Origin of the sequence: Cohnella sp. LGH (genome assembly GCF_017671885.1) — a bacterium.
Lineage (GTDB): Bacteria > Bacillota > Bacilli > Paenibacillales > Paenibacillaceae > Cohnella > Cohnella phaseoli.
In genome coordinates, this window is the sequence record NZ_CP072117.1 from 2191520 (window position 1) to 2249190 (window position 57671).

The window sequence follows — 57671 nt, forward strand, 5'->3', positions numbered from 1 at the left end:
GCCGAACTCGGCGGGATCTTCATTGGACGTCGGAGCGATATCCTTCGTAATGACCGGAAATTCGAACGTATCCCAGTTAAAAGACGGCTTCATGTCGCTGGCAAACGGCTTGGCGTCAATATTGATCGTGAACGTGTGCGCGGCTTTGCCTTGCAGCCACATATCCCGCGCTTCCGCCATCGTCATCGCCATTGCGCCGGGCGCCCAGTAACTCGTGAACTGCTTGAACAGCTCGTACAGACCGCGTACCTCCGGCTTGTTGACATCGATAATGCCCTCGTCCACGGCTTTAACGTATTCGTTCTGCTCGTACTTGTTGTTTTTGTACAGCGAATCGATCTGACTCACGTATTGTTCCTGAGTCTGCTGCGCCGTAAATCTTGCGAACCAGTCCCACGCCGATGTCACCTTGAGGAAGCCGGAGAACGGCTCCGCCCCGATGTTGGCCTGACGAATCGCCTCGAAGTTGGCGATCATCTCCGGGAACGTTTTAGGCGCTTTAAGCCCAAGCTGATCGTAAATGTCTTTGTTATAAGCGATTTTCAACGTGACCATCGAAGTGGCGATATTGTTGAGCTTGCCGTTGCGCGTGGAGCGCATCAAGTTAAGATCGACTTCACGGAAGCTATCGCCCCATTTTTGGTTCGTATAAGGGCTTGTCTTCTCCAGGTACGGGTCCATCTCTAATACGTTGTAGCCTTTATCGTTGTATTTTGTGTAGGGAAGGTCGTAGCTGAAGTCCATAATGACTTCCGGCTCCTGATTTCCAGCGAGCTGGGCAGCCATCCAGACATCGAAATCCGCGTTGTTCTGAGCGACTTCCTCAAAGCTGATCGTGACATTCGGTTTGATTTTTTTGTACTCGGCAATGGCCAGATCCAAACCGGCTTTTTTGCCGGGACCGGCCCATGAAGCGATTTTGAAGGAGATTGGGGCGTCCCCGCCGCCGTTTGCCGCGGCCGGAGACGAGCTTTCTTTGGAGCCGGAGTCGCCGCTGCCTCCGCATCCGGCGAGCAGCGTTGCGAATAGACTGAGAAGAACCAGCAGGGTAACGATTGTTTTAGATGACGCTTTCATATCTGTTTTTCCCCTTCCGATGGATGAACTGACGACCGTATCCGGGTTCCGCCGAAGCGGTTGACCGCGAACTGGAATCGCTTACTTCAAAGTTAACCTCTCGGCGGGAAAATGATAATGCGGTAAACTTGTCTCGAATGTTTAATTTTTTGTCTTGCTTTTCTGATAGTCGCTTGGCGTCATTCCGGTATGCTTGCGGAATACTTGGCTGAAATACCGTTGATCTTCGTAGCCGACAAGACTTGCGATTTCATACACTTTGCTGGACGGATTGCTTAGCAGCTGGCAGGCTTTATCGATGCGGATTTGGGTCAGATAGTGCAGATACGTTTCCCCCGTCTTTTTTTTGAACACTTTACAGAAGTAGCTGGGGTCGATGAAAAACTTCTTGGAGATCACGTCCAGATCGATATTGTCCGCATAGTGCGTTCTCATGTACAAAATAATGTTGTCGAGCTGTTCTCCCCCGGTATGCTCGAAGCTTCTGTCGAAGTGCGCCCGAACGCGCTGTAAAATAGTTGCGAGCCAGTCGCATAGTCCTTCGAGCGTATCGTGCCGCCTCATTTTGTCCGAAGAAGAAACGTCCTCTCCAACGAGCTTGTCCACCGCAAGCCCCATTTCGCTCAGCGCCTTGCGGACTTCGTACAGCAGCTCCGAGCAGGTGCGATACACATCGTGAGAGGGCAGACTGCCGCTGCGGCGAATTTCCCGAAAAAAGTCGTCCAGCTCCGACAGAACGCCCGCTTCGTCGTTCTCGCTCACAGCCGCCAACAGCCTGCGAGCATGCTCCTGAGGTACCGGCGAGAATTCTCCGCTCTCTTCAGGAATCGTCCCATAGGCAATGATCGAGCCTCCGCCACGGAACATTTTGTGCTGCAGCGCGAGCTCCGCTTGCCTGTAGAGCTCCTTCAGTTCCGTCAAAGCTCCGGACTCCGACACGCCGAACGTCAGCGTCAGCCCTAGCCACTCCTTTACCTTGCCCGATATGTCCGCCAGCCCCTCCGTAACGTCCCGCTCCATGTCCCGCTCTCCGCCAAGCAGCATCGTCCCGATTGCGTCCCCGCGCGCCAGATGCAGCCGGATTCCCCTCTTTTCGAGAGCCGACGTCATGAACTCCTGCAGTTTGTCGTCGCCGAGCAGTTGCGCCTCGCCTTGCAGCAGCGCCACCTGATAGCGTTCGTCCGCTAGCCGAATGTTGTAATAAACGAGCCTTTCGTCTTCGATCGACGACGGAGAGATTTCCCCTGTCGCCAGTTCGCGGACAAGCTTCTCCCTTACGAAAGAGAAGCTAGCCGATACGGCAGACTGCAGGACATTCCAATCCTCCTTCGTTTTCGCGGTCCTTTCAATTTGCGTGCGAATTCCGCCCATGACGGCGATCAGTTCCTGCTCTTCCACCGGCTTGAGCAAGTAGTCGGATACTCGGCTCTTGAGCGCGCGTCTGGCATACTCGAATTCGTTAAATCCGGTCAATACGACAAAATGAGGCGAAAGCCCATCCCGAAGACAATCCTCGATCATCGCCAATCCGTCCTTGTACGGCATTTGGATGTCGGTCAGCACAACCTCCGGTTGAAGCTTGCGGATTGCCTCCATGCCCTCTTCGCCGTCCCTCGCGGTTCCGACAATGTTAAAACCCAGTTCCCCCCAATCGACGAACTGCTCCAAGCCTCTTACAATCATGGCGTCGTCATCCACAATAAGAACCGTATGCATAAAATACTCCCCCCGTTAAGTTCCGATCTGTCTTTTGCAAGGTATCCGTACGTTAACGCTCGTATAACTATGCTGCACGCTGTCGATTGAAAGCCCGTAAGGTTCGCCGAAATAGAGCCGCAGCCTGCGATGAACGTTGATTAAGCCGATATGGTCCTTGTCCGTGCTCGGATCGTCCAGACTGCGTTGAATTTCTTCTATGCGGTCCCGAGCGATGCCCGCCCCGTCGTCCCAAATCCGAATCCGTACATCGTCGCCGTCGTCGCCAGCCGTAATGGAGATCAGCCTCGCCCCCCGCCTTCGGTTGATGCCGTGCTCAATTGCGTTCTCCACCAGCGGCTGCAGCACCAGCTTCAATATCGCGATGTCCTGCAGAGAATCCGGAACCTCGATTCGAACGTCCAAACGATCCTCGTATCTTAGCTTTTGGAGCTTGATGTAGCTGATCAGGTACGACAGCTCGTCGGCCAACGTCGTGCGCTCCTTCTGGTCGGAAATAATATAGCGAAAAAGATGCCCCAGCGCCTTAATCATTTCCGCCGTGCCCGGGTCTTTGTTGACGATGGCCAGCATACGAACGGATTCAAGCGCATTATACAGAAAATGCGGCTTGATCTTGCTCTTCATGGCGTCGAATTCCGCTTCCCGCTTCATCAGCTCCACCTGATGAATGCGATTCTTCGTTTCGTTCAAATCGGCTACGAGCCGATAAAAGCCTTGACCGAGTCCGGCAATCTCATCCTGCCGCACGTGTACCGGGGTAGGCCAGAAGGAGAAGTCGCCGTTTGTAATCCGCTGCTTCACTTCCTTGGACAGCCTCTTAAGCGGCAGTGTCATTCGGTGCGCCAGTAGCGCCGCCAACAGAAACGCCCCGACGACGCATAAGCCGGTAGACAGCATAATGACACGCTTGATGCCTTGCTGCGTCTGCTGCGTCTCCTCAAACGGGGAGGAGACAATCAGATTCCAATCGCTGTTTGGCAGGGCGTCGTATACTGTCAGTCGGCTGCCCGTTCCAGGCTCGTACACGCCCGTCAAATCGAGCTGAACGCCGTCTGCCGCTTGAGCGAATGAACCGGAGGCAAGCGTTTGACCGACCGCTGCCTCGTCCGACCCCGAGATCATCCGTCCATTCCGGTCGGAGATCAGTATTTCCGAGCCGTTCGCGAGATTTACCGCCGAATTGATGCTGGAGAAATCGCGCTCGGAGAAGGCGATCAGTACAACGCCAAGAGGACGGAACGCTTCCTTCGCCTTGATGAACTGTTTGACCTTGCGGGCGACAAAAATATATTTTCCGTTATGGTCGTAGCTCCCCCAATACGGTTTGCCGTCCAGTCTGTCCACATCCTCCAGCCAATCCGTATCCTGGCCGGGCAGAAACGTATTGGCCCCCGCGTACGTTCTGTCTCCGGATGCGCTCACGATGGCGATTTCCTTGGCGCGAATGCCGTGAATTTTCAATTCATAGAATTGCTTCTCCAACAGGTTGGAGGCCGAGATTTTCTGCTGCACGTTGCCCGTCCAGTTTGTCTTCAGAATCGGATCGATGATCGCCGGATTGGTCATAATCAGCAACGCGGCGTCCGCCGCGCCTTCCATGAAGCTCGACAAGTTTTCCTTCGAGTGCTCCAGCGCCGTCTCCATCATATCCATGCCGTTGCGATGAATCATTTTGGAAAATTTATCGATCGTAAAAACGGAAATGATCGTGGTCGGAGTAATAATAAACACCAGCAGCAGAATCAGAATTTGCGAGCGAACGCTGCCGCCGATCATCCATCCTTTCATCATCGTTATGTCTCACCCCTGAGTTCGTAAGCGCTGTCATTAATCAGCCGTCGTTATTTCAGCAGTATAGCAGGATATTTCCCGTTCGGATACACTGGGTGAAAATGCGTGAGGGGAATTGCTGAGGCGGAAGGTACGTAGCTTATAAGTGTTGGAGGCAAGATGAGGCTGTCCCATAAGCAGAGCTGCTTGAGTTGATCGATAGACAAAGAAAGGGGTATGTACCTCCTGGAGACTGCCTCATACGCTCCTGAAACCACCTTATCACGGGTTTACCCATTCAGGTTTCAGGTGCGTATAGCATCGGAAGGAGGTACATACCCCTTGAACCTTTCTCATCGACTATCTTTCACAGCTACTTGAAGCACTCATGGGACAGCCACATTTTTTCCAACTATGCTATCATCATTAGCATTATCTTTCTTGCGCATCAAGCAATCTGATCATCGCCGTAACAGCCTCCGCGCGCGATACTGCTCCGCTCGGATTAAACCTGTTGTTCGGCTGTCCCTGCAAGATTCCGGCATCTCGGGCTGCAGCGATCGCGCCTTTGGCCCACTGCGGAATATCCGTATCGTCGGAGAAGCCTGAAGCGCCAGTCGCCTGAAACGGCAAATTCAGCGCGCGCGCCGCCAGTGATGCCATCTCCGCGCGGGTGATCACGTGATTCGGGCGGAACGTATTATCCTTAAAGCCGGTCACGATCCCGGCCTCAACCGCTTGCGCAATCGCGGCTTGCGCCCAGGCGCCGATGTCGTTGACATCCGCATAGGACAGCTTGGCGCCCTTGGTTTCCAGCTTTAACGCTCTCATCAGCATGGCGATGAATTCTGCCCGGGTGACAGAGCGATTGGGCTGAAACGTTCCGTCCGAATAGCCGTTGACGATTCCCCGTTCGATCGCTTGTTTGATCGAAGACGCCGCCCAATGATCGGCGATGTCCTTGAAGAATAATTCGGAAGGCTTCTCTTTCTCCTTCTCCTCTTTCTGTACGACCGGCGTCTTCGGACCGGACTCGGGAACGGTTGCCGGACCTGACGCGGGAGCCGTTCCCGAACCGGAACCCGGATTGTTCGGAGGCGCTTTGATCTGGCCGCTTGTTAGCGTCAGCAGCTTAAAGCCCGCGATCTTATTCGTCGCTTCGATCTCATAGACGCCGACATACGTTCCGGAAGTTACGCCGCCAATGTCCGTACCCGATACATAAGGATCGACTACCCCCGCCCCGGACGGAACGGCGTCGCCTGCGCCCGGCGTCGGCAGCAGGGTCGCAGAAGTTTTGACGACCACACGATTGCCGACAGAAGCGGCGGCGGTGACCTTCGTCGTCCCCGTCAAGCCTCCCGCCGAAGCCGTGGCGGCGACTTCCGGTGTAATGCCGATCGTGACGGCGGCCGTGTTCGAATCGGAATGGCCGTCGTTGACCTTAAATGTAAAGGAGTCGCTGCCTGCTGCCCCCGCTTGCGGAGTGTAAGTAAATGCGCCGGTCGCGGCATTCGTAATCGCGGCAACTCCTTTGACTCCGTTGTCTACGATGCTGTACGTCAATGATTCGTCTTCCGGATCGTCGGCGACAAGCGTGCCGCTGATCGCGCTATTTGCCAGAACCGTCAAGCTTTGCGGACTTGCGGTCGGCGCCAGGTTGACGGCTTCGGCGTCAACCGCATACAGCCGGCCTTCGCCCGGGGCAAAAGCTGCGGTCAAGCTTCCTGTCGTACGGTTGTAATTCGCCTGAACCTCCGCCCCGGTCGTCTTGGAAACTTCCATGACGGAGCCCGGTTTCGTGCTGAGCGTGAACGTCGACGTACGGGACGCCGCCATATCGCGATTGACCACCATCACGTACTGACGTTCGTTCTCATCCTTGAACGAGCTGATGACGAACGGTTCGTTCCAATCGTCCGGTTTCCAGAAGAAGGAGCCTGGAAGTACGGTCGTCGAGGGCGGGATCGCAGAGCCCGTATGATAAACTGCTTCGGACGTCAGCCGGTTCAACGTCGTTCCGAGGTTCAGCACCTCCGCGTTCAGATCTCTCGCCCAACCGTAAGAAGGATTCTGCGTGCCGTCGGGATTAATGATCGATCCGTTAAATCCCGGATAGATCGGATGCGAATACGTAAAATAGATCAGACCTTTGGAGCCGTATGCCAGATTCGTATACACGTTATAGCGCATATCGTTCTCGGATGGCGAACGAAGCCAATTGCCGATCCCGACGGATTGGACGAACGTCCAGAAGTCGACGGCGCCCGCTTTAGCCTGACGCCGAATGATTTCCAGGTTGTTGTAATACTCCTGAGAAAATCCGCCGTCGGCCAAAAACGGATAGTAATCGAACAACAAAACATCCGGCTCTGCTCTTACCCAACGGTACACATAGTCCTCGTAAGATAGTGCAGCAATATTTTGATTGATCGTAAACCAAAAATCGGAATCCATAGGCTGACCGTTGCTGTAAGCGTTTCCGCCATTGTACCAGTTATCCCCCGTTTGACTTCTCCAGACCCCGAGGAAGTTATCTCCGCCGCCATTATGCGTAAACTCCAAATAATACGTCGTATTCGGCTGCACCTCCGCATTCAGCAGGAACCGGGGTTGGCTATTCGTGCCGACAGCCGATTGATTAAGCGTCGTTTGCGAAATAAGCGTCGATTGGGCCGGGGAATCCCATAACTTTAACGTCACCTGTTCCCCCGACTGCCATTGATCCCACGGCACATACCATTGAACGCTGGAAATATTCGTCTCATGCGCGCCTGTCGTGAACGTTTGTCCGATCGGCGTAACCGAATTCAACACGCTTCCATCCAGATGCTCCATTAACCCAAGCATGCTTGAGGGCGCATCGCTAGGAAGCAAATTAACAAGCGACATGTGATCGGGGTCGAGTGTCTTCAGTCTCTTGATCATATAACCAAGGCGCGTAAAGAGCGCGGAGGGTGGCTCGTCGTACAAGTTATAGCCCATCAGAGCCGGATGATTCCAATAGTGCGAGACAATATCCTCAAGCGCCTCCTGCGCTGGCTCGCCGCCGTCGTTAAACACCGATTTGGAGAAAAGAACTTTGAACCATAGATCTTTACCGCTATCAGCCGTCTGATTGACATACGCTTCGCCGCCTGCGTATACATCGGATGCGCTAGCCGCCACGCCCACAGCAACCGCACTGTTGCTTGTCAGCTCCAAATAATACGCTTTGTCGGCCTCAATGCCTTGATGAATGCGAAATATCGAGGCATTGCCGTCGACAATACCGGGTCCGGTTATCGAATCGGAACCGATCAGCGTCGTCTTGGCCGGGCTGTCATACAGACTTAACGTTAATGTCGCGCTTTGCGGCCATTGCGTCTTGTCGATCTGCAGATCGACCGTGTTCAGCGACCATCCGGTGCCGGTATCGGGCGATTCGATGGTTTGCCCCCACGGGTTGGCGCTGTCTACGGATACCGCCGCATCGCCGACGGTTTGCGCGAGCACCGGTTCATACCAGCCGAGCTTCGTATCCGCAACCAGAATCTGCAAACCGTTCTGCGCCGCGAAGGTCAAAGCCCGATCGTTGACGTCGTACGTGTAGTGGCTGTTGCCGCCGACGATGAAGTTGACGTTCATCCCGGCGATTTCCGCATACGATTGCGCATTTACGCTTTCCGGAGGAGGCGGGTTGAAAATACCGATGTGAAAAGAATCGCTCCCACCGGTCGCCGATAACGAAGCTGAAGCAGAAGAAGGCGATGCGCCGAACGAGACCGTCGAAAACAAAAGCGTGAAAGCAAGCAGGGATGTGACAGGAAGCTTTATTTTTCGCATATACTCCTTATCTCTCCTTTAGAATCTCATTGATTCCTACCGTGCCAATATCCACTTCAATTCCCGATCGAGCGGACGGATCGCGATCGCGTTCGCCGGTTCATCGTTCTCCTGAGCTTCGGGGGAATCGAGCTTTCGGTCATACGCAAGCGAATATGCGCCTTCCATTCGTACGTCGTAGGATTGACCGAAAAATCGATAATGGATTCCATCCGCAGCAGCCTGCAAATCCGGCTGCTCGGCCGTGTCCCCCCACGCCATCCGAAGCCCCCAATTATCAAGCGCGCTGCGAAACGTAATGGCCGTTTCCGCGCAACGGATCGCAATGCTGCCGCCCCCCTCGAGGAGCAGTTCAACCTCGAGCTCTCCCGTCACGGTATCGTCTACTTTCAGCGAAACGACGGGGGCCGGTCTCGCATGTCCGGATGGATCGAATAGAATAGGCTCGATCCCCGTCCGGGTACGGAAATCGTTCCACCGTGCTCCGTCCATGACCGGCAGCGTGTCGTACCGGCAATCCTCCGTCGCGCATACGTCCCGCAAATACCGCTCCTCATACGTTTCGTCGAATAAATGAATGTCCCTGATGCGGAAATGCTCTTTTTCACGGAACAGATTGACCCGATAATTGCGATTGTAGTACCAGACCGATTGCCGCCCTTCGTTCTTCCAATCCTCGAGCGCGCATATCGCGGACGCAGGGGTGAGCGGATACCGGCTCTTAAACCATTCGCCCGATGCGGCCAGCGTTTCGACGACCAGTTCGCCTTCTTCTCGCTTTTGGGCAAGCAGGTCGATTTGATCGGTCAAGCCTGCGCCAATCCGCTCCCAGCCGAATGAATTTTCCTGACCGATCTGCGCATAGCCGAAGGACAACTGGGCGGGACGGAAGCTGACATCGAAAAACCAGCGTACCCAGGAAGGAAGGCCGCCTCCTCCCTCGTTCCCGGTATAGACGGGCTCCAGCGTCACGACGGTTTGGCCGTGTCCGTGATCCGCGGCATCGTATTGGTAGATCGGGTCGCTTCCGAGCATGCGGAATACCGGCACCGGAATTTGATTAGCCGCGGTCTGCGCAGGCATGAAACCGTTGAGACGGCTAGGATAATAGGCCTGGTTGTAATAACCGCCCCAAAGCGTATAGCCGTCCGTGCCCCATTGATCCTTGCAATTGCAGGAAGCGACGATGGCATAGCGATCGGCCAAATAACCGAGCAGATGAGCATCGATAAACCATGAGCCTACGGACTTCGGATATCGTCCGAACTTGGCTCGGAACTCTTCCATGAAGACGTCCGCAAGCCGCTCTCTCTCCTCGGGAGTGTAGCCGATTGAAAACCCGACATGGGCATGCCAATCCCACGCATATCTGCCTCTCCAGACCAAACCTGCCTTCTCGACTAACGGCTGTACGACCTCGAACCAGGCGCCGATTTCCTGCTTTTCATCCGTCTCCTGCTTCAGCAAAGCCACGAAATTGTCGTCGATCAGGGCGTCGTACTGGATCAGCCACGTCGCCGGCAACCCGTGCTTTCGCACGAGCGCCAGCTCTTCGCGCAGCGTCTCCAACAAATCGATATCCAGTCTCGGTTCTACTCCGCGAATAAAATTAACGATATTGACTCGGTTAGGCCATTCCTTGTTCAAGTAGGTCAAAATCAGCTCTCCAATGCATTCTTATAAATGGTTTTTAACGACCGATGACTTCCGGCTTGTCGCTGTATACGTTTCGAGGCAGCGTTCTTTTCACCTCGATCGAGATTTTTCCCGCCGGCGTTTCTTTGTAAGCCTTATACTGCTCGTTGAACTCGGCGATCGTTTCCTCGTCGTGCCCGCGAACCTTCATTTCGTTCAAGAACTGCTCGTAAGCGGATTCGAATTCATTCTCGTTTTTGGCGAGCAGCATTTTGGCGTAATATTGCATTCTGATATCGTTCTGTACCGGGCTATACTTCTCCACCTGGCCGCCTATGAGCGTCTTCGTCCGACTTACGGCCGGAATCAGGCCAAATGTTCCCTGCTCGTGATTCAACTCCTCGGCTTTGTACAGCATCGCGTTCGTAGCCGTCCAAGGCGGCTCCATCGTCGGAATATGCGTCTGCAGCGTGCTGCCGAGGTATTTCCACCAGAAGAAGCCTTTCTCGGTCACGTTGGTCATGCCTTCTCCGCCCCAGAAGTCCGGCCCTCTGAACACCGCATCGTTGACAACGACGACCCCGTCTTCCATTTTGTACGCGCCCATCGACTCCGGTCCGTATTCCATCAGGATGAACGCTTCCGGCGTTTGATGCCAGTCGAGCCCTTTCATGATCAGATCCGGATTTTTGGCCGTGCTGCTAATGCCGGTTCCCAATCCGCCGAAAGGACTGAAGTTGGCGTATTGCGCAGGTTTGATTCCTTCAATGGCGGGCAGATAAGCCGGAACGAACCAGCCCTCCGGAAACCCTTGCGCTTCCAGCGCTTTGTACGTGATCGAGTCCGCAATACCGTTATTTTTCAACGTGCTCGCATTCGGATTGTCCCAACCGTCGAAGAGCATCGAGCCGAATCGCAAGGAATTTCCCTTTTCAAGGAACAGATCTTTTTTGTGGAACGCGGTTTCCGGGTCCAACAGCCCGTTCAAATGAAGCTTATTCAGCCATTGAAAGCCTTGCTTGAAGCCCGGCATTTTGTAATCCGGCAGGGCCGAGCCGTCGGCCTGTTCGTTCCAGCCGGTTCCGCCGACGATCGTTCTTACGCCGAACATCGACATCACGACATTTAACCCCGCAAAATTTTCCCCGCCCAACGACAACGGGATAATCGAGCGCCCCTTCTCGTCCTTCGTGCCTTTAATCGCGTTCAAATATTGCTCGAAGCCTTCGACTGTCTTAATGTCGTCCACCTTCAGCCCGGATTTCTCAAGAAGGTCGTCTTGAATCCACAACCCCTGGGCGTTGCCTTGCCAGGCGGAAGGCTCGTCCAGAACCGGCTCATACCCCATTGGCACGAAGTAGATATGTCCGTCCGTTGCGCGCCAGTAATCGACCAGCCGCTTATCGATCTTCGCCAGATTCGGATATTCCGCCGCGTTGTCGAAGTACTTATCGAGCGGAAGCAGCTTCTGCTCCTTGATCAATCGCGACCACATCGCATTTTCGGCATCCAGAATAATCGCATCCGGGAACTCTCCGCTGACGAGCTTAAGATTGATTTGTTGGGCGATATCGCTGCCGTTGCCGATTTCGACTTTATCCCACCGGACGCCCGATTTTTCCATGATCATCTTCGTGATTTCGCCGTCCAGATTAATCGGCGTTGTCAATATCGGATTGTACAAAGTGAAGCCGTTAATCTCTTCCCCCGCCGGCGTCTTCGACGCGGATTCCGTTGCGGCTCCGCCGCTTGAAGTCGGGGATGGCGTGGAAGTCGCTTCATTGTCTTTATTGGTGCATCCTACAAATAAGGTCGCGCTCAAGGTCATTGCAAACGCCGTCTTACCCCACTTTTTCCATCTCTTGCTCATTTTCGTAGTGCCTCCCCATGGATGGTTTGTTCAAGTTTTTCTTTTGTCATTTCGTTCATTCCTTAACGGATCCGATTAGCACCCCCTTGACGAAATATCGCTGCAGAAACGGATATACGAGCAAGATCGGCAATGTCGTCAGCATAATCGTCGCCATCCGGACCGACTTCGTCGTCACTGCGGCAGGATTGTACATGCCGGCGTCTCTGGCCGCGCTCATCTGCCCGGCGCTGATCATATTGCTCGCTTCTACGGTGCTCATCACGCGTTGAAGATACGTAGGCAGAGGTTGCAGCTGGAGATCGCTCACGAAGAACGCCCCGGTAAACCAATCGTTCCAATGAAAGACGGCCGTGAACAAGCCTAGTGCCGCCAGCAACGGCATCGAGAACGGCAGGATGATGGCGAAATAAATTCGCGCGTACCCTGCGCCGTCGATTTTAACGGACTCGATCACGTTTTCCGGGATATTGTTCTGAAACGACGTTTTCATGACAAGCATATTCCATACGCTGAACAGGTTAGGAATGACGAACACCCAGAAGCTGTTGATGAGATCGAGCCGAATCAACTGAATGTAGAACGGGATAAGCCCCCCGTTAAACAGCATGATGAACAGAAAGACAATTGTCAGCTGCTTTCTTCCCGGGAGCTCCTTCCGGGACAGTGCGTAAGCGACCATGGAAGTAACGAGCAGAGAACCGATCGTGCCGATCGCCGTGCGGAGCACGCTGATTTTGAACGCATTTAATATGATTTCGTTTTGCAAAATGACGATGTAGTTGCCTATCGTAAAGCTTCTCGGCCACCAGTAAATGCCGCCCATCGCAGCGTCCGCGCCTTCGTTAAAGGAAAGAACCAGAATATACCACATCGGATAAGCGGACAAAAATGCGAACAGAATCATTAACAGCGAATTAAATACCGTAAACGTATTGAGTTTGGTTACCATATGCCCTCTCCGCCTATGCGTTTCGATATGAAATTGCTTAACACGAGCAGGAAGGTCGTCATAAAGCTCATGACAAGCCCGATTGCCGTCGTCATGGAATATTGGGCTTGACCGACCCCAAGCCGCAGCACATACGTATCGATCACTTCCGCCACGCCGATATTCGCGGGATTGATCATCGCGTAGATCTGATCCGCGCCGACGCTAAGCAGACTCGGAATCGATAAGATGAAGACGATCGTGATGATCGGAAAAATGCTCGGCAGCGTAATATAACGCATTTGCTTAAATCGTCCGGCGCCGTCCAGCTCCGCGGCTTCGTATAGAGCGGGGTTAATGCCGGCGATCGCCGCCAGGTACAGAATCGTTCCCCAACCGATTTCCTTCCACATGCTGCTTAGAATAAAGATCGGGCGGAACCAAGTCTCCGAACCCATAAAAGCGATCGGCTCGATTCCGAAGATCCCGAGCAGCGAATTCGCTCCTCCGCTGTCGATCGAGAAGAAGGCGTCCAGAAAACCGACAACGACGATCCAGGAAATGAAGTGCGGAAGGTAGCTCATCGATTGAACGAATCGCTTAAATGCGAAAGACCGAATTTCATTAATCAATAAGGCAAACAAGATCGTCGTCGGAAACACAAACAGCAGCCTCAGCATCGTCAACAGGAACGTATTGCCCATCGCTCTCCAAAAATCCGCGCTTGCCGTAAATTCCTCGAAGTTTTGCCATCCCACCCATGGGCTGCCCCAAATGCCTTCCCTGAAGTTGTAATCCCTGAACGCCATCTGCAAGCCTAGCATCGGAAGGTAGTTGAACATGACGACCAACGCAATCCCCGGAACGATAAACAAATATAAGGGGAGCATTCCCTTCCTCTTTATTGCAGAGAAACCCACAACATCACTCCAATCTTAGCTGTATAAATTAACTATAGAGAGTCGGGTAAGCGTTCTCAATCGTCCTATCGCACGATTACCGCTGCTCTCGCACGATCTTGACGAGATCCAAATAAAACAAGACCGCCAGGAGACGCAGCGTCTCCTAACGGTCATCTTTGCAAAGCATGCGCTTGGGCTTTATTCGTCATCGGCTGCGCCGACGAAGTTTCTGTACTCCTTCGGCGACAGCCCCGTGATCCGTTTGAACAGACCGGTGAAATACCCGATATTTTGATACCCTACGCTCTCCGCTACCTCGTAAAGCTTCAACTCGGAGTGGTGCAGCAATTGCTTCGCTTGGGCGATCCGGATGTGAATCAGCAGGTCGGTAAAGGATTGACCCAACTCCTCTCGCAATAACGCCCCCAAATAATTGGGACTGAGGAATACCGCGTCGGCAACCGAGCTAAGCGACAAATTTTCCTTGTAGCGGGCGTTCATCATATCCAGCGCCTTCCGGACAATGACCTGGGCATGGCTCAGCTTCTTGTCCGCGATATAATCGCAGAAACCCGTCAAAATCCGAATCGTCGTCTGCAGCAGCTCCATTTCATCCTCGCACTCGAGAAGCTCCCCCCATAGTTGCTTCTCCGAGCCCAGATGCTTGCCCGCGCCTCCGATTTCATCGGCGGTTCGGCTTGCTCTGCTCACCCATTCGAGGCACAAGCTCCTCATCTCCGAGCCTCGAATGCGGATGTCGCCAAGCAATCCCCTCATCAGGTCCCCAAGCGCACTCCGGCTGCCCAGGCTGTCCCCCGCTCCCATCCGTTCAAAAAAATCGTTGCTGCTCTCCTGCAAGCTTTTACCGGAATGTTCGGGCTGATCGATAAACTCGTGCCAAAAGAAGATTTGTTCCGTCCGCCCAAGCAGCCGTAAATTCACCGCTCTTCTCGCAAGCTGGTAGCTTTCGCTCAAGCCGACCAGCGATTCCGCAGGAGGGCCTACTCCGATGCAGATCGAGGATAGACCGGTTGTTCCCGCTTCGCTCTCGATCTCTTCCAGCAGCAAGGTCATCATCCGATCGCCAATAAGGGACTTCCCTTGTTTCACAAAGAGCACCAAATCTCCGCGAGGGGTCACTGTCGTCTCTTCGATATGCGAGGCGCAAGCTTTGTCTGCGCTCCTCCGGATTGCCGCTTGAGCGATTCGCGTCGCGGCTTCCTTCGTGTGCGAGGGATGCGGAATGAAATCGATCGAGACGATCGCGAGCGAACGCGGAACGGCGTCGGCGAACATTCCCAGTGAACGGGCACGCTCAGCCGCTTCGCTCTCGTGTAGAAGAAGACCGTGAATCAGCTCTTGCATGAGGTTCTCCCGAGCAATAAGCGCGAAAGACTTAAGCTGGTCCTTTACCCGAGCCTCCTCCTCTGTCTTCCTCATGTCGATCAGCCTCTCGCCGTGCATTTGCTCCAGGATTGCCGCCAATTTGCCAAAGTCGATCGGCTTGACGAGAAATGCGTCGACGCCGAGATCAAGCGCGGTTTTGGCATATTCGAATTGTTCATATCCCGTTACCATGATGATGCGCAGCTTCGGATTGAAGACCCTCATCCGGGATGAAAGCTCCAGCCCGCTCATCCCCAATAGCCTAATATCTGTGATCAGAAGATCGGGCGGGTCCAGCTCTGCGAGCGCGAGAGCTTCAGCGGCATCTTCCGCTTCGCCGGTAACTCTCATCTCGTAACGATTCCAATCCACATGGCGAATAATCGATTGTCTTTGTCTGATTTCGTCATCGACAACGAAAATTTTCATCTGTATATCAGCCCCGATCCAAAGATGTATTTAACGAAGATTGCCTGAGTTCGATTGTCTGCGGAATGACGATCCGTACGTTAGTGCCTCGGCCGATCGAGCTGTCGATCGTCATCCTGCAGGAGGGGCCAAAGTACCGCTTAAGACGTTCATTGACATTAAAAATACCGAAACCGCCGCCAGTTTCGCGCAAGCCGGAGCCGCCGCCCAACAGCAGCTCGTTCAATTGCTCCGACGACATGCCCTTGCCGTTGTCCATGACCTCAATGCACAGCTCATTCTCTCCCTGCAGCCGAGCGCGAATGCCGATTTTGCCCTTGCCGCCCGTGCTTTCGAAAGCATGCAGCAACGCGTTCTCAACAATCGGCTGCAGCGTAATCTTGATCATCTCGCAAGACAACGCCCGCTCCTCTACATCGAATTCAACCGCGATCCGTCCCGGATAACGCTGCTCGTGAATGTCCAAATAGGCTTGGACATGCTCCAGTTCTTCGCTTAACGGCAGAATATCGCCGCCTCGATTCAGCGCCAGCCGGAAAAACTTGGCCAACGCGTCCACCGTGCCGCTAATTTCGGACGAGTCGATATCCATCGCCATGCTTTTCACCAGCGCAAGCGTATTATACAAGAAATGCGGGTTAATCTGCGCCTGGAGAAGACGCAGCTTCTCCGTCTCCGTCGCGCTTCTTGCTGCCGCGATTTCTTTGACCGATTCCTCCAATTGCGTCGACATCCGATTAAATTCCGCCTCAACATCGGCGAGTTCATCCTTCCCGTGAACTTTCACCATTTGCCCCAGATCGCCGTCCCGCACTTTGCGCATGCTTCGAATTAGAGCGTTCAAGCGCTTCGTTAATCTCCCCCCGAAGCCGATGAGTACGACTAATGTAAGTCCGACGAACAAAATGCCGACCACGATCGCCGCGTTCTTGACGAGCCGTAACTTCTGCCAAAGCGATTCCTGGCTAACAACCGAAACGATTTTCCAACCCAGTCGATTCGTCTCAAAAACAATCAGGTTCATTTTGCCGTCAATTTTCGTTGCGTACCAGCCCCGCTTGTCGGCGAACGCCCTGTTCAGGTACTCCAATTCCTTGACGTTCTCGCCTGTTCGAACATCCCTGGCATCGATTAAAGCCCTTCCTTCGGCGTCAGCCACAACCATCCAACTGTCGCTGTATTCCAGCGGACTTGAGAGCTGGTCAAACAAAGCGCCGGCAGTCACTTCGATATCAATGATGCCGTATTTCTCGTTGCTCAAGTAGTCGACCAGCCATTTGCTGATATGAAACGTCGGGGGACCGCTTCGGCTAAAATGCCAATAAAACTGCCGTTCCTCCGCTTCCATATCAGGATACCATTCTTTTACAGAAGCCTTTTCTATGTTTAAAATCGTGCCTCCGTCCTCGTGCAAGGTCGGATTGGTTTTATAGAATTGAATGCGTTTCATCGGAAAATAAGCCTGAGTTCTGCTAACGAGCGAATTCATTTGCTGAAGGGCTGCGACCTCATCCTGCAATCTTTCATATTTCTGTGTAAGCGCTGCCGAGATTCTCGGATCGAACGCCATTTGCATCAAAATATTTTGATATCCGGTAATTCGGTATTGAATATTTTCATTGAATTGATAGACGACCTTCTCCAGCATTTCGCGATTTTCTTTTTGCACAAGCGGCAAACTCGTGGAAAATAAATAGAGCCCGATGACCAAAACCGGGATAATGAGAAAAAAAATAAACACCAGGATAAGCTTTTGGAGCAAACGCACTCTCTGCCAATACTTCATGAAGACGCCTCACCGACCTCTTGTGTGATCCGGTTTCGTTCAAGCAATACTTCTTTTATAGCTTGCGCTTCTATCCTTGTCAATTTCCGCGTATTCCTGAAGGCTAATTTCATTGCGAACCTTTTGTAAACCCGGAGCCAATATACTCCAAACAAATCTACTTGAAGGCCAGGGGGCTCGGCAATGAACACGTTGAAGGTTAACACTAGCGTACATATGCTTACCATGCTTATGGGAACATGGTTGGTAGTCGGTATTTTCGTTGACGGGTATGCGCACAATCATCGGGTTCCCGAATCTTTTTTTACGCCATGGCATGCCATTCTTTACAGCGGATTTGTGGCTTCGGCCTTATGGATCGTCGGGCTGATCTATGTGAACAAGAGGCGGCACGGGGGAACTTGGCGGCAAGCAATCCCCACAGGATATGGACTGGGCTTGATCGGCGTTGCGATTTTTCTTTTTGGCGGAATTGCCGATATGAGCTGGCACCTGATCTTTGGCATAGAGCAAGCACTGGACGCTCTCCTCAGCCCGTCCCATCTCCTGTTAATGCTGGGAACGCTATTGATTATTAGCAGCCCTTTTCGCTACGGTTGGGCGCTCTCTCCCGATCAACCCGGATGGCGCCACTTTTTCCCCATACTGCTTTCTATTGCTTTGACCGTAGGCGTCGTCAGTTTTTTCCTGATGTACTTATGGACGTTTCGCTACAATTTGCCCGCACCGGACGTCATCGAGTGGTATAGAAGCCGAACCGATCCCTTCTTCGGCATACGAGTAATCGAAGATTTGGAGATTCGCGGTCTTTCTTACATTCTATTGAACACCTTGCTGTTCATGTCGCCGGTATTCCTGCTGCTCAAGCGATGGCAAGTTCCTTTTGGCTCATTTACCTTCCTCTTTACATTTATTAGCGTACTTATGGGCGTTTTGGACGGATTCCAGCAGATTTTGGCTATTCCCGTCTCTCTTATGGGCGGACTGGCTGCAGATTTAATCTATGTCAAATGGCGACTAGGAGGGAGCTCGACGAGAGGTTATCGATTTTTGGCGATTGCTGTACCTGTGGCGCTGTGGGGCAGTTATTTTCTCAGTATGGCGTTGTCGGGCGGAATTGGATGGTCTCCGGAGTTATGGGTGGGCTCCATTGTTCAAGCTTCGCTTTTGTCCCTCGCGTTAAGCATTCTTGCTATCTCGCCTGCTCGGGGGAGTCAATGAATATTCTAAAAAGCACCCTAAAGATGGCGGCGTTCATAATCGGTTTAGCTCTGGTCGCGGGTTGCTCCGGAACCAAGTGGGACAATGTGGATAAGAGACCTCCTGCACGAGGTCTTCTGGCCATGGTCCAGCAAGATCAAATGACCAATATAACCGACAGAGGTTATCGCGTTATTGCGGCTGAATCTGACGGGAAGCCCTTAGGGGAAGGAGACGTCGACATTCGGTTGCTGGTGCTGGACTCTTCCGGTATCCCTGTGCAGAAGTTTACTGAAGATCGAACCAAGCTGATGCATCTGATCGTGGTAAGCAAGGATCTGGGTACGTTCATGCACGTTCATCCGGAATATGAGGGGGATGGCGTCTTTACAGTCCCAATTTCCTTCCCCCATGCCGGTCCTTATCTTCTAATTAGCGAATTTATACCCGAGCGTCAGGACATTACCGTTTATAAACAATGGATCACAGTAGCCGGTGAAATGCCGCCGAAGGTAGAAACGCTGCCCGATAACTCCTCTAGCAAAAGAATGGGCGATCTGAATATTTCTCTTTCCGCCAGCTCAGGTCTTGATCACATTATTGCCGGGGAAATGGTCATGCTCCTCTTCCAACTCTCCGATGCCGAAACTCTTCAGCCGGTTGGAAGGCTCGAACCCTATCTAGGAGCTTCTGGGCATAGCGTTATTCTGAACAGCACAGCTGACGTGTATGTTCACGTGCATGCCGCTGAAGAGATGAGCTCGGGAGGCAGCGTTATGTTTCACACTGTATTTCCCGAGGCGGGGATCTATAAGATTTGGGGGCAATTCCAGTATGAGGGTAAACTAACTACAGTTCCATTTGTTATACAAGTCCGGTAATACCGGGAAAAATGGAGCAAGGTTGGCTTGACGGACGCGATTACCGAGTGGGGACGAGGATACGAGGCTGTCTCGTAAGTAGGGACGTACAAGATTATCGATGAAAAAGAAGGGCATCTATCTCCTGTAGACTGCCTCATACGCTCCCGAAATCACCTTATCACGGGTTTCCCCATTCAGATTTCGGGAGCGTATAGCATCGGAAGGAGATAGATGCACCGCATAGGAATCATCGATAATCGTTCGGTACGGCTCTGTTTACTTACGAGACAGCCCCTTCTCCTTCTCCTTATCCCATCACAACCCGCTGACGTTGGCGAGCCGACGCTAAACAAGCGTCGATCAGCTTCATATTCTCAACGGCGTCCTGTGCGGAAAACAATGGAGCTTCCTCGCCCCAGACGACGCGGGCGAACTGGTCGGATTGCGCCACGTAGGCGTCCACGCCGTAAGGGCCTTCCGTGCGAGTTTCCCCGCCGACCTGTACGACAATCGAGTCGTTCTCCTTGTTCGGCAGGAACGACGGCTTCAGCACGATCGTCCCTTCCGTGCCGACGATCTCCAGCTCGTTGCGAAACGAAGCCCACATGCCGCAATCGAACGTCAGCGCCACACCGCCGGCAAATTCCACCAGACCGGACGCCATCATATCCACATTGTCGTGCTCCGGGGAAAACAGCGCATGCACCGTTACCGCCTCCGGCTCGGTCCCGACAATCCAGCGAGCCGCGCTGAGCGGATACACGCCGACGTCGTACAGACCACCGCCGCCCCATTCCTTCACCTGTCTAATGTCGGTTTTATTCGCGGCTCCGTTGTACGTGAATACGCCGCGAATCGCTCTGAGCGCACCAATCTCCCCGCTGGCGACGATTTCTTTCACCCGCGCGATTCGTGGATGATGCCGATACATGAAAGCTTCGGCCAGATGCACGCCCGCTTCCTTGCAGGAGTCGACCATCTCCTGCGCTTCCGCGGCGTTCATCGCAAGCGGCTTCTCGCACAGAATATGCTTGCCTGCCTTCGCCGCCGCAATCGTCCATTCCTTATGAAGATGATTCGGAAGCGGGATGTACACCGCATCGATATCCGGATCGGCCAGCAGCGCCTCGTAGCTGCCATAATGCTTCGGAATGCCGAATTCCTCCGCCTTCGCTTTGGCCTTCTCTTCGTTCCTGCTGGCCACGCCGACGAGCTCGCCCGTCTCGGAAGCCAGAACGGCCGGTATGACAGCGCGATCCGCGATTGCGGCGCAGCCGAGTATTCCCCAACGCAAACGTTTCATTGCCAATTCCCCTCTCCTCGCCGATGATCCCTATCATTATAGCATGCCGTCCTTCTTTTCGATTAAGCCGATTTGGGGTACAATGGGACGATACCAACGAGACAGAGAGGGAGAAAAGGATGCCATATCGCCTCATAGCCATGGATCTTGACGACACGCTGTTAACGGACGAGTTGACGGTGACGGAAGGAACCCGCCAAGCGATGAACGACGCCATTGCCCGGGGAGTCCATATCACCATTGCGACGGGAAGAATGTTCGATTCCGCGCAGAAGATCGCCCGTCAAGTCGGACTGAACGTTCCGATCATCACTTATCAAGGCTCGCTGATCAAAAACCTGCTGGACGAAGAGGTGCTCTACGAGCGCTCCATTCCGACAGAAGTCGCCCGCGAGCTGTATGAATATTGTTTGGCTAACGATCTGCATCTGCAAAGCTACATCGACGACAAGCTCTACGTTGCGGAAGACAACGACAAGATCAAAGGGTATGTCGCGCAATCGAAAATCCCTTATTTCGTAGAACCGGACTTCAAACGCATTATCGACCATCCGAAGCAAACGAAGCTGCTCATCATCGACGAACCCGCGAAGCTGGACGCCCTGATGCCCGAATTGAAAGCTCGTTTCGGCTCGCAGGTGCACCTGACCAAGTCCAAACCGAACTACCTGGAGTTCCTGCATCCGGAAGGCACCAAAGGTCACGCGCTGCGTTTCCTCGCCGCCCATTACGGCATCCCGATCGAGGAGACGATCGCCATGGGCGACGCGATGAACGACCACGAGATGGTCGAAGCGGCCGGTCTCGGCGTCGCAATGGCCAATGCCGTTCCGGCGTTGAAGGCGATCGCCGACTACGTCACGCTGTCCAACAACGAAGACGGCGCCAAACACGTCATCGAGAAATTCGTGTTGAACGCCTAACGTCAAACAAAGCGCTCCCCGCCTTAATCGGAGGGGAGCGCTTCGTTTCATTTATTGACCCGCTATCTCGACATCGTTGAAATAATACGTACCCGTCGGCGTCTCGCCGGAGGCGAATTTGACCGCTCCGATATCGGCCGTCGGCGTTTCCAGCGCCTGATGGCTTACCTTCAACGCGCCGTCGATGTACAAATCGTACGTATCCGTCGAAGTATCGATCAGCAGCAGCACATCGTACCACTGATTCGCGTTATAGCTCATGAAGGGCGACCAGTTCGTGCCATTGTTCGCATAAATATCCCCGCCGCCGTTGAACCCGATCTGCAGCAGCTCCGCGTCCGAAGAATCGTTGACGATCAGCGACTTCCAATTGGTTTTGTCGGCGATATTGATTCTCGCTCTGACGGCAACATTGCCGCTTGCCGGCGCGAAAGTCCGCACGCTCACGATGGCCCCGCTCCCTGTCTTGGCGACCCTCACGCTTTTATTCGCCGCGCTCGGCACATTTTCTACTGTAATCCCGGAACTGCTCACCCAGCCTGCAGGCGCCGTTCCCGCGCTTTGACTATTGAACGTCTCGGCCACAAGCGGCGGAACGGCCGTCACTTTGACGTCGTCGAAATAATACGTTCCCGTTGGCGTTTCTCCCGAAGCGAAGCTCACGCTTCCGACATCCGCCGTCTCCGATTCCAGCCGCCCGTTATGGACTTTGCGAATGCCGTCAATGTAGAGATCGTATCGGTCCGACACCGTGTTGACGACAGCACGGACATCGTACCATTGGTTCGTATTGTAGCCCATGAAAGGCGACCAGCTTGTGCCGTCATTAGCGTAGATATTGCCGCCGCTGTCAAAGCCCACTTGCAGCAATTCCGCCCCGGCGGAGCTGCTTACGACGAGCGATTTCCAGTTGGTCTTGTCCGCCATATTCATCTTGGCCTGTACCGTGACGACTCCGCTTGCGGGAGTGATTGCGCGGGAGGACACAATATCCCCGCTTCCGGTCTTGCTTACCCGCACGCTTTTGTTCGTTGCGTTCGGCACGTTCTCGACCGTAATACCCGGGCTGCTTACCCAACCGCTCGGCGCCGCGCCCGCGGTTTGACTATTAAACGAATCGTCCAGCAGAGCGTCGGAAGGAGAAAAAACGACGTCGGTTACGTTCCCCTGAATACCGATGTTCCCGTTTATCGCATTCGTTGCGAACGTCCCGGCTCTCTTGTAATCGGTAATCCGAACGTTGCTCACATAAGACGCGCTTCCCGCGCCTTTGATCATAGATTGCATCTCGCCCGATCCGTAGTAATCGACGTTTTTCATCTCGACGTTTCGTATGCTCGCCCCGTTGCCTTCTCCGGGGAATCTCTCGTCCGTACGGAATTGGAAGATCATCGATTCGCTGGGGTTGCGGAACGTCTCGATCCGAATGTCCTCGAACAGCACGTCTCTGATCTCGTTGCCTCCGTTCGGCCATAGCTTCAGAACCCCGTTGAATTTGTTCAAATCGTATACGCCTTGCTGCGCAAGCACGTCTAGGTTCTGAACGGTAATATCCGAAATATCGGCATTGACGGCGGTCCCTAAGCCGATCAGCACGATATGGGCGTCGTCTCCCCACAGCACGCTGTTGCGGAACGTGTTATGCGCCCCCGCAGCATAGTGATACATGACCAGATTGTCGTCGTTCGTCCGGATGAAGACGCCTTCGACGAGGCCGTAGCTGCTTCCGCTCATATGAATGCCGTCGGCATTGATCGTACTGCCGAAAATGTTCACGTTCTTAACGACAGGCCGGGTCGAGAAGTTCATCACGATCGTCCACATCGGGGAATCCAGCACCGTAATTCCCTCGATGCGATTGTCCGTTCCGGTGACAAGCCAGATCGCTCCCGCCCGACTCTCCGCCAGCGTGGTCGGGTAGTGCGTCAATTCGCCCGCATCCAGAATCCCTCTTCCGGTAATCGATACGTTGCTGACTCCGTCCCCCATGAAGGAACCTTTCACTACGGAGCCTGCTTCGATATAAACCTTGTAATCGTCCTGCGAGAGGAAGAAGGATTCCCCGGCATGCCAGTTGCCGTACTCCGCGCTTGATCTCCACACCGTAGCCGGATTGCCGTCCGCCATGCGCTCATAACCCGGCATAGCTCCGGCGATCGCTTTGTTTAGAGCGACGTTCGTCGTGCTTCCGACAGCATATAGCGACAGCTCGCTTGCGAACGAGCTTAGAAAATCGCGCCCCGTTCCATTATTGCCCGTCAGCATCAGTCGAACATATCTGGCGCTCTTCGCCGGGAACGTTCGCTCGATGGTCGTTCCGGCCTCCGCGTTGCCCGTGCCGTCGTAGGTCGGCGCATAGTCGTCCGCTTCGTTTATCTTCGTCTCAACAACGAACTTGAGCGGATTCACCGTCGCCGACGCCCCGGCTCCCGTTCCCTGACCTAATACAAGCTTATTTAGAGAATAGACGGCGCCCAAGTCGAATTCGACCCACATACCCCGGGGAAGATGATGCACGCCCGGCTTAAAATAATACGTGTCCTTGCCCGTCGGCAGCCGCAGCGGAATTTCGTCCCCCTGTTCGATGACGAATACGTTGGAAGCCGTATCCGAGACGGCGTTCGTCTCGATCGGGTTCGTTACGATATGCAGGACGTCCTCCTCCCAGTCGCCGTTAATCCTCAGCGCGAGCTTGCGCGGCGACGACTCGTTCTGGGTCATGGAGAAAACCAGCGTATTGCCGGTTTGGACGGGCGTTATCCCGTAGGAGGTCGGCCTCAAGTCGTAGTCCGTAAGCGTGCCCGCGGCATACGTCACTTTGACGTCAACCGTTCCGTTAAAGTCGAAGCTCACCATCGAGGAGGGAGAAAGCGAGCCGTCCTGATGCCCGACGTTGACATTGTATTCGAACAAATCCGTCCACGCCGTATCCCCCGACTTGCGCACTTGAACCTCGAATGTGGAATTGGTCGGCGTTCCCCCGGGCGGATTCCATACCTTGAGCTCGTTGCTCCCCGAAGCCTCCGCCGCACCAACGAATCCGATTCCCGTAATCAAGCCTACGCTCATGCACAGCACGACCAGAACCTTGAACCAACGCATCGACATCTCGTTTCCCCTCTTCCTCGTCTCGTTAATAGGTCATTCTTCGATGTTGTACGCTCCTGAAATCCGATTAGGTAAACCCATTACAAGATTTCAGGAGCGTATGAGGCAGTCTATGGGCTAATTAGGATCAATCCTTGATTTTTGGCTGCTTTGTACGGTTTACCCTACAAACGTCCGCCGTTTAAGCCTAGGCCGAGTTGCTTTGTACGGTTTTCCATACAAGCCCACCGTTTAAGCCTGGTTCGAGCTGCTTTGTACGACTTTCCTATAAACGTCCCTGCGTAAGCTCATGTGCGCAAATAGATCCGCCGTAAAAGGATTTTCGCTTTACTTGGTTTTCGCCCATTCGTCCAACTGCTTCTGCTTCTCGGCGATTACCTTTTCCAAGCCCGCAGCCTTCATCGCTTCCCTGTACTTCGGAATATACACCTCGGGATCGACGGAGCCGGAGATGATCGCGTCCTCGAACTGCTTCGACACGTTGGTCAGCGCCGCAATCTCGTTCTTGACCGGCTCCGAATCCCAGGCAAAGCCAAGCGCAATCGACTTCTCCGCCTGGTCGTTAAACGCCTGGAACGCGCTCCACTTGTTCGGGTCCTCGCTCGGGAACAAATACGTGTTCATCTGGTTGCCGAACATCCAAGGCTCATTACGGTAACCGACGGTTTGCGCGTCGACGCCTTCCGGATAATCGATCACCGTGTCGGACTTCTTGACGAAGTGCTTGTTCTCGATTCCGAAATCGAGCATGTTGATGAGCGTCTTGTCGCTGTACAGCAGGTTCAGGAACATCATCGCCCGTTCCGGGTCCTCCGAGGTTTTGGAGATTGCCAGCATAATGCCCGCTACCGTAGCCGTCGACGTATAAGGCACGTCCATCTGCTTCTGCACGACCGGGAAACCCCAGGCCATGGACATCTCCGCGTCCTTGCCCGGCTTCAGCTCCTGCATGACCGCGAAGGCTTTGCCCGCTTGCATCAGGCCCCAGTCCTTCACGGTAGCCGCATCCTTATTGACAAGCCCTTCTTTGTACCATTTGTGCGCCGTTTTCGCGATTTCCATATATTCCGGCGCTTCCGTCTTGTCGATGACCTTTAGCTCGCCGCTGCTCCGGTTCAATACGCCGTAACCGTCTCCCAGGCTGTCGTATTGTCCGTTCAGCACGAGAGATCCCAGAAACCGGCTGTTGCCTTCGAACAGCGGAGTGATGCCCGGCTCCTTCTCCTTGATCGTGCGCAGGATCGGCTCGAGATCCTCCAAGCTGTTGATCTGGTTAAGATCGATGTTGTACTTGTCGACCAACGCTTTGTTGAAGAGGAACCCGTTCGAAGCGGCGAACTCCTTGTTCGTAGGCGTTCCGTAGATTTGTCCCTTCACTCTCATGCCGGAGAAAATATCGTCCCCCAGCACGCTCCGGATGTCCTGACCCTGCTTGTCGATCAGTTCGTCCAGCGGAAGATACGCGCCCTTGGCGACATTGCTGTAATAGCCCAACGTCGCGGCCGATACGACCACATCGAAGCTTTCCTTGGACGCGAACATCAGATTGGTCTTCTCCATCCAAGATCCCCAATCGATCGGCTTCAGCTCGATGGTTGCGTTGATCTTTTCCGTCAAGTACGCGCTCATCGCATCCTGAACTTGTTGCAGATCCTTCGGAGCGTCGCCCGGATAGACCATCGTGATTTTGTAAGGCTTCAGTTCGCTGGTCCCGCCTGTCTCGCTGCTTGTCGCTGTTGCCGACGCTTCCCCGGCTCCCGAACCGGCACTTGCGGACGGCGAAGCCGTACTGTTGTTATCGCCGCATCCGGACAGAATCAGGCTCAAGCTGAGTGCAGATACCGCGAGCGGAAACATTTTCTTTTTCATAACCGACATGCTAAACCCCTCCAATGATGTGTTTAACTTTTTGAACTCGCACTGAGGGTGTGTCTGCAAACCCGCTCGGGGACGTCTTTCACCGCCTTTTCGCCCCCTGCTTCGTCACTTTTGCTTGACGTACCCCCGGTACGCCTTCACAAAAGTTCCTTGCATGGAACGAAAATTCGGCCAAATCTGCTGCCCTCGGAGTATGTAGACACGCCCTAGCCTTTTACGGCTCCGACAGTCAAACCTTTAACCAAATATTTCTGAAAAAACGGGTAGGCCAGCACGATGGGACCGATGCCTACAATCGCCATCGCCATGCGAACCGTTTCTGTCGGCATCTCCGAGAGAAGCTTTCCGACGTTCGAATTCTGCGTATTGCTTTGCAGAAACTGAATGCTTAGCAGCGTCTTCGTCATCAGATACTGCAGAGAAATCAGACGATTGTCGTAAATGAACACCAGACTGTTGAACCAATCGTTCCAATAGCCCAGCGTCGTGAACAGCCCGATTGTAGCCAGCACCGGCAGAGACAGCGGAAATACGATGCGGAAGAATGTCCTCCACTCCCCCGCCCCGTCAATCTGGGCCGATTCGATGAGCGAGCCCGGAATCGAATTGGAGAAAAAAGTTCGCATGATGAGGATGTAAAACCCGTTCATCAGCAGATTCGGCACAAGCAGCGCCAGCAACGTGTCCTTCAGGTGAAACAGATTCGTGTACACCAAGTACCAAGGCACCAATCCCCCGTTAAAAAGAATCGTGAAGAACACGAAGAAAGCAAGCAGGTGCCGCTGGGCAAAATCCCTGCGGGACAACGGATAAGCGAGCAGCGAAGAGATGAGCAGGCTGGCCAGCGTCCCTGCTACGGTAACGAGGATGCTAATCCCGTAGGCGTGAAGCAATCGTCCGGAATCCGCCAGCAGATAGCGGTAAGCATCCAGGCTGAACGCTTCAGGCAAGAAGGAGTAGCCGTTCGCCAGAATCGAGCGTTCGTCCGTAAAGGAAACGATCGTGACGAGAATGAGCGGGATCAGGCAAGCCGCGCAAGCCGCGATGAAGAACAGATGGATCGCCGTCTGCGCGAGAAGCGAGTTCTCGCGTATCCTTTTGCGGGTTCCGCGGACGGCTGCCGCCGGAGCGTTTAATCTAGCATTCATGAGGTTCCCTCCTTAGAACAACGCGTTTTCCCGATCGAATTTGCGAATCAACAGGTTGACGGAGAAGACGAGCAGAAATCCGACGACCGACTGGAACAATCCGGCAGCGGACGACATTCCGACGTCTCCCGTCTGAATCAGCGCCCTGTACACGTACGTATCGATGACATTCGTCGTCGGCAGCAGGATTCCCGTATTCAGCGTTACCTGATAGAACAATCCGAAATCGGCGTAGAAAATCCGACCGACGAGCAGCAGCATCATCACGATAATGACCGGCTTAATGAGCGGAAGCGTAATTCTCGTCATTTGCTTCCAGCGGTTCGCCCCATCGATTCTCGCCGCTTCGTAATACTCCTGATTGATGCCCGTCATCGCCGCCAGATAGATCACGCTGGAGTAACCGATGTATTTCCATGCATTAACCAGAACGAGAATGAACGGCCAGTACTTGGCTTCCATGTACCAGGAGACGGGCGGCAGTCCGAGCTTCTCAAGCACGGCCGTGTTGATAAATCCGTACTCCATGCTCAGAAAGCTGTAAACCAAGTAACCGACGATACTGAAGGAGATCAAGTAAGGCAGCAGGAGTATGCTTTGATAGACGCTCTGCAGCACCCTTCTTCTGATCTCGTTCAACAGCAGCGCGACGGTTAACGCCAGCGCCAGATTAAAGACGATAAACACCGCATTGTACAGCAGCGTGTTTCTGGTGATCACATAGGCGTCTTGAGTGGCGAATAAAAACTGAAAATTTTTAAGCCCCGACCACGCGCTACCCCATAGTCCGTCCGTATAGTTGAAATCCTTAAAGGCGATGACGGTTCCGAACATCGGCAGGTAGTTGTTGATCAGCAAGTAGATCAATCCCGGCAGCACCATGATCCACAAGGATCTATGCTTGACGAACGTTTTAGGCATTTCAGGCTCACTCCTATTTTCTCTGTGAACCCATCATAAACGAGAACCGGTAGCACAAATGTCACTTCCGTTATCACTTTTGTTACCTGCCGGCCAGCTGCCTTCAGCTTCCTCCCACTTGTGTCGCGCCTCGGAGCACGCTTAATCAAAAAAGCCCCGCACAGGGGGCTTTATCCGGAAGTTGGCGCAACGGTTTGCAGCGGCAGGCGCAGAGCGACCTCAGCTCCGCCGTCGGGCAGATTGCCGAAAAGAAGCTTAGCGCGCTCCCCGTAGTTCATACGCAAGCGGTCGTACACGTTGCCGATACCCAGATGCTCGTGATCCTGCTTAAAGCTTGCGCTCCCGAATTTCTCCAGCTGCTCCTCCGTAAATCCCGTCCCGTTATCCGCAATTCGAATGACGAGCCCGCCATCCGGGCTCTCCGGGTCTTTCTCCGCGGAGATCCGGATTACAAATCGTTGATTGCGAATGCGGAACCCGTGAATGATCGCATTCTCCACGAACGGCTGAAACAGGACCGGCGGCAGCAAGTAGTCCTTCAGATCGCCGTCCGCCGCAATCTCAAAGTCGAGAAAGTTGGGAAATCTCATCTTCTGAATCTCCAAATACGTAGAGATATGCTCGATCTCCTCCTCCAACCGGACGAAGGGGACCGAGGTGCGAGTCACGAACCGGAAGTAGTTCATAATGTACCGGATCATTCGCTGGGCAAGCTTGGTCTCGCGGGATTCGACCAGATGAAAGACGACATTGAGGGAATTCAGGAGAAAATGGGGATGAATTTGCAGCTGAAGCTGCTTGATCTCCGCCTTGTTTAATCTCAGCTGCTCCTCGTATACGTGAATTTTCAAATCCTTGATCTCCGAGGCCATCGCATTGAAATTGTCCGTGATCAGGCCGAATTCCTTCGAGGCGGAAGGCTCCAGTCGATAGGTCAGGTCTCCGTCCTTAATCCTTCTCATCCCTCTGACCAATTGCGCAGTCGGCTTGAGCACGACCCCTCTCAAGAAAAACAGCAGAAGCAGCAGCAAGAGCGCCGCCGCCAGTGGAGCCAGCTTGATGATCGTCTGGAACGTAACGAGTCGTTTAAGAAGCTGCGCCTCGGGGATCAGGACGACAAGCCGGGTGTCCGACTGCTGCGAAGCGTTCGTGACGACGAGCATCTCCTCCCGATCGAAGGCGATCGTCTCGTAAGGCCTGTCGGAGCCGCCCAACAGGCGCAGCCGTTCCTCCGTCGACGGCGGATCGGCCAATCCGGAGGACAGCAGCTCGCCCGAGTCGTTCAAGAGAAGAACCTGTGCCGAGCCCTCGGCCATGACGCTGCGAATCGGCTCCATCAAAGTGGCCACGCGGATCAAAGCGCCCGTATAGACGTTGAAATCGTTCTTCTCCACGCGCATCAGCCACGGCTCGCCGTTGAAGGTTATTGCGCTCCAGGTTTGCAAGTATGCATCGTGCGCATTTAGCGTCCTCATCGTCTCGGCCAGCTGCTCTCTGATCGCTTTGGGGACGTTGCGATTCGGCTCCGACGTCATCAAATCTTCGTTCAAGGCTGCATAGGCGAACAGCATGCCAACCCGGTTATAGTGGACCAAATCTCTGTTCAACTGATTCAATACTTGAATTCGGGTCAGCGTGTACTCGTCGCTGTCGGGAGCGTTAAGCATCAGAGATGTAATACCCGCATGCTGAAAAGCCGAGCTCAGCAAATAGTGATCGACCTGGGTCAGCGTTCCGTCCATATCGTTGGCGTGCATTCTCAGCAGACTGAGCTGGGATTCCGCTACCTGGGTCCTCACGACGTCCATCGCGTACCGATTAATATAGACGAGGAACAGGAGGAACGGGATAGCCACGGCAATAAAAGCTACGACGAGTTTGGCGCTTAGCGAACGCTGCCTCTTCATGGGAAGAGCCCGTTCCCGGCGTCGATGCTCTTGCGATAATCCTGCGGATTCATTCCGTGAAACCTTTTGAACGTTTTCCCGAAATAAGAGAGGCTGTTGTACCCCAGCGAGCGCGCGACTTTGCTGATCGGCTCGTCCGAATAAGCGAGCGCGTTCTGGGCCAACGCCATCCGCTCCCTCAGAATGTAATCCGACAGCGATTCCCCCGTCTCCTTCTTGAACAGCCGAGACAAGTAACCCGGGTTCAGGAAGACGTGATCGGCAATTTGCTCCCGGCTTACCTCCTCCTTCAGATGCTCGCCGATAAACCGTTTGGCCTTATCGATCGGCGATTCGTCCTGCTGTCCGGATTGAATCGCTTCCTCGTAGGTTTCCAACACTTGCTCCGCCCATGCCTGCAAATCGAGAATCGAACGAGTAACCGCGTCTTTGTCCAACAGTTGGCCGCCTTGAAGCCGGGGAGCCGCCGTCCTTTTCTTGTGCAGGAGATAGTGCAGCATTTGGAGCATTCCGTGGTAGAACGCGTGAAGCGTCGCGACCGTCAGCCCCGCCTCCCGCTCCAGCCGAACGAAAAAATCGCGTACGCGTTCGCGCAGCGGCTCGATTCTCCCCGGCTCCAGCAGCTCCGCCCACTCGTAAAAGTCCGGCAACGCATCCGTTACCCCTGCCTGACCGGAGGCATCCTCGACATAACAGACGATTTGCCGGTTGCGCCTAACATTGTTTTGCTCCGCATACTGCAGCGCTCCGTACATCGCTCCCAGCTGCCGGACTTCCGTCTCTTTGCCCAAATAACAAGTAACCGTGCTGAAAAAGTATTCGACGCAAGCTTGGACGAAAGCTTCGCAATCCGCGATCCATTGCCGGATCGTCCGTTCTCCTCCGCCGCCGTAAGCCAGAATGACGATCATCCCTTCGCGGTCCTGGAAGACGATCCCCGGCCGTTCCGCCAAAATGATCTCCTTCGCGGCGCAGCGCAGCGCATACTCCATAATCTCCTCATCGCGGGTATCGATTTCCTTGTGCCAGCGTTCGATGCTTACTAACACCGGGAATACGCGGGACTCCTTCGTGAGCTCCGTACCGTAACCGGCCAGCTCGCGGTCGATCCAGCCATCCGCGGGTCGGCTTCGGTGGTCCAGCAGCTCCTGCCAGAATCTCTCGAGCATAAGCGGCCTTCTAGCTTCCCACAGCTCCAAATATTTATGGTATTCCTTCTGGACATGGCTCGCTTCCTGTTCGCGAACGACATTGTTAAGCGCTTTCACAACAATGCTTTCCAGCTCGATGAAGTCGACAGGTTTGACCAAATAGTTCAAGCTGCCCAACTGCAGCGCCTTCTGCGCATATGAGAAATTGGAGTGGCACGTCAGAAATATCGTCTCGATCGGATGTCCCCGCTCATTGACCCATTCCAGCAATTCCAAACCGCTGCTGCCGGGCATCTCAATATCGCAAATCATGACATCGATCGTATGATTGCCGATCACCTCTTGAGCCATGGCGCCGTCATAGGCTTCATAGACAGCCGAGAAGCCCATGACCGACCAGTCCAACCCCGATTTGATGCCGTTAACCGCATAAAATTCATCGTCTACGATGAGAAGACTATACATGATGACTCGCTTCCTTCCGATGCCGGCGAATGATCCGCAGGCCTCTGATTCGGTATTCCGATTCTACTATACCCAATCCGCGGAAGTAAACCGTTCGCTAGATTCCTCTCGGAAGCTGCGCGAGTCACCCTATCGACAAAGCCTTGCGAGTCGCCAAAATATATTTGGACGTATCGAGCGGATTAACTCCGCGTCTCGTTCTCTCCGCTTGCACGTCGGGAGGGCACACTTGATAGCCGTCGAAGTACGTCGTCAGCGTCCCTCTGCCCCTGGTCATGGATCCCAGACGAGCCGGAAAATCCAGCGATGTCGCGACGGGGAGCCGTCCTTCGAGCTCCATGCGGCCTTGACGCACAACCGGCATATCGAACTCTCCTCGCATGACGGACAGCTCGCTCATCAGCTTTCCGCCGAACTCCTCGGGCGTCGACAGTCGGAACCGCAGCATCGGCTCCAGCAAAATCGTCCCCGTATTCGCCAAGCCGTCCATAATCCCCATCGGAGTTGCCACGACGAAATCGAGCGGATGCGTGTGCCAGACATGGTGCTCGCCCTCGATCAGCGTCACCTTCAGATCGGTGACCGGCCAGCCCTTCAGCCCTTGCTCCAGCGCCTCCGGCACGCGTCTGGCCACCTCGTTCTGATAGCTGTCCAGCAGCCTTTCCGGGCGAACGACCGAATGATACTGCAGCCCGCTCCCCCGCTCTCCCGGCTCAATCACGAATCGGAGAATCGCCCAGCAGGGCTTCGGCATCGTATAGGCGACGAAGCCTTCTCCCTTGCGAGCCGGCGTCTCCTTGTAGATCACGGACGGCTCGCCGAAGTCCACGACAAGTCCGAAGCGGCTCAGCAGCATTTGCCCTAGCACCTCTACCTGAATCGGTCCCATTACTCGCAAGTGCAGCTCCCGATCCTCCTGCAGCCACTGCACGTCCAAATACGGATCCTCGTCCGCCAGCTCCTGCATCGCGGCGACAACGGCCGGATATTCCGCTTCATTCCGCCAATGCGCCTGTACGGTAAGCAGCGGCTCGGCCAATCTTCTGACCCCTGGAACCCCTTCCTCGGAGCCGATAATATCCCCGATCCTCGCCCGGCTCCACCCGCAGACGACGGCAATATCCCCAGCCTTCAGAATGCCTACGTCCTCGCTGCGCTGCCCGTCCATTTTACGAATTTGCGTCACTTTCTCTTCGATATTCAACGAATGATTGCGAGCCGTATCCCGGTTGCGAAGAACGCCGCCATACAAACGAACGTAAGCGAGCCTGCCCATTGTCGAATCTTTATCGAGCTTAAACACGACGCCGGACAGCGGCATTTCTTCCTTCCCACCCGGGGCAGGCAGCAGCCCGACGATCGCATCCATTAAAGCATCCACGCCGATGCCGCGGCCGGACGCTCCGTACAGAACGGGGAACAGCTCGCAGGATCGAACGCCGTCCTTCAACGGCGCTATCACCTCGGCATCGTCCAACCCCCCTTGTTCAAAATACCGTTCCAGCAGCGCGTCGTTCCGCTCGGCAATTTTCTCCGCCAGTCGTGTCCGATCCTCGTGCGCCCGCTGCCAAGCGTCCTCGCCGTCCACGCCAGCCTGCACCGGCCTGAGCGAGTCCGCTGTCCCTCCTCCGTCAGCTTGAAGCAGCTCAATCGAGCCCGCGAACTCTCCTTCGACCCCTACGAAGCTTTGCACTGGAATTGCGTCCGGCGACAGCAGTCGGCGAATCTCTTCCAGCACCCGATCAGGCTCCGCGCCTATTCGATCCAGTTTGTTGATATAGAGCAGCGTCGGAATGTTCAAGTCTCTGAGCGCCTGCCAGATGACCTCCGTCTGAGCCTGCACGCCCTCTACAGCCGACACGATCAGCACCGCGCCGTCCATTACCCGCAGAGAACGCTCCACCTCGGAGAGAAAATCGGCGTGCCCCGGAGTATCCACCAGATTAATCTGAACGCTCTTCCATTCGAATCTAGTCACGGCGGAACGCACCGATATTCCTCTTGTCCGTTCAACCTCCAGCCAATCCGTCTGCGCCGTGCCGTCGTCTACGCTGCCCAAGGCGCGAATTCGTCCGCTACGATACAGCATCTGCTCCGTCGTCGTCGTTTTGCCGGCGTCGACGTGAGCGAATATCCCGACATTCCGCATATGGTCCTCCGTATTTCCCATGAATAGGAACAAAAGCCCGCACGATCCGAGGATCGGCGAGCCGTCGTTGTCATCCTTCTACTCCCAAAGCTTCTTCTCCATCGTCAGCGCCTTAACCGTTCCCTCAGGACGGACAATCAGCTCCTGATCGACAATCTCGTAGTCCATATTCTGGTACAACACCAGATTGTTCTGCACCGATTGGCGGACTTTGCAGCGGCTGATCGTCTTGCCGTTGGCCACGCCTTCCTTCTCGATCCATTTCACGAGCTGTCTGGCGTAGCCCCTTCTGCGACGATGCGGTACAACCGACAAGCGGAAGAAGCAGATGGCCTCGTTTTCATATTTGAAGCGAGCCATAGCCACCGCTGTATCGTCCTCGTACAGCAGCACAGCCGATTCGCTGCCGCTGCGCAGCGCCTCCTCGACCGACTCCTCCGTCTCCGCCAATGCGCTCGAAGGCGGGATCGCCGAGCGATATTCCTCGAAGGCCATGATCATCAGCGAAAATACCGTGTTCGCATCCTGCGGCGTCGCGGCGCGAATGCTTACTTCCGGCTCCTTCTTCAGCTTGACGAGCGGTGCGGCAGGCGCTTCGTCCGGCTCGGCCAGCGCCGCCTGCTCAGACTCCTCGTCCTCCGTCGACTCCGACTTAGCCGTCGCGGAGGCTTTGGCTCGCGGGGAAGGCGGAGCAACGTATACGCCGCGGAAGTATTCGCGAGACGATCTGAACAGGAACATCACGATGATAAGAGTCGTCATCATCGAGTGCAGCTGGTTCATCATGGTGGAGCAAATCAAGAGTACAAAGGCAATGAGCAGCGTGGGCCAATATTTTTTCTTATTGATCGTCAAAATCATGCCGGCTATACAAGCAATCGACACCGTCGTAAGAATGGTAATCGCAGTGATAAACGTACTTCTCTGCGCTTCGTCGATTTCGTTCAGGGAACCAGGATTAAAGACGATCGTTCCAACGTTCATGAGAAGCAATACGAGCTTAAGATAAAGAATCATGAGCATAATGCGTATCGTGGTTGGTCTCTGCAAAGGTTAATCCTCCTATGGGCTGCACAATTCCGTTCCTACGCCATAATTATAACAAAAAAAACAGCCCAGCGGTGCATAGCATTCCCACTAAAGCTGTTTTTTACCGATTTTGCGCATTCTATTGTCCGGCTAGCACCTGATACCAAATTCCCCGCTTGGAATACAACGTGTCCTTGACCTCGTCCCAGCCGCCCAAGTAATCGATCGTGAACAGCTCCGGCGGCTGCGGATAGCGGTCTTCCATCCGTGCGGCAAGCGTTTCGCTCACCGGACGGAAGCCGTGCTTGGCGAACAGAGTCTGCGCCTCATCCGAATAGAGGTATTCGACGAACGCATCCGCGACCTCCCTCACGCCGTGACGATCGGCATTGCGGTCCACGACTGCCGCGGGATTCTCGATCAGAATCGTGCTAGGAGGAACCACGATGTCATATTCTACTCCCTTGGCGATGCGCGCCAGCAGTTCGTTCTCATAGGTGACGATAACGTCGCCCACTCCGTATTCGAAAGCGGCCATCGAAGCCCGCCCGCTCTTGTCCATCGATTCGATGTTGCGATGCACGTCGACGAGGAATTGTTTGCCTGCCGCGGCGTCCTTCGATCCGGTAGCTAGCTCCGCTTTCTTAAGACCTGCTCCGTAGATGGCGTTAATGTCCCACTGGGCGCCTCCCGACGTTTTCGGATTCGGATACAGCACCTTGACGCCGGGCTTCGTCAAATCGTCGAAATCCCGGATGCCGAGCGGGTTGCCTTTTCTCGTGCCCAGTACGACGATCGAGCGAGTAATCATTCCCTTCGTCCGATCCCCATTCCATTCGGGGGACACAAGACCGGCATTCACCAGCTTATCGACATCCCCTTCGAGCGCAAGCAGCGTCACGTCCGCATCGAAACCGCCGATGATCGAACGGGTCTGCGTGCCCGAAGCTTCGTACGATTCCTGGAACGAGACTGTCTGACCCGCAACCTCCTGCCAGTGAGCCGTAAACGCGGGAATAATCTCCTGCAGCGCGTCTTTAGCCACCGAGTATGCTCCGAGCACAAGCGTGACGTCCCCTTTTACCGGGGAAGCTCCCGAAGCGCTTTGCTCCTTCCCGCCGCCTCCGCAGCCGGATAGCGTCGAGAAGGATAGTATAGATAAGATAAATACGCCATACCAAGCGATACGCCCGATAGCGCGCATGCGATTTTCTCTCTTCATCGCGACCTCCCGGTGCCTGCGCAGGCTCCCATCCTGACCATGCGATCGTTAAATATGAACCGGCATCGGGTCTTCCTTCAGCCTGTTTTCCATCACCCAGCTGTCCGTGTCGTTAAACAAATAGGCTCTATGAATCAGCACCCGAACCTCGTTGCCCGGCTGCAAAATCTCCTTCTCCAACGAACGGTAGGTGACGAGCTTCGTCGCGCCGATCTCGACTTCCACCAGCCATTCGCTCCCGCGGAAATGAATGTGACGGACGGTTCCTTTCTCCGTCGCCGACAGAAGCTCGAAATCGGACGCTTTGCCGATCTCGACATATTCCGGACGGATAAGCGCTTTGGTGCCGGACAGCTCGCCGGTTCCGCCGAAACCGCGCAACGACGAGACGTCCTCGACGATCGTCGATTCGCCGATAAAGCCCGCCACGAACGGAGACTGTGGATTTTTATAAATTTCCCAAGGGGTGCCCTTCTGCTCCAGACGCCCTTTGTTGATAATCATAATCTGATCGGCCACTTCGATCGCTTCGTCCTGGTCATGCGTGACGAAAATCGAGGTAATGCCGAGACGGTCGATCATCTCGCGCAGCCAGGAACGGAGCTCGTGGCGGATTTTCGCGTCGATCGCGGCGAACGGCTCGTCGAGCAGCAACAGCTGCGGCTCCGGAGCAAGCGCTCGGGCGAAAGCGACGCGCTGCCGCTGACCTCCGGACAACTGGTGCGGATAACGCTTCTCGAAGCCTTTCAGTCCGGTCAGCTCGACCAGCTCGGCGACCCGCTCTTGAATTTTGGGCTTGGTCCACTTCTTCACTTCCAGGCCGAATGCGATATTCTCCTCTACCGTCATATGCTTAAACAGCGCATAGTTCTGAAAGACGAAGCCGATTCCCCTCTCTTGGGGAGGGAGCTCGTTCACCCGTTTGCCGTGGAACACAATATCGCCATCGTCTACCGTTTCCAGGCCCGCCAGCATGCGCAAAATCGAGGTTTTCCCGCCGCCGCTAGGCCCCAGCAGGCCGATTAGCTGGCCTTTCTCGATCTCGAAGTTAACGTCCGTTACCGCTTGGAAATCGCCGAATTTTTTGTTTAATCCGCGAACCTCGATATGCATCTTAATGCACTTCCCTTCTCGATTTGGCCCATTCCATCAGCAGCAGCAGCGTGACGGAGCCCGCCGCCAGCACCAATGCGATAGAGTTCGCCGCGGTAAGATTAAAGTTCTCGACATCCTGGTACACCAGCGTCGTCGCCGTCTGCGTCTTGAACAGAATGTTGCCGGACACGACGAGCACCGCTCCGAATTCTCCCATAGCTCTAGCCACCGTCAGCACGACGCCATAGACGACGCACCAGCGAATCGAAGGCCAGGTGACGCGCCAGAACGTCGTCCAGGCGCTTGCTCCCAGCGTAGCCGCCGCTTCCTCCTGAGCGCTGCCGATTTCCTGCAGCACGGGCATCACTTCTCGAACAATTAGCGGAAACGTCACGAACAACGTCGCGATAATCATGCCGGGCAGCGCGTACACAATGTCTACGCCCGCCTTATTGAACAGCGCCCCGAGCGCCGTCTCCGGTCCGAGCAGCAGCACGATCATCAAACCTCCGATGACCGGCGATACCGCGAAGGGGAGGTCGACGATGCTATTCAGCAGTTGCTTAAGACGCTTGCCCAGCCAGCTTGCCCTAACGAGATAGAGCGACAGCATCACGCCGAACAACGTATTGACGACCGTTACGATTACTACGATTAGCCCCGTCATATATAAGGCGTGCAGCGTCTCCGGTCTGGCCAGCCCTTGGGCGAAGCCGCTCCAGCCCGCGTCGAACGCGCCCATGGCGATCCGGATCACAGGAATGATCAACAGGAAGCTGAATACGGCAACGGTTAATCCGATCCATAGCCTTCTCATCCGTTCTTCCTCCTCATCTGGACGTAATTGACCGTCCACAGAATCAGGAAGGAGAACGTGAGCAGCAGTACGCTGACCGCCGTTGCCCCGATTGCGTTATCGCTCTCGATTTCTCCAAAAATATAGACCGACGCGATTAGCGTCTTGCCCGGAATGTTCCCGGCGACAAGTACGACCGCGCCGAATTCCGCGAGCGCTCGGGAGAACGCCAGCATCGCCCCGCTCAAAATGCCCGGCAGCATATTCGGCAGAATAACCCGCCAGAAGGTCGTCGCCTTCGTCGCGCCCAGTGTGTAGGCGGCTTCCTCCTCCGATGCGTCCATCTCCTCCAGCAGCGGCTGAACCGCGCGGATCACGAACGGGAAGGTGACGAACACCATTGCGATGACGATCGCCGGCTGATGGAACAGAATTGTAAAACCCAGCTTCTCCGCCAACGCTCCGACTGGACTGTTCGGTCCGAGCAGCAGCAGAATCATCAGACCGGCTACGGCTGTCGGCAGCGCGAACGGCAAATCGACCAGACTGTTCAGCAATCTTCGTCCCGGAAACCGGTAGCGAATAAGCACCCACGCCGACATCGTTCCGATAAGCATATTGACGACAGTGGCGATCAGAGCCAGCTTAACCGTGAGCAGCACGGCCTTCCAGGCCAGCGGCTCCGTAATATTTTCGGCGAATGCCGCCCACCCCGACGAGAACGATTGCCCGTAAATCCCGATAATAGGGAAAATAATCAGCACAATAAAATAAAGCATGACGGTGCTGCGAAATCCCCAGCTCCACCAGCGGCCCTGCAGCATGGAACTCACGTTGACGTGTACCTCCCGGAGCTTTGAGAGCTGTATATAAGATAATTCCTATTACCTTAGTAGGTATTATTGTTACTTTACCAGATACAGGCTGATTTCGTCAATCCATATTAGCTGTCCAATTGGCAATTTCATCAAAAAATCTAATGTAACTTATTCAAAATCCTTATGGGCGGTGTATGTTCAAACAGTTCGATTTTCGGAATCGGGAAGGCGGGAGGGAGGCGGCATAGCCATCCCTTCTGAATGCGGTGGGCTCGCTTCTATTGGTTCGACTAAAAAAGAACGGCAAACCTCTTTTAAAGCTGTCGTGCAGAGATGTTATAATCGGGAAAAAGGAGGGCTGATCATGCTCATTAAGGAAACGTTGACGACATCGCGTCGCGACGAGATGATCGATATTACGAGGCAGGTCGCAGCAGCCGTCGCCAAGCAAGGCGTAGCCGACGGATTGGCTATCGTCTATTGCCCGCATACGACGGCCGGCATCGCCATTAACGAGAACGCCGACCCCGACGTCAAACGGGACGTGCTGATGAGGTTGGACGAGGTGTACCCGTGGGAACATCCAAAGTACCGCCATGCGGAAGGAAACACCGCCTCCCATCTGAAGGCGATCACGACCGGCACTTCGCAGACCGTCATCGTCTCCGGGGGACGACTGCTGCTCGGACGTTGGCAGGGCATCTACTTCTGCGAATTCGACGGCCCCCGTCAGCGCGAGTATTATGTGAAGCTGGTCAAAGGGTAAAATTAAGACCGCGTAGGAGACTTATCGGGCTGCTACTTGGTCGTTGGCGGAGAATAAGACCGCGTGGCGGGCTTATCGGTCTGCTACTGAAATGAAAAAACTACAATCGTCACTCGCCCTCGATGAAGTAGCTCTCTTCCCCGGCTTCGATGACAGCCTGCCCCTGCGTCAAGTCGGTGATCCAGGCTTGGAAGCGATCCGACGCCTCTCCGGCCTCGGGATAGCAGGGGACGCGCACACGATCCGTAAAAGCAACCTCGCCAACCCGGAACCCCCGGCCTCTTAGCTCATTTTCCAGCTTGCCGTACCACGTATAATCTACATCGACGACAACCTCCTGATGCAGCACCTTGACGATTGGACCGGCCGCATCGATGCCGACGACCGCCCCGTCCGTATATGCCCGCACCAAGCCGCCTGCCCCCAGCATAATTCCGCCGAAGTAACGGGTCACGACCACGACGACATTTTTCAGGCCGCGATTGCGGATGACTTCCAGAATCGGCTTGCCCGCTGTACCGCTCGGCTCCCCATCGTCCAACGCCTTCTGGAACTGGTCGCGCTCCCCGATCCGGTAGGCGGAGCAATTGTGCGTAGCGTCCCAGTGTTTCTTCTTGATTTCTTCAATGAAAGCGACCGCTTCCTCCTCGGTATTCGCCGGCTTGGCGTAACCGATAAAGCGAGATTTCTTGATAACGATTTCGTCCGAGCCGAATTGTCTGACGGTTGAATATCTAGGGAGCATGGGTCAACCTCACTATCGTAACGTAAACCCTGTAGCGGGCTTCTTTTTGACTCCATACTAACATATCGCGGCAATCGAAGGAACTTGGGAGAGGTATGAATAGGAAGAGAGAGCCGACTGTCTAAGGAAAAGAGGCTGCCGTCCTTCCGACAGCGGCTCGTTTCGGCACGAATCCCGCGGATGAAAGCATATGGTAAACATGCTATAATTATGGGTACATTCTAGAGAAGTACGACGAAATCCGTTGCGTTCGCTTTGCCATGCGACAAGTAGAGAGGACTCGAAAGGGGGGGCTGGATATGTTTTCCAAACGGTTGAAGCAGATGCGGAAAAAACGAAAACTGACGATGCAGGAAGTGGCCGATAGCCTTGGAGTTGCCAAAAGCACTTACGCAGGATACGAATCCGGATACCGGCAGCCTACGATCGAATCCATACAGACGATTTCCAGGATCTTGCGCACGTCGGCGGATTACCTTCTGGGGCTAACCGATTATCCGGAGCCGCCTGCCGAGCTTAACCATAACGCAAAAGAATATTTGAATGTAGAGCAGCTTCATTGGGACGGAGTTCCGCTGGAGAAGAGCGATCTCGATTTGATCCGCAGCCTGCTCGAACGAATGATTCGCGACCGTGCGCTGGCGAACAAAGACGATTCACCCTCCAATTAATTTCGCCGCTTTGGCGTTCGACTCCGCTTTGATTTCTTCCTTCGCGGCGTTGAAGGCCCTCCTCCACTCTTCGATGACTTCCGGCGATTCGGTATCTTTCTCCGCGTCCCGGGTCAGATCCCGAAACCGATTGTCGCATTCCGATTCCGCAACCGCCATCTCCTTCGTCAAGCTCGTCTGCCACGTCTGAATCGCGTAAGGATCCCTCTTGTCCACTTGCAGCCAGCCGTTTTCCGCCCCGACCATAACCGTTTTCATCTCTTTCGCGCATTGAGCTTGTACCTCCTTGATCTCCTCTTCATAATTTCGCATTCGATTATTGTCCGTGATTGTCGGAGTCTCATAAGGCTGCGCATATCCCTCTGTCACGGATTTCCCCGTCTCCTCCGGATTTTGTGACGGTTGGGAGCTTTCCGCTACACCGCTTGTTGTTCCAGACGTCCCAGTGTCGGAAGAAACCGGGGATTCGGGTTCCGTCAGCGCAGAGTTCGACGTTTCGGGGTCAATAACGTTGTCCGGCCTGGATCCCGCTGATTTACCGTCTCCCGCCCCTGCCCCAGTCTTGGACTCGGAACGGTTGGGCACATCTGGCTGCGAGATCGCTTGTCGTTCCGGCTTCTCATCCGGGTCCCCGTCGCTCGCTGCTGAACCGTCAACGGCGCTCGGCGTTAACGACCGTCCGTCCTCCGGTGAATACGAGCCATCCGTTTCGGCCGGATACCTTACGTTCGGCTCAGAATGCGGAGAGCCGCTATACTCTTGCAGCGCTCCCTCTTGTTCTTGATTTTCGGCAGCAGCGGCTACCAGCTTCCTCTCCGAAACTTCCCGCATATGCAAGCCTCCCCATAGAAGAAGAAGGAAAAATGTCAACACCGACAACGTGACGATAGCGGCGTCCGGCTTTGGAAAATCGCGCCGTTTTTTTCGGCGCAAGCGTTTTTTACCCATCTTAATCCCTGCCTTATTCCGAAAAATAGGAGCTGCCCCCTAAGCGGCAGCCCCCTTGTCGTTTACAACTCCAATAGGCTCTGGACAATTCGCGTTGTCATTTTCAGCGTCTGCTTTTGCGTTTCGCCGATCGCCTTGTCCTTCTCCCGTTTCGGCGCTTCGGCGGCGCGAATCTCGTTTACGGTGTCTTTGTTTAGCTGGATTGTCTCCAGCAGAAGCTGTACCTTCTCCTCGTCTCCTTCCGCGCCTTTAAGCCTTCTGTCGATGTCGCCCAGCTTCTCCTTCATTTCTTTAACGATGTCATCGACCTTCCTCACGTAGTCTCCGTTCACCAGAGTAACTTCCTGCCGGAACACTACTTTTCCGCTGCGTATGCTGCTATTGGTCCATACCGCTTGTATGACCGCGGTTGCCTCCGCGATCTTTTTGGGAATCGTGACCTTGCCGCTTGCGGACACGTTGACGTCTTTGCTTCCCGACACCTTGGTCCATTTCAGGACGGAAGGCGGGATTTCAACTCCCAGGAACGTCAGCCCGTATTGATGCTGCCTTCCGTTTGGAGCGACGTCGACCGTCGGCACCGCTTCAGCCCGGATTGTCGCGGCTGTCCATGCGACGGCGGCGAGCTCATCATTGCGCAGCTTACTCCGGAAGCTTGCGATCGCGGAGCCGATGTCGTCCGACCGGACGCCAAGTCCGGTCAGTGCGGCGCTTAACGGATAAGCCTCCGTTCTGGACAATACGGCGGCTATCGCTTGGTTGCGAACGGTTTCTTGCCTATTCGAGCTGCCGAGCAGACGCGCCAGCTCCGAAGGCTTCATTCCGGAGATGATATTGCGAATCTCCCCTTCAACCCCTCCGCGTCCTTCGCCGTCTCCGAACCAGAAGATCAGGTAATCGTCCATCGTCAGCTGCTTAATTCCCGCAGCCTCTCCAATCGTCAGCATGGCTGCGCGATAGTTCGAATCGGATAGAACGGTCTGCAGTTCCGATGCCTGTGGATCATAATGGATCGCGCCTGCGGCTCTGACCGCTTCGAAGAGACGTTGACGAAGCGCCGCCTGGTCGATGTCCGCCGGAAGCCGGGGAGCGATGCGACGCCAGACTGGATCGATCAGCTTCAGATTCGAAGCGGCATCCAGGCCGGCAAGCTCGTCGCGCAAATGACGCACGGCGCGAACATCCGAAGGATCGCCCGCAAGTAAAGCATCGCGAATAGGGCTCATCCTGGCGATGAACGCTTCGATTGGGAACTGCTCGCCTTCCGCTTGTTTGGCCGTCAGCGTAATCTGCAGCTTGAAGATCGTCTTCGTCGCCCCGTTAAGAGGGTTTACGAGACTGGCCTGAATGACGGCAGACGCGCTTTCGACGTCTCCCGGAATCGTAACGACGCCTTCCGGCGTAACGTTTGCTTCGGGATCTCCCGACAACTTATCCCATCGAAGCAGGAAGGAAGGAATCTCCGTTCCGTGTACGGCCAAGCTGTATCGATGCTCTCGCCCGTCCTCGCTGATCTGCACGTTCGCTTCCGCAACCGTGCGGATGTAAGCGATCAACAGTGCGCGAACGGCGGGCTCGTCCTTCTGCAGCTTACGCTGAAGCCCGCGAACGACGTTCCCGATATCTCCCGACGTGATGCCGAGATTATTCAGCAATTGGCTGACTTTGTAGTTGTCCGTATCCCTCACCACAATGTCGGTTGCCTGAATCAGCACTTCCGTCAATTTCTCCTGGCTCGCCAGCAATTGCGCCAATTCCATCGTAGACAAACCGGATATGAGGTCGACGAGCGTACCCTCAATGCCTTTGCGAGCTCCGCCGTCACCTAACAGGAACTCGGCCGTATCCTGCAATGTCACGTTCACTCCGCCTCCGGCGGTTTCGATCAGTCGGATCATCGCGATGAATTCCGGATCTCTGCGAATGGCCTTGAATTCCGACAGCTCGGGATCGTAACGGGCGGAGGCGATCGCTTTCACCCATTTGAGCAGATTGGCCTTCGCCGCCTCTCCGTCGACTCCTTCGGGAAGCTTGCCGGCGATTTTGCTCCAGATCGGGGCAATTAGAGGTTCGTAGTCGGATTCGCCGAGGCTGGCGATTTCGCTGCGCAGGTTCAGCACATCCTGGAAATCGGAGGGATCGCCGGCGGCAAGCGCTTCGAACAATTCGTTGACGCGATCCAGAATGCCCGAAGCCAACAGGCGTGCCCATTCCGCCTGATCGTCGTACGGCTGTACGACAATCGGCGACTCTATTTCGGGCAATTCCGCCTCCGGGGACTCCGCTTCGGGAGGCTCCGTTTCCGGCGGTTCGACTACTGGAGGCTCTGTTTCCGGCGGCACTACGATCGGCGGCTCCGTTTCCGGCGGTTCGACTACTGGGTGCTCCGTTTCCGGAGGCTCTACGATCGGCGGCTCGGTTCCCGGCAGTTCTATAACCGGAGGTTCACCGGTCGGCGGCTCCTCGGCATTCGCCGTTTGCAGCCAACCTACCTTTCCTGCAAACCCCTTATCTCCGAGCGCTCCCCCTCCGAGAGAGGTAACGGCCAGTACAGCCGCAAGCGCCGATAGCGTTACCTTATTTCCAAGCTTCATGTCCTTCACCTCTGTTTGGGATGATTATGAAAAAAATCGTTTGGAAACTCTTCTTCCGAGCGCCGCATATAACGATGCCCCGGACTAGAATTGTAGAACCGGCATTCGTTCCTTCACGCCTTTGCTCAGGCTCGGACGGCCTACGGAATAATAGGCGAAATCCGTTCCGGCAAGGTGTTCTTCCTTGAACAAGTTGCGCCCGTCGATTAGAATGGGCTGCTTCAGCACTCGCTGGAGCCTCGCCAAGTCGACGCCGGCAAACTCGTCCCATTCCGTCAGCAGAATCAAAGCGTCCGCTCCCTGCGCCGCCTCCTCCGCTTTATTGCACCATTCTACCCCCTCCTTTCCGAAGATCGCACGAAAGTTGGGCAGCGCGATCGGGTCGTACGCTTTCGCCTTCACGCCCCGGTCGACCAGATGCCGTATAATTTCGAGCGCCGGGGAATCCCGCACGTCGTCGGTATTCGGCTTGAACGCCAGCCCCCACACGCCGATCGTTTTGCCCGGCAGCTCGCTTCCGAAGATCGCCTCCAGCTTGCGGATCACGTTAAAGCGCTGGTCCTGGTTAACCTCCACGACGGAACGGAGCAGCTTGAACTCGTAATCGACATGCCCGGCGATCTGGATCAACGCGCGCGTATCCTTAGGAAAGCAGGAGCCCCCGTAGCCGATGCCGGCCTTCAGGAACGACGGCCCGATTCGCTTGTCGTAGCCCATGCCTTCCGCCACCTTCGTCACGTCCGCGCCGACCTTCTCGCAGATGTTGGCGATTTCGTTGATGAAGGAAATTTTCGTGGCGAGAAACGCGTTCGACGCGTATTTGATCATTTCCGCGCTGCGGATATCGGTCACAATAATCTGCTCGGTCAGCGGCTCGTGCAGCCGGATCATTTGCTCTGCCGCGCCTTCGCATTCCGCACCGACGATGATTCGATCGGGCCTGAGCGTGTCTTCGACGGCGGAGCCCTCGCGCAGGAATTCCGGCAACGAGACGCTGTCGAAGCGCATAATCGTGCGCGAACGCATCAGCTTCGCCAGGCGCTCGTTCGTACCGACCGGGACGGTGCTCTTGACGACTACGATTTTGTAGCCGTTCATCGCCTCGGCAATTTCGATCGCCGCTTGATCGATATAGGCAAGATTGGCCTCCCCGCTAGGGAGCGGAGGCGTGCCGACCGCGAGCATGATGATGTCGGAGCGGCGTACCGCAAACGCCAGGTCGGTCGTGAAGACAAGATGGCCTGCAAGCCGACTTTCGGCAGCCATCTCCTTCAGTCCCGGCTCGTAGATCGGAATGCCGCCGGAGTTCAGGACGGCGATCTTCTCCGGATCCTTGTCCACGCAGACGACCCGATGGCCAAGCTTTGCATAGCAAACGCCCGAGACGAGTCCGACGTAGCCGGTGCCGATTATCGCAATGTTCATACCCGCAACTCTCCTCTGTTTATGAAGTCGTGCCGTAAGGCCCATCGGGATGACGCAGAAGCGCCAACGCTCCCTCCGCCGCGCAAATCTGCAAAATCTCGTCCCAGTCGAACGCGAGCCGGACGATGTCCTCCTCGATCAGCTCGGATCCGGTCTGCACCTCGATGACGTCCAGCTCCTCCCCGGCCTCCGCCCTCAAGCTGTGTCTGCAGGCGCGCGGAATCTTCACGACGTCTCCCGGCTTCACCGAAAACCTCCTGCCGCCGAGCACCATCTCCCCGCGACCGGCGGCGATCGTCCACACCTCGTCCCTAAGCTCATGATATTGGTAGCTAAGGTTGCGGCCTGGCGCGACGCGGATGCGCTTCGTCAGCACTTCCGTTCCGTCCGGATATTTCAAGTAATCGAGCACTCGGTAGCCGCCCCAGCGTCGCTCCTCGTACATCGGGCGCTGCTCCGAATGCTTCATCACTTCCTTGATCAACGGGCTGGCCGCTTTGTCCGCTACCAGAATGCCATCCGGGCTGGCCGCAACGACAACGTCGGACAAGTTCAGCAGCGTGATCGGAATGTCCAGTTCGTTGACGATGTGCGTGTTGCGCGAATCGCCGGCGATCGTTCCGTTGCCGGTCAGCGGACTGTCGATCTCCTCGGTCAGCGTGTTCCAAGTGCCGAGGTCCTTCCAATCCCCCTCGTACGGCAGCGCCACGATATGTCGGCTCCGCTCCGCGATCTCGTAGTCGAAGCTGATTTTCGGCAATCTGCCGTATTGCTTCAGCAGCTCGTCGTACTGAATCGGCAGCTCGTACGCGATTAGAATGTTGATCAGAAAATCGAGCTTAAACGCGAAAACCCCGCAGTTCCAAAGCGCAGCCCGGTCAATCATCGCTGCCGCTTCTTCTTGGCGGGGTTTTTCCTTAAAGCTGCTTACGTTGACGAACGGCTTGTCCGCCATAGCCCCGTCCTCCGGCTCCGGTACGATATAGCCGTATTTCTCGGAAGGAAAAGTCGGCTTCACGCCCATGAGCGCCAGATCGGCGCCCGACTGTCGCAATGCGGGATCCAGCTCCTTCGTCTTAACAAAAAACGATTCCTCCACATACGGATCGACGGGCATAACGACGCATGTCTCGTTCAAGCCTACGCCTTTAACCGAGTACAAATATACGGCGGCCAAGGCGATCGCGGGAAACGTATCCCTTCTCTCCGGTTCGACGACGAGCTCGACCTCGCTGCCGAGCTGGCTCTGAATCATCTCCGTCTGCGACCTGCCGGTCGCGATCACCGCGTCGTCGCGGAGACCGGCCGCCGCAATCTGCCGCCATACCCGCTGGACCATCGATTCCCGTTCGCCCCTCCCGTTGTTCAGCACCTTCAGAAACTGCTTGGAACGGGACTCGTTCGACAGCGGCCACAGTCGCTTGCCGGAGCCGCCGGATAGAAGCACGATTTTCATGGCATAGCCTCCAATCTTACGGTGGGAATTTCGTTCGTCCAAGTATGATAATAGCTGGAATTTTTGCCGTACGAGTTGTCGAGCAGGCCGTTGGGCTTATCCATCAGGCAGGACAGGATATGCCCGTGCAGCCTGGAGGTTTTCACTCGCCGATACGCACTGAAGCGCTTGATCGCCTTCTCCACCAAATAATCGCTGTACCTGTCCCAGATCGCATGCAGCGGCAGCGCCCCGCTGCTTCCGGCCATCATTTTCCCGATCATCGAGATCGACTTTTTCTCCACCTTGTTATACAGGGAGCTCCAGTCCAAGTAGTCGCCTTGAACGTTCGTCTCCAGCCGTCCCTGCTCCCCCGTCCGCTCGATGTCGGTCCGGAAAAAGCAGAGCAGCTCCTTGCCGGGGCTGGTCGTTGGCCGAATCGGCCACAGTTGGTGGGCCATATCGGGCGATAAGTAAATGGAGCAGCGGTCGAACTTCTTGGCCGCCATCGCGTAAGACGACGGGTCGCGGACGAACAGATGGACGTCCCTGTGCTTGTTGAACACGAGCGCCGACCGGTCGAACTGCTCCTCCTCCCTATAGAAAATCGTCTGCGGCAAAATAACGATGCGATGAAACGGATACTGGGCCACGATTTTCTCCCGCAGTCTCTGATGCACCGGGTACAGGTCCCCGAAGTTGCCTCCGCCCTGCAGCACGATAATCTGATTTCCCGGAATGCTTAGCCTGTCGGGAAAATCAAGCACGCTGTACCGCGCTCTTACGCGAATTCCGTTGTCTCTAAAAAAAGCTTCCGCCCCTTTCATGATCAACAGATCGCCGCCGTTATTGTAAACGGGATAGTCGATGTAATAGATGCTCGATCCGGGAGGAATCGCCTGCAAAATTTGGCGAAGCCGCTCCTTCAGCCCGTCCATCGGATGAGCTATCCGTTCAGTTGGCATGTCCACTCTCTCCTTTGCGGCGTCCTCTCTCTCTGACCCGCTCGATCAGAAATCCAAAGTCGTTTTTGTCGAACAGTAAGCTGCCCGCCTTGACGCCAAATGCCATCCGCATCGCGATCAATGTGACGGTCAAGCGAATCGCGGCCCCGATCAACAGCGCTAGCGCGATTCCGTTCAAGCCGTACAGCGGGGTGAATACAAAAAACAATCCGATCGTGGCCGCCAGCGAAATCGCCTGTCTGACGAGCACGAGTCCGGGCCGTCCAGCCGCGTTGAACGCCGAGGCCAGAATCCAGGAGCCGCCTCCGATGATGCATTCGACGGACAGCAAATAGAAGGCGCCCTCCGCCTCCAGGAACGGCTCGCCGAACAGAAGTCCCATCATGAACCGCCCGATGAGCAGGCTTGGCGCGAGCACGATCGCCATGACGAGCAGGGACAGCCGGAACGCCCGTCCTACGGTGTCCACGATCCGCGCGTTATCCAAACCGGTTACCCTCGGAAACACGACGCTGGAAACGGCGGTCTGCACGACGTTGAAGATGCGTGACAACGCGTAGACGACCGTATACAGGCCCAACTCCTTGGCCGTTAGCATCGAGAGGATGACGAGCTTGTCGAACTGGGAATACAGCGTGCCGAGCAGCTCCACACCGAACACCTTGCTGCCGTAACCGAACAACGCTTTGGCTGCCCCGGTATTCCGCAGGCCGCCGAACCAGTCGATCCGCAGCGTGTCCCTCATGCCGTACAGCGACCAGACCAGGACGAGCGAGCTCGTCGCCAGAAACGCGGCTGCGGCGGAGACGAGGTTGAGCTGGCCCGCCGTCCATAGCGCGAGCAAGCCGAGCAGATTAAACAGCGGGCCGTACAGCCGCACGCCGTTGTACACGTTGAAGCGGTTCATGCTCTGCGCCAGGGCCCCCACCAGATTGGCTGCGAGAATCGTTGGCAGCATCAGCGCCGTAAACCAGCGGGCCGTCTGCACGACCGGTCCGGGATAGTCCGCTAGCCAGATCGGAAGCCCCTGCCAGGCGACGAACCCTGCGACGAGACTGACGGGGATCTGGAACAGAAAGCCGGCCCTGACGAGCTCGCCCCCGCCGGCTTGCGATTGCTTCAGATTGTAAATGAGCGAGGTCGGAAGCCCGAAGCCGACCAATCCCGCCAACAGCGTCGGCCAGAACAGGATGGCGGACAGCTCGCCCTTGCCGACGACGCCGAACATACGGGCGGTCACGATCGACGTCAGCGTGGCGATCACCATCATCAGAAAGTTGGTCGCGCTCGTGCGCAGCATCGTCTGGACGAGTCCGCCGCCCTTCCACGTCCTTTTGAGCGCAAGCTGCGCCATCGCCTTAACTCCTGCCGCCATAGCGAAGAATGCCGACCAGCGCCCCGTTGCGGTAACACACCTTCACGATCTGCCGGATGAATCTCTTATATTGGAAAATCGACAGCAGCGACGTCCCGATCGCCTGAACCATGCGAACGGTATGCTTCAGAACGGCTGTCGCCCCCGCATCCCGCCGCTTGACCGCATCGCTCACCCCTTGCCAGAACATCCGCTTCAAAAACCATTTCCTCGTCGTGCGTTCCTTGGCGATCTTATGCCTGACCGAGGCGTAGGGCGTGTAGTAGACTTTGTATTTGTCGCGAAGCCGGGCGATAAGTTCGCTTTCCTCGCTCGACAGCAGGTTGCGGCCGACCCGGCCGAGATCCTCTCGGAACGGCTCGATTTCCTCGAATACGCTGCTGCGGAACGCGACGTTCGCGCCGTAGGGAATCGCGGGAGCGGTCATCTCCACGACGACGTCGGAGTAATCGAGAATGGTGAAGACCGACCGATGTTCCGCCGGAATCCAGCCCGGCTCTTCGTCTTCCCATAGCGGATCGATCTTGCCTCCGACGCAGCCGATCGCCGGATCCCTCGCGAAGACGTCGACGATATGCCGCGCCCATTGGCTTCCCGCCAGCGCGTCGTCGTCGAGAAACAGAATCAAATCTCCTTTCGCTTCGCGGATCGCCCGGTTGCGGGCCGTCGACAGCCCCAGCTTCGGCTCGTGCACATAGCGGATCCTCGCGCCGTGCAGTTGCCGCAAGCCATTCACCGTCTCTGCCGTATTGTCCGTCGAGCCGTTGTCCACGACGACAATCTCGAGCTCCTTCTTGTCGAAGTCCTGGACCAGAACGCTGCCGATCGCTTCCGCCGTATCCTTCGCCCGGTTGTGGGTGCAGATGGCCACCGTTACCTTCATCGTTCATCCCGCCCTTGATACACGTTTTTGATCCGCTCGGCGATCGGCCCCCATTCGAGCTGCCGCAGCGCCCGTTCGTAATCCGGCGACCTCCCTTCCTTGACGCTCCGCATAGCCGTCTCCATCGCTCCCGCCAATCCGCCGGCGATGCCGGGATCGTAGCGGATAACCATACCCTCCTCGAAATATTCGTCGATAAAGCCGTTGTCCGGCATGACGACCAGCTTTCTAAAGCTGAGTCCGAGAATCGCAGAGCCGGATGTCGTAATCTCCTTATAGGGCATTACCATGACATCGGCGGCTCCGAGCAAGTCGGCGACTTCCTCGTTCGGGATAAACCGCATATCCAGAACGAGATTCCGGGTATCCTTCACGTTACGAAGATATGCCTCCATCTCCCGGTCCGCCTTGCCCGCGATAATCAGGCAGGAGCTTTCCGTTTGGACCGCGCGATACGCTTCGATTAGCTCCTCGACGCCTTTGTAGGCTTTGATGGCTCCGAGGAATAGATAGACTTCGGCGTCTTTGCCGATGCCGTACAGCCGTCTAACGTCCGCGCCATTCGGCTTGTACACATCCGCGTAGTGGCCGTGCTTCACGACGGTCAGCTTGCTGGCCGGTACGGCGAATTCCGCCATCGCCTGCTGCTTGGCCGTTTCCGACGCGACGATCAGACCGAAACAGAATCGGCAGATCAGCGTTCGCATCGTGCGCTCCATCCGCCGGTATTTCACCTCGTGGGGATACAGATTGTGCAGCGTCCAGATTAGCCGCACCCGCTTCGCCTTCAGAACGAGCAGCGTCGTCAGGAGAAGGGCGGACTTGGCGACGAACAGCAGCGGATTGCGATTCTGGTAAGCATGGTGCATCCAGTGCACGTGGACGACGTCTCCCGGCCTCGCCCGCGCCACCCGCAGCGCAAGCCTCCCGTGCGTCAGGTCCATCACCTCCACCCCTGCGCCGCAAAGCGAATCCGTCAATAAATTGTTATACAAATTCAAATTGCTGTACTTGGGCCACATCCATACTCTCATCTCGTATACGCTCCTTGCGCGCTCCTGCGAATCCAGCCCTCCGGTACGGAGAGCTCGCGGATGACCTTGGCCGGAACGCCGCCGGCCAGCACGTTCGCGGGAATATCCCGCGTAACGACGCTGCCCGCGGCGATTACGCTGCCCGACCCTATCGTGACGCCGGGCAATACGATGCAGCCTCTGCCGATCCAGACGTTGTCCTCGACGACAATCGCCCGGCTCCCGGAACGGTCCTCCGCATCCACCGGGTGGAAGTTCGCGTCGATCAGATTGACCATCGGGCCGATGATCGTATGGCTGCCGATCCGAATCGAATCCGTGCAGCCGATATCCAACCCGTAATTGCAAAAGACGTTGTCGCCGATCCACAGCCTGGCCCCTTTGCCCACCGAGATGGACGACGGGAACGGCTTGGCGTGGAAGGAGACGCTTCGTCCGACGATCAGCTCTCCTTTGTTCGCGATCGACAGCTTGCCCGCGATCCGGCTCAAGCGCCCGGCCGAATCGGCCTTGACCGGAAACACGACAGCGCCCTTCAGCACGGCCAGCAGCTTACCGATGCGAATCTGACGAAACGGGATTCCCATGCGCTACCCCGCCGTCTCCGCCGCGACGCCCCCGGCCAACAGCGAACGATAGGCCGTCTCTACCTTTCTGGCGATCGCGTTCATATTAAACTCGTTCATAACGGCGGCATATCCCCGTTCGGCAAGCTCCTGATAGTCGACGGTTTTGCTGTAGACGAGTCGGATCGTCTGGTACAGCGCTTCGACGTCCCCGTCCTTGACGATCCAGCCGCCCTTCGTCTCTTCGACGATTTCCGGAGCTCCTCCGGAATCCGATACGATGACCGGCGTACGCACAAGCATCGATTCGATAATGACTCTTCCGAACGGCTCGTTCAGCGAAAAGTTGATCGTCAGATCGCACTCCTTCATCACATCCAGCGGTCTTGGGCTATAGCCGTAAAAAACCACGTTCTCCTCCAGCCCGTAGTCGCGGACCTTGCGGACCAGATCGGCATAATAGCTCTCCGATCCGTCGACGGACGCGTCGCCCACGATCAGCAGCTTCCAGTTGTAGGCTTTGCCGTCGGCGAGCTTCTTGACGGCTTCGATCACGAGATCGTATCTCTTCCATTCCACGATGCGTCCGAACGTCCCGATAATGAGCGTATCGTCCTCCATGAACGCGCGGCTCTTCGGCATTCGCGCCGTCTCCGGATCGACGCCGTTGTATATGATCGTCTTGTTGGCGCCTTGGACGGAGCTCGCGACGAATCGCGAAATGCAGATCACCTGATCGAAAAACCGGGGCAGCACCCGGTTGAACATACGCAGATGGGTGTAGTCCCTGTGGTGCCAGACGAGCTTGCTGCTCGCCATAAACTTCAGCGGGGCCGCGTACCACGGCGCTCGCCACCCGTTGGCGTGAATAATGTCGATCCGTTTTCTCTTCACGAACGCCCGCATGCGCAGAACGGTTTCCAAATAGCCGAAGCCGAGCCTCTTCTTAATGCTGTTAAGGCGCAGCGGAAAAAGCTCGTACTCCGTTCGAATCTCGTGCAAATAGGAAGCGTCGCCGGGACAGAGCAAGTAAATCCGGTACTTGGATACGTCCAAGTAATTGATCAGATGAATCAGGCTCTGCTCCGCGCCCCCCTTCTTGTCCGCATGGGTCACGAACAAAATATTCGTTCTGCCGCTGTCCATTCGCTTCACCCGCTTAGCTTGATATCCTGACATTTAACGATTGCAGATACCTTCTGAGAACTTCCTTGTGGTCGTATTGCCCGCGTATAAAATGCTGCGACGCCTCCAGCAAAGCTTGAGCTTTGGCAGGATCGGCAAGCAGCGTCCTGATGTGACCGAGAAAATGCCGCGGCTCGTCGGCCAGCAGCATATGCTCGCCGTCGATCAGTCCGGTGCCCTCGCAGCCGACCGAGGTCGAGACGACCGGCAGGCCGTTCTGGATCGCTTCGATCGTCTTCAGCTTCACGCCCGCTCCGTTGCGCATCGGATTAACGAACAGATAACCGTTCGCATAGATGTCCTCCAGGCTGGCCGGCGTATCGTGAACTTCAACATTCGTCAGATCGTGCGCTTCGAGCCAGCCCAGCCCCTGGTTGCGGCTATTGCCGGCAACGACGAACTTGTAGCCCGGCACGTCCAGCAAACCCGGGTGAATATGCGCCAAATACCACTCGATCGCTTCCCGGTTGTTGGGCATGAACAGCGATCCGACGAACACGACGTGCCGCGTCCGAAACGAGCCGACCCGGAACGCCTCTCCGTCCACCGGGGGCGGCAAGAACAGGCTTTGGGCCGTCGGATCGAGCGCGCGGAACCGTTCGAACTCTTTGTTAGAGATGAACAGATACTTGTCGATCCTCGTCCGCATCTTTTTTTGCAACGCCGCGAATTTGCCGCTTTCCATCCGATAGTACAGCTTGTGAAGCAGGCTTGTGGCGCTCCTCGCCAGCGCCTTGAAATAGACCGCCTCGTCGTTGTGCACCCGCAGGATCGCCCTTTCGCGCCTAATCCGCGGATTGTCCAGGATCGGGTACACATAGTCGCCCTCCAGCAGCACGTAATCGTAATCGTCCGCCAGCGGAATCCGGCCAAGCTCGGCCCTTGATTGAGCCTGCATCGGAGTAACGCGAAGCGCGTCGGCGAGCTTGCTCTTTCGCGGGCAGAGCACGATCTCCTCGACGTAATTTCTGACGGCCTTGATGTCCGCGTCGTCAGGCTGCTGCTTGCCGCATACGACAAGGTGCAGCTTGCAGCCGAGCTCGGAGAGCGCCTTGATCCTTCCCCATGTATCCACCCTTAAGCCGTGGTTCGGAGGATACGGAAAATCGCTGCATACGAGCAATATTTTCATGTCTCCGCCCTCCTTGTCGTGGCATAGCTAATAAAAGCGAAAAACAGCCAGATTTCGTATTTGATCTCCAGCGCGACGAAAAGCAGGGACAGCAGCACGAAAATCAATGCGGGAAACAGGATGGAACTGGTCTTCGCCTTCCTCAGCAGATTTGCGGCAAGTTGATAGAAGAAGACGACGGCCGCAATTCCTCCGAACATCACCCATTGGAAAAAACCCGACTTCACGCCCACATTCCGGTCCGTGTCGGAATACTGCAGCAGTTCCCCCGCGTTGATCTGACCGATGCCGAACGTATCGTAATAAAACCGCGACATCACGCCGATCGCACCGTCCACGTACTGATTGAAATACATCAAATAAGCTCCCGTGCCCACGCCAAGCGGATGATGGGCAACGGTGGCCAGCGCGATGAGAATCGTGCCCATTCTCGTATAGGACGACGTATAGTTCTCGATGTCATTGCTTAACGAGCCCAGCACTCCGGCGGAAAAATGGGTAACGAACAAGTACATCGCCCCAACGGCCGCTATGAGCAGAAGGAAGTTTCTTTTCTTCCGAAAATCCAGAAATTTCGCCATCGTGACGACGATCGTCAGCAGAACGACGATTAGAAACCCCTTCGAGCCCGTCACGAATAAATAAAACAGAAAAAAACCGGCGACGAACGCGAAGGACAGCGCCTTGGCCGGTCCGCTCAAATACCGGGATAAATAGACGATAATCGCCGAATAGACGACAACGATCGTACCAGTCGTGCTGCTCTCCGAGGTGAGCAGCCTGACCCGCCAGTAAGGTTGGCTGCCCGCATGCAACGGCGCCAGCGCGTTCGGAATGCTTGCCAGCTCCGCCGCCATTATGACCGCCAGCAGAGCGACGACGGCGAAGAAGCAGGCGTAAAGCACGCGCCTGCTGGCAATCTTCGTGAACAGCAGCTGCATATGCCTGACGTAGAGCAAAATCAGCACGAAATAGGTCAGCACCTTGACCGCCTTACCCAGCAGGTTTTCCTGCCCGAAGCTGTAGCTGCCTTGCAAAAATTGCGCGAGCACGTAAGCGACGCTGATCAAGCTCAAATAAACGATAAAAACGAGCAAATACCGCTGCAGCCTCGAACCGTGCATCACCCGCTTATGCTTGGCGAGCAGCGCCGCCTCGCAAGCAACAAACAGCGGAAGCAGCAAAATGATCGGCGAGCGCCCGATTTCGCCGATGACATTGACTAACGGGAAATCCTGATAGACGGTCAGCAACAGCAAGAAAACGAGATACAGCGCCCAGAGCAACTGGTTGCCGCCGGTTTTGCCGTCCATGACCCCGGACATTGCCGGATCTTTGCGCATGTTCCATTCACCTGCTCTCCACTCCCGCACTTAAACGTATTTCTTGACGGTTGCGGAATACCGTTCGTCCGGCCGGCTCAGAACCGCGTCATACAGCCGTTCGATCTGCTGATTCATGAGTTCGGAATGGAATTTCTCGTTGAAAATAAGCTCGCCTGCCTGCCCCATCTCCTCCAGCTTGCGCTTGTCCAGCGTCTGCAAGATACCGGCGAGCTGCTCCTTGCGCTCGAAATCGAATACGTACCCGTTCAGGCCGTGTCGAACAATCTCCGGAAGCGCGCCCCGGTTGCTGGCGATGACCGGCTTGCCGTTGCGCAGCGCCTCGATCGCGACGATGCCGAATCCCTCCCAGCGGGACGGAACGATAATGGCATCGCAGGCTTTCATGTAGCGGTCGATCTCCGAATGCTCCACCCAGCCGAGGCGGATCGCGTTGTCCGGATACCGGTGCTCGCTCTGTTTCAGCACGGAATCGCCGGCCAAATACAGGTCGATGTGCGAAAATCGCTGTTCGTTGAACACGTCGAGCAGAAGATCCAGCCCTTTCTGCCGATCAAAGCGCCCGACGAAGAGGAGGTTAATCTTGTCCGGTTTGACGGGAATGGGCGAGAATCCCGCATCGGCGGAAGCATCGGACACGCCGTTATACACGACGACCGATTTGCGCGAAGGCAGCCCATAATTCAGAGCCATCGCATATTCGTGCTTCGAGATGTGGATAATGGCGTCCGTTCGCAGCGACAGTATCTTCTCCGCCCATGCGAACAGCTTGCGCTTCCAGGATTTCGTGTCCATCAGAAAAGCCCAGCCGTGCGAGCAATAGACGATGACGGGACGCTTCCTCTTGAAAAAAAATAGCGTTCGCAGAAAAACGCCTGCGAACGTCCCGTGCACATGTACAATATCCGGCTGAAGCTCGTGAATCTTTTTGCGAATCTCCATCATTGCTTTAAGAAAATAGGCCGGCTTCCGCCTGTAAGGATACAAAATGAGACGCTCGGGACTGATCTGCAGCGAATGTCGGTTGGAGTTATGCTCGGAGGCCATCAAATAAATGTCGTGATGACCGGCCTGGTGCTTCATGACCTCGTTAAGATGAGTTTCGACTCCGCCCTTCGTAAACTCGGACAGATGAAGGATTTTCGCCATTGTTTCGCCTCCGTTGTCTGTTTAGAATGCGTCCCGGGAGCCGGCAACGGCCTTAAACGTTCTCAGCATGATTTTGAGATCGAACCAGAGACATCTCTTCTCGATATAGGCGATGTCAAGCTCGACCATCTCCTTAAAGCTGAGACTGC

At 55.4% G+C, this 57671-nt stretch carries 43 protein-coding genes (2 of these 43 running past the window's edge); 5 read left to right on the forward strand and 38 right to left on the reverse strand.

Annotated elements, in window-relative coordinates:
- The 10 genes from J4772_RS08795 to J4772_RS08840 all read right to left on the reverse strand — a co-directional run.
- Positions 1 to 1077, reverse strand: the 5' portion of a protein-coding gene (locus J4772_RS08795) for an ABC transporter substrate-binding protein (protein WP_209074930.1). The gene continues 399 nt to the left of window position 1, outside the view; the window shows 1077 of its 1476 coding nt (coding positions 1–1077); its start codon is at positions 1075 to 1077; the stop codon falls past the left edge of the window.
- A gap of 141 nt (positions 1078 to 1218) precedes the next feature.
- Positions 1219 to 2793, reverse strand: coding sequence for a response regulator transcription factor (locus tag J4772_RS08800; protein ID WP_209074931.1), 1575 nt, complete (start codon positions 2791 to 2793; stop codon positions 1219 to 1221).
- A 15-nt stretch (positions 2794 to 2808) separates the two neighbouring features.
- Positions 2809 to 4587, reverse strand: coding sequence for a sensor histidine kinase (locus J4772_RS08805; RefSeq protein WP_209074932.1), 1779 nt, complete (start codon positions 4585 to 4587; stop codon positions 2809 to 2811).
- A 411-nt stretch (positions 4588 to 4998) separates the two neighbouring features.
- Positions 4999 to 8391, reverse strand: a complete 3393-nt coding sequence (locus J4772_RS08810) for an S-layer homology domain-containing protein (RefSeq protein ID WP_209074933.1) — start codon at positions 8389 to 8391, stop codon at positions 4999 to 5001.
- 36 nt (positions 8392 to 8427) lie between these two features.
- On the reverse strand, positions 8428 to 10047 hold the full coding sequence (locus J4772_RS08815) for a hypothetical protein (protein ID WP_247741053.1): 1620 nt from the start codon (positions 10045 to 10047) through the stop codon (positions 8428 to 8430).
- 34 nt (positions 10048 to 10081) lie between these two features.
- Positions 10082 to 11896: an extracellular solute-binding protein gene (locus J4772_RS08820; protein ID WP_209074934.1), complete on the reverse strand. Its 1815-nt coding sequence runs from the start codon at positions 11894 to 11896 to the stop codon at positions 10082 to 10084.
- 55 nt (positions 11897 to 11951) lie between these two features.
- Positions 11952 to 12848, reverse strand: coding sequence for a carbohydrate ABC transporter permease (locus J4772_RS08825; protein WP_209074935.1), 897 nt, complete (start codon positions 12846 to 12848; stop codon positions 11952 to 11954).
- A complete protein-coding gene (locus tag J4772_RS08830; protein WP_116061691.1) occupies positions 12842 to 13717 on the reverse strand; it encodes an ABC transporter permease in 876 nt (291 codons plus the stop codon). Before J4772_RS08830 ends, J4772_RS08825 begins: the two co-directional genes overlap by 7 nt.
- 210 nt (positions 13718 to 13927) lie before the next feature.
- On the reverse strand, positions 13928 to 15544 hold the full coding sequence (locus tag J4772_RS08835; RefSeq protein WP_209074936.1) for a response regulator: 1617 nt from the start codon (positions 15542 to 15544) through the stop codon (positions 13928 to 13930).
- Positions 15545 to 15551: 7 nt separating this feature from the next.
- A complete protein-coding gene (locus tag J4772_RS08840) occupies positions 15552 to 17330 on the reverse strand; it encodes a sensor histidine kinase (RefSeq protein WP_209074937.1) in 1779 nt (592 codons plus the stop codon).
- A gap of 183 nt (positions 17331 to 17513) precedes the next feature.
- Between J4772_RS08840 and J4772_RS08845 the strand changes: the two genes are divergently transcribed.
- Both J4772_RS08845 and J4772_RS08850 read left to right on the forward strand, forming a co-directional pair.
- Positions 17514 to 18551 (forward strand): hypothetical protein, encoded by a 1038-nt coding sequence (locus tag J4772_RS08845; RefSeq protein WP_209074938.1) that lies wholly within the window; start codon positions 17514 to 17516, stop codon positions 18549 to 18551.
- Positions 18548 to 19411: a hypothetical protein gene (locus J4772_RS08850; RefSeq protein WP_209074939.1), complete on the forward strand. Its 864-nt coding sequence runs from the start codon at positions 18548 to 18550 to the stop codon at positions 19409 to 19411. The genes J4772_RS08845 and J4772_RS08850 overlap by 4 nt, the downstream gene beginning before the upstream one ends.
- A 289-nt stretch (positions 19412 to 19700) precedes the next feature.
- On the opposite strand, the gene J4772_RS08855 is transcribed toward J4772_RS08850, so the two are convergent.
- Positions 19701 to 20696: a Gfo/Idh/MocA family protein gene (locus J4772_RS08855; protein WP_209074940.1), complete on the reverse strand. Its 996-nt coding sequence runs from the start codon at positions 20694 to 20696 to the stop codon at positions 19701 to 19703.
- Positions 20697 to 20815: 119 nt separating this feature from the next.
- On the opposite strand from J4772_RS08855, the gene J4772_RS08860 reads away from it, so the two are divergent.
- Positions 20816 to 21619 carry a Cof-type HAD-IIB family hydrolase gene (locus J4772_RS08860; RefSeq protein ID WP_209074941.1) on the forward strand — a complete coding sequence of 268 codons (804 nt, stop codon included), beginning with the start codon at positions 20816 to 20818 and terminating at the stop codon, positions 21617 to 21619.
- Positions 21620 to 21670: 51 nt separating this feature from the next.
- Here J4772_RS08860 and J4772_RS08865 read toward each other — a convergent pair whose 3' ends face one another.
- The 12 genes from J4772_RS08865 to cysT form a co-directional block, all read right to left on the reverse strand.
- A complete protein-coding gene (locus J4772_RS08865) occupies positions 21671 to 24727 on the reverse strand; it encodes a discoidin domain-containing protein (RefSeq protein ID WP_209074942.1) in 3057 nt (1018 codons plus the stop codon).
- Between the two features lie 327 nt (positions 24728 to 25054).
- The gene (locus tag J4772_RS08870) at positions 25055 to 26605 is read right to left on the reverse strand and encodes an ABC transporter substrate-binding protein (protein WP_247741054.1); all 1551 of its coding nucleotides are present in this window, start codon (positions 26603 to 26605) and stop codon (positions 25055 to 25057) included.
- A gap of 206 nt (positions 26606 to 26811) precedes the next feature.
- Positions 26812 to 27753 (reverse strand): carbohydrate ABC transporter permease, encoded by a 942-nt coding sequence (locus J4772_RS08875; RefSeq protein WP_116061683.1) that lies wholly within the window; start codon positions 27751 to 27753, stop codon positions 26812 to 26814.
- Between the two features lie 12 nt (positions 27754 to 27765).
- The gene (locus tag J4772_RS08880; protein ID WP_247741055.1) at positions 27766 to 28674 is read right to left on the reverse strand and encodes an ABC transporter permease; all 909 of its coding nucleotides are present in this window, start codon (positions 28672 to 28674) and stop codon (positions 27766 to 27768) included.
- Positions 28675 to 28844: 170 nt separating this feature from the next.
- Positions 28845 to 30581 (reverse strand): sensor histidine kinase, encoded by a 1737-nt coding sequence (locus J4772_RS08885; RefSeq protein WP_209074943.1) that lies wholly within the window; start codon positions 30579 to 30581, stop codon positions 28845 to 28847.
- Positions 30578 to 32197 (reverse strand): response regulator, encoded by a 1620-nt coding sequence (locus tag J4772_RS08890; protein ID WP_209074944.1) that lies wholly within the window; start codon positions 32195 to 32197, stop codon positions 30578 to 30580. Before J4772_RS08890 ends, J4772_RS08885 begins: the two co-directional genes overlap by 4 nt.
- Before the next feature lie 124 nt (positions 32198 to 32321).
- The gene (locus J4772_RS08895) at positions 32322 to 34346 is read right to left on the reverse strand and encodes a GTP-binding protein (protein ID WP_247741056.1); all 2025 of its coding nucleotides are present in this window, start codon (positions 34344 to 34346) and stop codon (positions 32322 to 32324) included.
- A gap of 78 nt (positions 34347 to 34424) precedes the next feature.
- Positions 34425 to 35396 carry a GNAT family N-acetyltransferase gene (locus J4772_RS08900; protein ID WP_209074946.1) on the reverse strand — a complete coding sequence of 324 codons (972 nt, stop codon included), beginning with the start codon at positions 35394 to 35396 and terminating at the stop codon, positions 34425 to 34427.
- Between the two features lie 118 nt (positions 35397 to 35514).
- Positions 35515 to 36597 carry a sulfate ABC transporter substrate-binding protein gene (locus J4772_RS08905; protein WP_209074947.1) on the reverse strand — a complete coding sequence of 361 codons (1083 nt, stop codon included), beginning with the start codon at positions 36595 to 36597 and terminating at the stop codon, positions 35515 to 35517.
- 48 nt (positions 36598 to 36645) lie between these two features.
- Positions 36646 to 37710 carry a sulfate/molybdate ABC transporter ATP-binding protein gene (locus tag J4772_RS08910; RefSeq protein WP_116061678.1) on the reverse strand — a complete coding sequence of 355 codons (1065 nt, stop codon included), beginning with the start codon at positions 37708 to 37710 and terminating at the stop codon, positions 36646 to 36648.
- Position 37711: 1 nt separating this feature from the next.
- A complete protein-coding gene (locus tag J4772_RS08915; protein WP_209074948.1) occupies positions 37712 to 38509 on the reverse strand; it encodes a sulfate ABC transporter permease subunit in 798 nt (265 codons plus the stop codon).
- Positions 38506 to 39312, reverse strand: coding sequence for a sulfate ABC transporter permease subunit CysT (gene cysT, locus J4772_RS08920; protein ID WP_371822890.1), 807 nt, complete (start codon positions 39310 to 39312; stop codon positions 38506 to 38508). The genes J4772_RS08915 and cysT overlap by 4 nt, the downstream gene beginning before the upstream one ends.
- Positions 39313 to 39670: 358 nt before the next feature.
- Between cysT and J4772_RS08925 the strand changes: the two genes are divergently transcribed.
- On the forward strand, positions 39671 to 40072 hold the full coding sequence (locus tag J4772_RS08925; protein WP_209074949.1) for a secondary thiamine-phosphate synthase enzyme YjbQ: 402 nt from the start codon (positions 39671 to 39673) through the stop codon (positions 40070 to 40072).
- A 109-nt stretch (positions 40073 to 40181) separates the two neighbouring features.
- Here J4772_RS08925 and J4772_RS08930 read toward each other — a convergent pair whose 3' ends face one another.
- Positions 40182 to 40817 (reverse strand): YigZ family protein, encoded by a 636-nt coding sequence (locus tag J4772_RS08930; RefSeq protein ID WP_209074950.1) that lies wholly within the window; start codon positions 40815 to 40817, stop codon positions 40182 to 40184.
- Between the two features lie 299 nt (positions 40818 to 41116).
- Between J4772_RS08930 and J4772_RS08935 the strand changes: the two genes are divergently transcribed.
- Positions 41117 to 41488: a helix-turn-helix domain-containing protein gene (locus J4772_RS08935; protein ID WP_209074951.1), complete on the forward strand. Its 372-nt coding sequence runs from the start codon at positions 41117 to 41119 to the stop codon at positions 41486 to 41488.
- On the opposite strand, the gene J4772_RS08940 is transcribed toward J4772_RS08935, so the two are convergent.
- The 14 genes from J4772_RS08940 to J4772_RS09005 all read right to left on the reverse strand — a co-directional run.
- On the reverse strand, positions 41474 to 42319 hold the full coding sequence (locus J4772_RS08940; protein ID WP_209074952.1) for a hypothetical protein: 846 nt from the start codon (positions 42317 to 42319) through the stop codon (positions 41474 to 41476). The two genes, J4772_RS08935 and J4772_RS08940, sit on opposite strands and share 15 nt — an antisense overlap.
- 179 nt (positions 42320 to 42498) lie before the next feature.
- Positions 42499 to 45030, reverse strand: a complete 2532-nt coding sequence (locus tag J4772_RS08945) for a nuclear hormone receptor family protein (protein WP_209074953.1) — start codon at positions 45028 to 45030, stop codon at positions 42499 to 42501.
- 84 nt (positions 45031 to 45114) lie between these two features.
- Complete coding sequence (locus J4772_RS08950) at positions 45115 to 46455, reverse strand: UDP-glucose dehydrogenase family protein (RefSeq protein ID WP_209074954.1); 1341 nt, start codon at positions 46453 to 46455, stop codon at positions 45115 to 45117.
- A 19-nt stretch (positions 46456 to 46474) separates the two neighbouring features.
- Positions 46475 to 47911 carry a sugar phosphate nucleotidyltransferase gene (locus tag J4772_RS08955; RefSeq protein ID WP_209074955.1) on the reverse strand — a complete coding sequence of 479 codons (1437 nt, stop codon included), beginning with the start codon at positions 47909 to 47911 and terminating at the stop codon, positions 46475 to 46477.
- Positions 47908 to 48855 (reverse strand): polysaccharide pyruvyl transferase family protein, encoded by a 948-nt coding sequence (locus J4772_RS08960; protein ID WP_209074956.1) that lies wholly within the window; start codon positions 48853 to 48855, stop codon positions 47908 to 47910. The genes J4772_RS08955 and J4772_RS08960 overlap by 4 nt, the downstream gene beginning before the upstream one ends.
- Positions 48845 to 50209, reverse strand: coding sequence for a lipopolysaccharide biosynthesis protein (locus tag J4772_RS08965; RefSeq protein WP_209074957.1), 1365 nt, complete (start codon positions 50207 to 50209; stop codon positions 48845 to 48847). The genes J4772_RS08960 and J4772_RS08965 overlap by 11 nt, the downstream gene beginning before the upstream one ends.
- A 4-nt stretch (positions 50210 to 50213) precedes the next feature.
- On the reverse strand, positions 50214 to 51113 hold the full coding sequence (locus J4772_RS08970; protein WP_209074958.1) for a glycosyltransferase family 2 protein: 900 nt from the start codon (positions 51111 to 51113) through the stop codon (positions 50214 to 50216).
- Positions 51110 to 52147: a glycosyltransferase family 4 protein gene (locus J4772_RS08975; RefSeq protein ID WP_209074959.1), complete on the reverse strand. Its 1038-nt coding sequence runs from the start codon at positions 52145 to 52147 to the stop codon at positions 51110 to 51112. Before J4772_RS08975 ends, J4772_RS08970 begins: the two co-directional genes overlap by 4 nt.
- The gene (locus J4772_RS08980; protein ID WP_116061664.1) at positions 52144 to 52734 is read right to left on the reverse strand and encodes a DapH/DapD/GlmU-related protein; all 591 of its coding nucleotides are present in this window, start codon (positions 52732 to 52734) and stop codon (positions 52144 to 52146) included. The genes J4772_RS08975 and J4772_RS08980 overlap by 4 nt, the downstream gene beginning before the upstream one ends.
- Before the next feature lie 3 nt (positions 52735 to 52737).
- Positions 52738 to 53859 (reverse strand): glycosyltransferase, encoded by a 1122-nt coding sequence (locus J4772_RS08985; protein WP_209074960.1) that lies wholly within the window; start codon positions 53857 to 53859, stop codon positions 52738 to 52740.
- Positions 53860 to 53872: 13 nt separating this feature from the next.
- The gene (locus J4772_RS08990; RefSeq protein WP_209074961.1) at positions 53873 to 55030 is read right to left on the reverse strand and encodes a glycosyltransferase family 4 protein; all 1158 of its coding nucleotides are present in this window, start codon (positions 55028 to 55030) and stop codon (positions 53873 to 53875) included.
- Entirely contained in the window at positions 55027 to 56373 is a 1347-nt protein-coding gene (locus tag J4772_RS08995; RefSeq protein WP_209074962.1) for a hypothetical protein, read from the reverse strand. Before J4772_RS08995 ends, J4772_RS08990 begins: the two co-directional genes overlap by 4 nt.
- Positions 56374 to 56403: 30 nt before the next feature.
- The gene (locus J4772_RS09000; protein WP_209074963.1) at positions 56404 to 57522 is read right to left on the reverse strand and encodes a glycosyltransferase; all 1119 of its coding nucleotides are present in this window, start codon (positions 57520 to 57522) and stop codon (positions 56404 to 56406) included.
- A gap of 21 nt (positions 57523 to 57543) precedes the next feature.
- On the reverse strand, positions 57544 to 57671 hold the final stretch of the coding sequence (locus tag J4772_RS09005; protein ID WP_209074964.1) for a sugar transferase. 577 nt of this gene lie beyond the right edge of the window; 128 of the gene's 705 nt are visible here — the last part of the coding sequence; the start codon falls outside the window, past its right edge; it ends in the stop codon at positions 57544 to 57546.

Excerpts from the sequence above, each read along its gene's own strand:
- J4772_RS08800 (WP_209074931.1), bottom strand. The coding sequence starts at position 2,793 with ATGCATACGGTTCTTATTGTGGATGACGACGCCATGATTGTAAGAGGC.
- J4772_RS08805 (WP_209074932.1), bottom strand. The coding sequence starts at position 4,587 with ATGATGAAAGGATGGATGATCGGCGGCAGCGTTCGCTCGCAAATTCTG.
- J4772_RS08810 (WP_209074933.1), bottom strand. The coding sequence starts at position 8,391 with ATGCGAAAAATAAAGCTTCCTGTCACATCCCTGCTTGCTTTCACGCTT.
- J4772_RS08820 (WP_209074934.1), bottom strand. The coding sequence starts at position 11,896 with ATGAGCAAGAGATGGAAAAAGTGGGGTAAGACGGCGTTTGCAATGACC.
- J4772_RS08825 (WP_209074935.1), bottom strand. The coding sequence starts at position 12,848 with ATGGTAACCAAACTCAATACGTTTACGGTATTTAATTCGCTGTTAATG.
- J4772_RS08830 (WP_116061691.1), bottom strand. The coding sequence starts at position 13,717 with ATGCTCCCCTTATATTTGTTTATCGTTCCGGGGATTGCGTTGGTCGTC.
- J4772_RS08835 (WP_209074936.1), bottom strand. The coding sequence starts at position 15,544 with ATGAAAATTTTCGTTGTCGATGACGAAATCAGACAAAGACAATCGATT.
- J4772_RS08840 (WP_209074937.1), bottom strand. The coding sequence starts at position 17,330 with ATGAAGTATTGGCAGAGAGTGCGTTTGCTCCAAAAGCTTATCCTGGTG.
- J4772_RS08845 (WP_209074938.1), top strand. The coding sequence starts at position 17,514 with ATGAACACGTTGAAGGTTAACACTAGCGTACATATGCTTACCATGCTT.
- J4772_RS08850 (WP_209074939.1), top strand. The coding sequence starts at position 18,548 with ATGAATATTCTAAAAAGCACCCTAAAGATGGCGGCGTTCATAATCGGT.
- J4772_RS08855 (WP_209074940.1), bottom strand. The coding sequence starts at position 20,696 with ATGAAACGTTTGCGTTGGGGAATACTCGGCTGCGCCGCAATCGCGGAT.
- J4772_RS08860 (WP_209074941.1), top strand. The coding sequence starts at position 20,816 with ATGCCATATCGCCTCATAGCCATGGATCTTGACGACACGCTGTTAACG.
- J4772_RS08865 (WP_209074942.1), bottom strand. The coding sequence starts at position 24,727 with ATGTCGATGCGTTGGTTCAAGGTTCTGGTCGTGCTGTGCATGAGCGTA.
- J4772_RS08870 (WP_247741054.1), bottom strand. The coding sequence starts at position 26,605 with ATGTCGGTTATGAAAAAGAAAATGTTTCCGCTCGCGGTATCTGCACTC.
- J4772_RS08875 (WP_116061683.1), bottom strand. The coding sequence starts at position 27,753 with ATGAATGCTAGATTAAACGCTCCGGCGGCAGCCGTCCGCGGAACCCGC.
- J4772_RS08880 (WP_247741055.1), bottom strand. The coding sequence starts at position 28,674 with ATGCCTAAAACGTTCGTCAAGCATAGATCCTTGTGGATCATGGTGCTG.
- J4772_RS08885 (WP_209074943.1), bottom strand. The coding sequence starts at position 30,581 with ATGAAGAGGCAGCGTTCGCTAAGCGCCAAACTCGTCGTAGCTTTTATT.
- J4772_RS08890 (WP_209074944.1), bottom strand. The coding sequence starts at position 32,197 with ATGTATAGTCTTCTCATCGTAGACGATGAATTTTATGCGGTTAACGGC.
- J4772_RS08895 (WP_247741056.1), bottom strand. The coding sequence starts at position 34,346 with ATGCGGAATGTCGGGATATTCGCTCACGTCGACGCCGGCAAAACGACG.
- J4772_RS08905 (WP_209074947.1), bottom strand. The coding sequence starts at position 36,597 with ATGAAGAGAGAAAATCGCATGCGCGCTATCGGGCGTATCGCTTGGTAT.
- J4772_RS08910 (WP_116061678.1), bottom strand. The coding sequence starts at position 37,710 with ATGCATATCGAGGTTCGCGGATTAAACAAAAAATTCGGCGATTTCCAA.
- J4772_RS08915 (WP_209074948.1), bottom strand. The coding sequence starts at position 38,509 with ATGAGAAGGCTATGGATCGGATTAACCGTTGCCGTATTCAGCTTCCTG.
- cysT (WP_371822890.1), bottom strand. The coding sequence starts at position 39,312 with ATGCTGCAGGGCCGCTGGTGGAGCTGGGGATTTCGCAGCACCGTCATG.
- J4772_RS08925 (WP_209074949.1), top strand. The coding sequence starts at position 39,671 with ATGCTCATTAAGGAAACGTTGACGACATCGCGTCGCGACGAGATGATC.
- J4772_RS08930 (WP_209074950.1), bottom strand. The coding sequence starts at position 40,817 with ATGCTCCCTAGATATTCAACCGTCAGACAATTCGGCTCGGACGAAATC.
- J4772_RS08935 (WP_209074951.1), top strand. The coding sequence starts at position 41,117 with ATGTTTTCCAAACGGTTGAAGCAGATGCGGAAAAAACGAAAACTGACG.
- J4772_RS08940 (WP_209074952.1), bottom strand. The coding sequence starts at position 42,319 with ATGCGGGAAGTTTCGGAGAGGAAGCTGGTAGCCGCTGCTGCCGAAAAT.
- J4772_RS08945 (WP_209074953.1), bottom strand. The coding sequence starts at position 45,030 with ATGAAGCTTGGAAATAAGGTAACGCTATCGGCGCTTGCGGCTGTACTG.
- J4772_RS08950 (WP_209074954.1), bottom strand. The coding sequence starts at position 46,455 with ATGAACATTGCGATAATCGGCACCGGCTACGTCGGACTCGTCTCGGGC.
- J4772_RS08955 (WP_209074955.1), bottom strand. The coding sequence starts at position 47,911 with ATGAAAATCGTGCTTCTATCCGGCGGCTCCGGCAAGCGACTGTGGCCG.
- J4772_RS08960 (WP_209074956.1), bottom strand. The coding sequence starts at position 48,855 with ATGCCAACTGAACGGATAGCTCATCCGATGGACGGGCTGAAGGAGCGG.
- J4772_RS08965 (WP_209074957.1), bottom strand. The coding sequence starts at position 50,209 with ATGGCGCAGCTTGCGCTCAAAAGGACGTGGAAGGGCGGCGGACTCGTC.
- J4772_RS08970 (WP_209074958.1), bottom strand. The coding sequence starts at position 51,113 with ATGAAGGTAACGGTGGCCATCTGCACCCACAACCGGGCGAAGGATACG.
- J4772_RS08975 (WP_209074959.1), bottom strand. The coding sequence starts at position 52,147 with ATGAGAGTATGGATGTGGCCCAAGTACAGCAATTTGAATTTGTATAAC.
- J4772_RS08980 (WP_116061664.1), bottom strand. The coding sequence starts at position 52,734 with ATGGGAATCCCGTTTCGTCAGATTCGCATCGGTAAGCTGCTGGCCGTG.
- J4772_RS08985 (WP_209074960.1), bottom strand. The coding sequence starts at position 53,859 with ATGGACAGCGGCAGAACGAATATTTTGTTCGTGACCCATGCGGACAAG.
- J4772_RS08990 (WP_209074961.1), bottom strand. The coding sequence starts at position 55,030 with ATGAAAATATTGCTCGTATGCAGCGATTTTCCGTATCCTCCGAACCAC.
- J4772_RS08995 (WP_209074962.1), bottom strand. The coding sequence starts at position 56,373 with ATGCGCAAAGATCCGGCAATGTCCGGGGTCATGGACGGCAAAACCGGC.
- J4772_RS09000 (WP_209074963.1), bottom strand. The coding sequence starts at position 57,522 with ATGGCGAAAATCCTTCATCTGTCCGAGTTTACGAAGGGCGGAGTCGAA.